This window comes from Pseudomonas sp. LFS074 (genome assembly GCF_047978165.1).
In the GTDB taxonomy this organism is placed as follows: Bacteria; Pseudomonadota; Gammaproteobacteria; order Pseudomonadales; family Pseudomonadaceae; genus Aquipseudomonas; species Aquipseudomonas putida_P.
The window spans coordinates 3,873,307-3,927,221 of sequence record NZ_JBFPFV010000001.1 but is presented as its reverse complement, the minus strand read 5'-3'; the positions used below and the strand labels follow the sequence as shown (position 1 = coordinate 3,927,221).

Annotated in this window: 59 protein-coding genes, 3 tRNA genes and 2 pseudogenes (2 of these 64 only partly in view); 28 read left to right on the top strand and 36 right to left on the bottom strand. The window is 61.9% G+C overall.

Annotated elements, in window-relative coordinates; genetic code table 11:
- On the top strand, positions 1-418 hold the 3' portion of the coding sequence (locus ACNQP3_RS17875; protein WP_264316301.1) for a hypothetical protein. The gene continues 167 nt to the left of window position 1, outside the view; the window shows 418 of its 585 coding nt (coding positions 168-585); the start codon falls outside the window, past its left edge; its stop codon occupies positions 416-418.
- 216 nt (positions 419-634) lie between these two features.
- Here ACNQP3_RS17875 and ACNQP3_RS17870 read toward each other — a convergent pair whose 3' ends face one another.
- From ACNQP3_RS17870 to adhP, 4 genes are all read right to left on the bottom strand, one after another.
- Positions 635-1,438 carry a hypothetical protein gene (locus tag ACNQP3_RS17870; RefSeq protein WP_264316300.1) on the bottom strand — a complete coding sequence of 268 codons (804 nt, stop codon included), beginning with the start codon at positions 1,436-1,438 and terminating at the stop codon, positions 635-637.
- 582 nt (positions 1,439-2,020) lie between these two features.
- Entirely contained in the window at positions 2,021-2,257 is a 237-nt protein-coding gene (locus ACNQP3_RS17865) for a hypothetical protein (RefSeq protein WP_264316299.1), read from the bottom strand.
- Between the two features lie 272 nt (positions 2,258-2,529).
- Positions 2,530-2,736 carry a DUF6434 domain-containing protein gene (locus tag ACNQP3_RS17860; protein ID WP_264316298.1) on the bottom strand — a complete coding sequence of 69 codons (207 nt, stop codon included), beginning with the start codon at positions 2,734-2,736 and terminating at the stop codon, positions 2,530-2,532.
- Between the two features lie 91 nt (positions 2,737-2,827).
- Complete coding sequence (gene adhP, locus ACNQP3_RS17855) at positions 2,828-3,838, bottom strand: alcohol dehydrogenase AdhP (protein WP_012273161.1); 1,011 nt, start codon at positions 3,836-3,838, stop codon at positions 2,828-2,830.
- Between the two features lie 441 nt (positions 3,839-4,279).
- Here adhP and ACNQP3_RS17850 point away from each other — a divergent pair, with 441 nt between their 5' ends.
- Positions 4,280-4,477 carry a hypothetical protein gene (locus tag ACNQP3_RS17850; protein ID WP_012273160.1) on the top strand — a complete coding sequence of 66 codons (198 nt, stop codon included), beginning with the start codon at positions 4,280-4,282 and terminating at the stop codon, positions 4,475-4,477.
- A gap of 1 nt (position 4,478) precedes the next feature.
- Here the strand turns inward: ACNQP3_RS17850 and ACNQP3_RS17845 are convergent, their stop codons facing one another.
- Entirely contained in the window at positions 4,479-4,892 is a 414-nt protein-coding gene (locus ACNQP3_RS17845) for a DoxX family protein (RefSeq protein WP_264316297.1), read from the bottom strand.
- Between the two features lie 103 nt (positions 4,893-4,995).
- Positions 4,996-5,080: transfer RNA gene (locus tag ACNQP3_RS17840), tRNA-Leu, on the bottom strand.
- Positions 5,081-5,281: 201 nt separating this feature from the next.
- On the opposite strand from ACNQP3_RS17840, the gene ACNQP3_RS17835 reads away from it, so the two are divergent.
- From ACNQP3_RS17835 to ACNQP3_RS17820, 4 genes are all read left to right on the top strand, one after another.
- Positions 5,282-5,557, top strand: coding sequence for a hypothetical protein (locus ACNQP3_RS17835; protein ID WP_012273158.1), 276 nt, complete (start codon positions 5,282-5,284; stop codon positions 5,555-5,557).
- A gap of 83 nt (positions 5,558-5,640) precedes the next feature.
- Positions 5,641-6,801 carry a two-component system sensor histidine kinase NtrB gene (locus ACNQP3_RS17830; RefSeq protein ID WP_264316296.1) on the top strand — a complete coding sequence of 387 codons (1,161 nt, stop codon included), beginning with the start codon at positions 5,641-5,643 and terminating at the stop codon, positions 6,799-6,801.
- 5 nt (positions 6,802-6,806) lie between these two features.
- A complete protein-coding gene (locus tag ACNQP3_RS17825; protein ID WP_264316295.1) occupies positions 6,807-8,252 on the top strand; it encodes an ATPase domain-containing protein in 1,446 nt (481 codons plus the stop codon).
- 11 nt (positions 8,253-8,263) lie between these two features.
- Positions 8,264-8,617, top strand: coding sequence for a response regulator (locus ACNQP3_RS17820; protein ID WP_012273155.1), 354 nt, complete (start codon positions 8,264-8,266; stop codon positions 8,615-8,617).
- A gap of 45 nt (positions 8,618-8,662) precedes the next feature.
- Here the strand turns inward: ACNQP3_RS17820 and csrA are convergent, their stop codons facing one another.
- From csrA to ACNQP3_RS17780, 8 genes are all read right to left on the bottom strand, one after another.
- A complete protein-coding gene (gene csrA / locus ACNQP3_RS17815) occupies positions 8,663-8,860 on the bottom strand; it encodes a carbon storage regulator CsrA (protein ID WP_004375914.1) in 198 nt (65 codons plus the stop codon).
- A 253-nt stretch (positions 8,861-9,113) separates the two neighbouring features.
- Positions 9,114-10,136 carry a DNA topoisomerase IB gene (locus ACNQP3_RS17810; RefSeq protein WP_012273154.1) on the bottom strand — a complete coding sequence of 341 codons (1,023 nt, stop codon included), beginning with the start codon at positions 10,134-10,136 and terminating at the stop codon, positions 9,114-9,116.
- Positions 10,137-10,193: 57 nt separating this feature from the next.
- On the bottom strand, positions 10,194-11,285 hold the full coding sequence (gene modC, locus ACNQP3_RS17805; RefSeq protein WP_264316294.1) for a molybdenum ABC transporter ATP-binding protein: 1,092 nt from the start codon (positions 11,283-11,285) through the stop codon (positions 10,194-10,196).
- Position 11,286: 1 nt separating this feature from the next.
- On the bottom strand, positions 11,287-11,967 hold the full coding sequence (gene modB / locus ACNQP3_RS17800) for a molybdate ABC transporter permease subunit (protein WP_016487935.1): 681 nt from the start codon (positions 11,965-11,967) through the stop codon (positions 11,287-11,289).
- Positions 11,967-12,725, bottom strand: coding sequence for a molybdate ABC transporter substrate-binding protein (gene modA / locus ACNQP3_RS17795; protein WP_012273151.1), 759 nt, complete (start codon positions 12,723-12,725; stop codon positions 11,967-11,969). Before modA ends, modB begins: the two co-directional genes overlap by 1 nt.
- An 82-nt stretch (positions 12,726-12,807) precedes the next feature.
- The gene (locus ACNQP3_RS17790; protein ID WP_060492739.1) at positions 12,808-13,893 is read right to left on the bottom strand and encodes an NAD(P)H-dependent flavin oxidoreductase; all 1,086 of its coding nucleotides are present in this window, start codon (positions 13,891-13,893) and stop codon (positions 12,808-12,810) included.
- A 51-nt stretch (positions 13,894-13,944) separates the two neighbouring features.
- On the bottom strand, positions 13,945-14,115 hold the full coding sequence (locus ACNQP3_RS17785; protein ID WP_012051910.1) for a hypothetical protein: 171 nt from the start codon (positions 14,113-14,115) through the stop codon (positions 13,945-13,947).
- Between the two features lie 7 nt (positions 14,116-14,122).
- Positions 14,123-14,425 (bottom strand): DUF1883 domain-containing protein, encoded by a 303-nt coding sequence (locus ACNQP3_RS17780; protein ID WP_003250918.1) that lies wholly within the window; start codon positions 14,423-14,425, stop codon positions 14,123-14,125.
- A 159-nt stretch (positions 14,426-14,584) separates the two neighbouring features.
- On the opposite strand from ACNQP3_RS17780, the gene ACNQP3_RS17775 reads away from it, so the two are divergent.
- The 8 genes from ACNQP3_RS17775 (at position 14,585) to ACNQP3_RS17740 (ending at position 21,945) form a co-directional block, all read left to right on the top strand.
- The gene (locus ACNQP3_RS17775; protein WP_060492762.1) at positions 14,585-14,944 is read left to right on the top strand and encodes a hypothetical protein; all 360 of its coding nucleotides are present in this window, start codon (positions 14,585-14,587) and stop codon (positions 14,942-14,944) included.
- Positions 14,945-15,021: 77 nt separating this feature from the next.
- Positions 15,022-15,672 (top strand): c-type cytochrome, encoded by a 651-nt coding sequence (locus ACNQP3_RS17770; RefSeq protein WP_060492738.1) that lies wholly within the window; start codon positions 15,022-15,024, stop codon positions 15,670-15,672.
- Positions 15,669-16,583 (top strand): c-type cytochrome, encoded by a 915-nt coding sequence (locus ACNQP3_RS17765; protein ID WP_012273147.1) that lies wholly within the window; start codon positions 15,669-15,671, stop codon positions 16,581-16,583. The genes ACNQP3_RS17770 and ACNQP3_RS17765 overlap by 4 nt, the downstream gene beginning before the upstream one ends.
- A 229-nt stretch (positions 16,584-16,812) precedes the next feature.
- Complete coding sequence (gene galU / locus ACNQP3_RS17760; protein ID WP_012273146.1) at positions 16,813-17,652, top strand: UTP--glucose-1-phosphate uridylyltransferase GalU; 840 nt, start codon at positions 16,813-16,815, stop codon at positions 17,650-17,652.
- Positions 17,653-17,751: 99 nt separating this feature from the next.
- Entirely contained in the window at positions 17,752-19,107 is a 1,356-nt protein-coding gene (gene gorA, locus ACNQP3_RS17755; protein ID WP_060492737.1) for a glutathione-disulfide reductase, read from the top strand.
- Between the two features lie 231 nt (positions 19,108-19,338).
- On the top strand, positions 19,339-19,902 hold the full coding sequence (gene ahpC / locus ACNQP3_RS17750; RefSeq protein WP_003250537.1) for an alkyl hydroperoxide reductase subunit C: 564 nt from the start codon (positions 19,339-19,341) through the stop codon (positions 19,900-19,902).
- Positions 19,903-20,026: 124 nt separating this feature from the next.
- The gene (ahpF, locus tag ACNQP3_RS17745) at positions 20,027-21,589 is read left to right on the top strand and encodes an alkyl hydroperoxide reductase subunit F (protein ID WP_012273144.1); all 1,563 of its coding nucleotides are present in this window, start codon (positions 20,027-20,029) and stop codon (positions 21,587-21,589) included.
- A gap of 167 nt (positions 21,590-21,756) precedes the next feature.
- The gene (locus ACNQP3_RS17740) at positions 21,757-21,945 is read left to right on the top strand and encodes a hypothetical protein (protein WP_041166543.1); all 189 of its coding nucleotides are present in this window, start codon (positions 21,757-21,759) and stop codon (positions 21,943-21,945) included.
- A 4-nt stretch (positions 21,946-21,949) separates the two neighbouring features.
- On the opposite strand, the gene ACNQP3_RS17735 is transcribed toward ACNQP3_RS17740, so the two are convergent.
- The 5 genes and pseudogenes from ACNQP3_RS17735 to nhaR all read right to left on the bottom strand — a co-directional run.
- Positions 21,950-22,597 carry a YceH family protein gene (locus tag ACNQP3_RS17735; RefSeq protein ID WP_060492736.1) on the bottom strand — a complete coding sequence of 216 codons (648 nt, stop codon included), beginning with the start codon at positions 22,595-22,597 and terminating at the stop codon, positions 21,950-21,952.
- A gap of 88 nt (positions 22,598-22,685) precedes the next feature.
- Complete coding sequence (sstT, locus tag ACNQP3_RS17730) at positions 22,686-23,897, bottom strand: serine/threonine transporter SstT (RefSeq protein ID WP_060492735.1); 1,212 nt, start codon at positions 23,895-23,897, stop codon at positions 22,686-22,688.
- 71 nt (positions 23,898-23,968) lie between these two features.
- A pseudogene (locus tag ACNQP3_RS17725) lies at positions 23,969-24,100 on the bottom strand (LysR family transcriptional regulator); the annotation flags it as partial.
- A 2-nt stretch (positions 24,101-24,102) separates the two neighbouring features.
- Positions 24,103-24,708 carry an acyl-homoserine-lactone synthase gene (rhlI, locus tag ACNQP3_RS17720; protein ID WP_003138177.1) on the bottom strand — a complete coding sequence of 202 codons (606 nt, stop codon included), beginning with the start codon at positions 24,706-24,708 and terminating at the stop codon, positions 24,103-24,105.
- Positions 24,707-25,468 (bottom strand): annotated as a pseudogene (gene nhaR / locus ACNQP3_RS17715) (transcriptional activator NhaR); the annotation flags it as partial. The gene rhlI and the pseudogene nhaR, both read right to left, overlap by 2 nt.
- A gap of 130 nt (positions 25,469-25,598) precedes the next feature.
- On the opposite strand from nhaR, the gene ACNQP3_RS17710 reads away from it, so the two are divergent.
- Positions 25,599-25,838: a hypothetical protein gene (locus ACNQP3_RS17710; RefSeq protein ID WP_012273139.1), complete on the top strand. Its 240-nt coding sequence runs from the start codon at positions 25,599-25,601 to the stop codon at positions 25,836-25,838.
- 28 nt (positions 25,839-25,866) lie between these two features.
- Positions 25,867-26,619, top strand: coding sequence for a TerC family protein (locus ACNQP3_RS17705; protein WP_060492734.1), 753 nt, complete (start codon positions 25,867-25,869; stop codon positions 26,617-26,619).
- A gap of 69 nt (positions 26,620-26,688) precedes the next feature.
- On the opposite strand, the gene ACNQP3_RS17700 is transcribed toward ACNQP3_RS17705, so the two are convergent.
- Positions 26,689-26,868: a hypothetical protein gene (locus ACNQP3_RS17700; RefSeq protein WP_012273137.1), complete on the bottom strand. Its 180-nt coding sequence runs from the start codon at positions 26,866-26,868 to the stop codon at positions 26,689-26,691.
- A gap of 166 nt (positions 26,869-27,034) precedes the next feature.
- On the opposite strand from ACNQP3_RS17700, the gene ACNQP3_RS17695 reads away from it, so the two are divergent.
- The gene (locus tag ACNQP3_RS17695) at positions 27,035-27,769 is read left to right on the top strand and encodes a peptidase C39 family protein (RefSeq protein WP_060492733.1); all 735 of its coding nucleotides are present in this window, start codon (positions 27,035-27,037) and stop codon (positions 27,767-27,769) included.
- Positions 27,770-27,886: 117 nt separating this feature from the next.
- Here ACNQP3_RS17695 and ACNQP3_RS17690 read toward each other — a convergent pair whose 3' ends face one another.
- Positions 27,887-29,170, bottom strand: a complete 1,284-nt coding sequence (locus ACNQP3_RS17690; protein ID WP_012273135.1) for an NAD(P)/FAD-dependent oxidoreductase — start codon at positions 29,168-29,170, stop codon at positions 27,887-27,889.
- Between the two features lie 202 nt (positions 29,171-29,372).
- Here ACNQP3_RS17690 and ACNQP3_RS17685 point away from each other — a divergent pair.
- From ACNQP3_RS17685 to ACNQP3_RS17670, 4 genes are all read left to right on the top strand, one after another.
- Positions 29,373-29,449: transfer RNA gene (locus ACNQP3_RS17685), tRNA-Val, on the top strand.
- 167 nt (positions 29,450-29,616) lie between these two features.
- A tRNA-Val gene (locus ACNQP3_RS17680) sits at positions 29,617-29,693 on the top strand.
- A 131-nt stretch (positions 29,694-29,824) separates the two neighbouring features.
- Positions 29,825-30,394, top strand: coding sequence for an SPOR domain-containing protein (locus ACNQP3_RS17675; RefSeq protein ID WP_003250559.1), 570 nt, complete (start codon positions 29,825-29,827; stop codon positions 30,392-30,394).
- Positions 30,395-30,491: 97 nt separating this feature from the next.
- Positions 30,492-30,917, top strand: coding sequence for a hypothetical protein (locus tag ACNQP3_RS17670; protein WP_012273134.1), 426 nt, complete (start codon positions 30,492-30,494; stop codon positions 30,915-30,917).
- A 3-nt stretch (positions 30,918-30,920) separates the two neighbouring features.
- Here the strand turns inward: ACNQP3_RS17670 and ACNQP3_RS17665 are convergent, their stop codons facing one another.
- Positions 30,921-31,613 (bottom strand): endonuclease, encoded by a 693-nt coding sequence (locus tag ACNQP3_RS17665; RefSeq protein WP_012273133.1) that lies wholly within the window; start codon positions 31,611-31,613, stop codon positions 30,921-30,923.
- A 6-nt stretch (positions 31,614-31,619) separates the two neighbouring features.
- Positions 31,620-31,862 carry a DUF1654 domain-containing protein gene (locus tag ACNQP3_RS17660; protein WP_012273132.1) on the bottom strand — a complete coding sequence of 81 codons (243 nt, stop codon included), beginning with the start codon at positions 31,860-31,862 and terminating at the stop codon, positions 31,620-31,622.
- A gap of 216 nt (positions 31,863-32,078) precedes the next feature.
- On the opposite strand from ACNQP3_RS17660, the gene ACNQP3_RS17655 reads away from it, so the two are divergent.
- Positions 32,079-34,124: a TonB-dependent receptor family protein gene (locus tag ACNQP3_RS17655; protein ID WP_012273131.1), complete on the top strand. Its 2,046-nt coding sequence runs from the start codon at positions 32,079-32,081 to the stop codon at positions 34,122-34,124.
- Positions 34,125-34,274: 150 nt separating this feature from the next.
- Here the strand turns inward: ACNQP3_RS17655 and ACNQP3_RS17650 are convergent, their stop codons facing one another.
- The 6 genes from ACNQP3_RS17650 to ACNQP3_RS17625 form a co-directional block, all read right to left on the bottom strand.
- Entirely contained in the window at positions 34,275-35,570 is a 1,296-nt protein-coding gene (locus tag ACNQP3_RS17650; protein WP_012273130.1) for an NAD(P)/FAD-dependent oxidoreductase, read from the bottom strand.
- Positions 35,571-35,623: 53 nt separating this feature from the next.
- On the bottom strand, positions 35,624-36,046 hold the full coding sequence (locus ACNQP3_RS17645) for a RidA family protein (protein WP_012273129.1): 423 nt from the start codon (positions 36,044-36,046) through the stop codon (positions 35,624-35,626).
- A gap of 32 nt (positions 36,047-36,078) precedes the next feature.
- Positions 36,079-37,218, bottom strand: coding sequence for a tyramine oxidase subunit B (locus ACNQP3_RS17640; protein WP_012273128.1), 1,140 nt, complete (start codon positions 37,216-37,218; stop codon positions 36,079-36,081).
- Between the two features lie 125 nt (positions 37,219-37,343).
- A complete protein-coding gene (locus tag ACNQP3_RS17635) occupies positions 37,344-38,561 on the bottom strand; it encodes a multidrug effflux MFS transporter (RefSeq protein WP_060492729.1) in 1,218 nt (405 codons plus the stop codon).
- Between the two features lie 216 nt (positions 38,562-38,777).
- Complete coding sequence (locus ACNQP3_RS17630; RefSeq protein ID WP_060492728.1) at positions 38,778-40,088, bottom strand: hypothetical protein; 1,311 nt, start codon at positions 40,086-40,088, stop codon at positions 38,778-38,780.
- Between the two features lie 178 nt (positions 40,089-40,266).
- Positions 40,267-41,754 carry an aldehyde dehydrogenase family protein gene (locus ACNQP3_RS17625; RefSeq protein WP_264316293.1) on the bottom strand — a complete coding sequence of 496 codons (1,488 nt, stop codon included), beginning with the start codon at positions 41,752-41,754 and terminating at the stop codon, positions 40,267-40,269.
- 376 nt (positions 41,755-42,130) lie between these two features.
- Between ACNQP3_RS17625 and ACNQP3_RS17620 the strand changes: the two genes are divergently transcribed.
- From ACNQP3_RS17620 to feaR, 3 genes are all read left to right on the top strand, one after another.
- On the top strand, positions 42,131-43,627 hold the full coding sequence (locus tag ACNQP3_RS17620; RefSeq protein ID WP_060492726.1) for an APC family permease: 1,497 nt from the start codon (positions 42,131-42,133) through the stop codon (positions 43,625-43,627).
- A complete protein-coding gene (locus ACNQP3_RS17615; protein WP_012273123.1) occupies positions 43,608-44,180 on the top strand; it encodes a DUF3156 family protein in 573 nt (190 codons plus the stop codon). Before ACNQP3_RS17620 ends, ACNQP3_RS17615 begins: the two co-directional genes overlap by 20 nt.
- Before the next feature lie 113 nt (positions 44,181-44,293).
- Positions 44,294-45,238, top strand: a complete 945-nt coding sequence (gene feaR / locus ACNQP3_RS17610) for a transcriptional regulator FeaR (RefSeq protein ID WP_012273122.1) — start codon at positions 44,294-44,296, stop codon at positions 45,236-45,238.
- Here the strand turns inward: feaR and ACNQP3_RS17605 are convergent.
- Together ACNQP3_RS17605 and ACNQP3_RS17600 are read right to left on the bottom strand one after the other, a co-directional pair.
- Positions 45,220-45,585, bottom strand: a complete 366-nt coding sequence (locus ACNQP3_RS17605) for a cupin domain-containing protein (protein ID WP_264316292.1) — start codon at positions 45,583-45,585, stop codon at positions 45,220-45,222. The genes feaR and ACNQP3_RS17605 overlap by 19 nt on opposite strands.
- A 30-nt stretch (positions 45,586-45,615) precedes the next feature.
- Positions 45,616-46,914, bottom strand: coding sequence for an NAD(P)/FAD-dependent oxidoreductase (locus ACNQP3_RS17600; protein ID WP_012273120.1), 1,299 nt, complete (start codon positions 46,912-46,914; stop codon positions 45,616-45,618).
- Positions 46,915-47,159: 245 nt separating this feature from the next.
- On the opposite strand from ACNQP3_RS17600, the gene hpaR reads away from it, so the two are divergent.
- Entirely contained in the window at positions 47,160-47,582 is a 423-nt protein-coding gene (gene hpaR / locus ACNQP3_RS17595; RefSeq protein WP_012273119.1) for a homoprotocatechuate degradation operon regulator HpaR, read from the top strand.
- Between the two features lie 11 nt (positions 47,583-47,593).
- On the opposite strand, the gene ACNQP3_RS17590 is transcribed toward hpaR, so the two are convergent.
- The gene (locus ACNQP3_RS17590) at positions 47,594-48,193 is read right to left on the bottom strand and encodes a TetR/AcrR family transcriptional regulator (RefSeq protein WP_264316291.1); all 600 of its coding nucleotides are present in this window, start codon (positions 48,191-48,193) and stop codon (positions 47,594-47,596) included.
- A 202-nt stretch (positions 48,194-48,395) separates the two neighbouring features.
- On the opposite strand from ACNQP3_RS17590, the gene ACNQP3_RS17585 reads away from it, so the two are divergent.
- Entirely contained in the window at positions 48,396-49,565 is a 1,170-nt protein-coding gene (locus ACNQP3_RS17585) for a p-hydroxyphenylacetate 3-hydroxylase oxygenase component (RefSeq protein WP_012273117.1), read from the top strand.
- A gap of 78 nt (positions 49,566-49,643) precedes the next feature.
- On the top strand, positions 49,644-50,573 hold the full coding sequence (locus ACNQP3_RS17580; RefSeq protein WP_264316290.1) for a p-hydroxyphenylacetate 3-hydroxylase reductase component: 930 nt from the start codon (positions 49,644-49,646) through the stop codon (positions 50,571-50,573).
- Positions 50,574-50,622: 49 nt separating this feature from the next.
- On the opposite strand, the gene hpaI is transcribed toward ACNQP3_RS17580, so the two are convergent.
- The 4 genes in view from hpaI to ACNQP3_RS17560 are tightly spaced (at most 53 nt apart) and all read right to left on the bottom strand, a layout consistent with a single transcriptional unit that may run on beyond the window.
- Positions 50,623-51,426, bottom strand: a complete 804-nt coding sequence (gene hpaI, locus ACNQP3_RS17575; RefSeq protein WP_264316289.1) for a 4-hydroxy-2-oxoheptanedioate aldolase — start codon at positions 51,424-51,426, stop codon at positions 50,623-50,625.
- Between the two features lie 10 nt (positions 51,427-51,436).
- On the bottom strand, positions 51,437-52,240 hold the full coding sequence (hpaH, locus tag ACNQP3_RS17570; RefSeq protein WP_012273114.1) for a 2-oxo-hept-4-ene-1,7-dioate hydratase: 804 nt from the start codon (positions 52,238-52,240) through the stop codon (positions 51,437-51,439).
- A 17-nt stretch (positions 52,241-52,257) separates the two neighbouring features.
- Positions 52,258-53,565 (bottom strand): MFS transporter, encoded by a 1,308-nt coding sequence (locus ACNQP3_RS17565; RefSeq protein WP_012273113.1) that lies wholly within the window; start codon positions 53,563-53,565, stop codon positions 52,258-52,260.
- A 53-nt stretch (positions 53,566-53,618) separates the two neighbouring features.
- A protein-coding gene (locus ACNQP3_RS17560; protein ID WP_264316288.1) for a 5-carboxymethyl-2-hydroxymuconate Delta-isomerase crosses the window boundary here: on the bottom strand, positions 53,619-53,915 show its 3' portion. 108 nt of this gene lie beyond the right edge of the window; only the last 297 of its 405 coding nucleotides appear in the window; its start codon lies off the right edge, out of view; the stop codon is at positions 53,619-53,621.

Genomic DNA, 53,915 nt, shown 5'->3' with positions numbered 1-53,915 from the left:
TTCTTCCGTTAAGGATTTGTATAAGAGCTATTTGGAGATGGCGTTTGCTAATCCTAGGCTTTCTGCGGCATCTTATCCGCTTGAGAGTCCAGTATATAAAACTTTTAAGTCTGGTGAAGATCTTGAAAGATATGAGAACTATGTCGGGTTTTTAGTTTTTGCGGCGGAGGAGATTCTGGGGAATGATGAGCTTAAGAGTGAGCGTGGGTGGTGCGAAACGATTAGGGGTCAGTTTAAGTATCATGCTCTATATTTAAGTGATGATAAGTATAATATTAATCAAAACTCTACTGTTGTCGACGGGTTGATCGATGCTGCTGTAAATATGTATCTGCTTGAGAAGAAAATTTCGACGCCTGGTGATCACTCCTTAGAGAGGAGAGAACTGCAGAACCTCAAAAGTAACTGTCGAGTGTAAATCCGCTTGCCGGCCTTCGATAGGCCAAGCGATGAGGCTCAATTAAGGCGATAATCGATTTCAAAACTGAAACGGCGAGCCTTGCGGTGCGCGGCCTGTAGCCTTGCCGTTTCGTCATTGTTTTGGAATCGATTTCACCGTTGACCCCGCAAGTACTAAGCGTTCATGGTACGGTCTTGAAAACCGTTGCCAATCTCGAGTCTAACGGCGATTGCTTCAGATAAGCCTGTCTCGTCGGTAGGCGCCTGAGACTGCGGATAGGAGGGAGTCCAGTTCTGTACTGGTCGCAAACCGGGCTTCGAACTCCCCTTTTTCGCCAGAAAAAACGTACTCCGCACAATGGCAATCCTCTTCGCTCTCGTCGCAGTTGATGCAGGTGGGATTGCAAGCGTTGATCAGGGCATCGATCGGGTCATCATCATCGTCCCCGGAGTAAACTCCGAAATCCATATCGTTCATGCCACCTCGGGCGAACTCCGCAACTTCCTCCTCGCCTTCGAAGTGCCATGCGCATAGCGCTTCCAGGACGGGAAGAAGCACAACTCGGACGTAATCAAATCGAAATCCATCCAGAAGGCAAAGTATTCTCCCTTCGTGCTCGACTAGGCACTCAAAGCTGACCTGACCATACTGCTGTATTAAGCTTTTGTAACGCTTCGGCTCAATGCGTATGTGTTTCATGGCGTTGTTTACCGCGTCCACCAGGGGCATTTTGCCTTCCTTGATTCGACTGCCAGCTATTGCGTATTCAGTATCAAAGACTTTGAGTAGAGCTCCTCGAGGCTCCTTCATTCCGAGCGCCTGCCGGATAGCGATGATGTAGTCGATGGCGTGTGCGGCGCAGAGATTGGCTCCAATAACTTGATGCAACTTCAGGTTGCGCTTGTCAGAGGTGCTTCTCAGCTCTTTAAAAACTGGGACGAGGAGTGTGTCCAGGTACTTGAGATAATCGGCGCAGGCGCTTCTGCAGGTCTCGGAAAGTTCGTGATCCAGGCTGTCCGTCGAGTAGCTTTTGGTCATTGGGTGCTCCCGCTCAGCTGCTGATAAGGTTTATTGGGAGGATTGTATCCCCGATTACCCTAGGGCAGGGGGAGTGTGCTGGCGGGTGCAAGAGTTGAATAGGTCTTACAGAGGGTTAGGGCTGGTGTCAGCGAGAATGAGCAGCCGTGCGAAGCTTTGTCGCTCTGATCAAAATTTGGGGCACACCATGCGCCAGATCGGTGCTACTGCATAGCCCAGATCTGCTTCCTGGCCTGTCTCTCCAGCTATATTCACTTTGGGTCGAAAGCAACCATTTTCAGTTCCGCAACTCCTGATGTACCCCTTGATTTTAAAGGGCTGCAGCCGAAGTGGAAATGCGTCTATGCGGAACAAATTTTTTCGTAAGTTATTGAAATACAAGGAAACGCAGCTCGGATTACAAATCCGTCTACGCCGGTTCGATTCCGACCTCGGCCTCCACCATTCGAAAGCCCCGCAGATTAACGTCTGCGGGGTTTTTATTTGCCCGTTGGAAAAGCCGCTGTGTCCGCCTCGAATGCCTGTGGATCCTTGTAGGCCAGCTTGTTAGCATCCGTTTTTCATGTGTAACACGTTGACTGGCTAGCCCTCGGGTAAGCTTGCCCCGCAGACGAATTCATTCGACCCAAGCCGGTGCGATCCGTACTCGACCACGTAGCTAGCGCCGCGGCGCTCTGCCTCGACCTTGGCAGTGTGCTGATCGGCAAACACGTCGACAAAATGCCATGGGTGCCGGTCGCGTAGCACGCCCCATCCAAGCACCCAGCCTGGATTGCCTGGGTCAGGTGGGAGATTTTTGGCCAGGCTGCGAATCGCCATGTGCGTCCCTCGAAAGATGAGCGGTTTTCTTTGAACCTCGTGCCCCGATCATTTGTCATCACCAGAGATGAGCGTGCTTTTGTACCTAGGCATTTCCTCCAGCATTTCTGAAACCTTTGCAAGCTATCGTTGAACGTAACTCACCAACGACGGAGTCAGGGAATGGATTATTCCAGCATGGTTGAATCGTTGGACAAGATACTGAAAGAAGCGGCTGCCGAATCCGATCGTAGGACAGCGCATGGCTGCCTGCTGACGCCCGAAGTTGGCGCTCACCGATGGGTACGCAGCCATTCGTCCGCCACGTCGCCCATGGTCAACGGCGTGCCACTCTTGATCCAGGCCATGAAGGTGCGGTCGAACCTGAACGCCGGCCCACACTCGCTGAGCAGAAACTGACGCACCTTCTGCGTGTTGCGGTAATGTTTGTCGAGCACAGTGGTGCGGGTTATCGGCCCGGCATGCCAATCGAAACTCATGGTCTGTTCCTTGACTACAGAGAAGGCAAAAAGCCCGTAGATGATCATCTACGGGCTTTGTGTATGTTCGAAATGATCTGCCTTTAGGCTATCAACCTTCGAACTGGATCACCATGCGCCCTTTGATCTTGCCCTCCAGCATCTCGTCAAAGATCTGGTTGATATCCTCGATCGGCCGCAGGGTCACCTTGGGTACCACTTTGCCTTCAGCGGCAAACTGGAACGCCTCCTGCAGGTCCTGGCGTGTACCTACCAGCGAGCCCACCACTTCGATCCCATCCAGCACCAGGCGGGGAATGTTCAGGTCCATGGATTCCGACGGCAGCCCGACGGCAACCAGTCGCCCGCCAGCGCGCAAGGCATCGACGGCCGAGTTGAAGGCGCCTTTGGCCACGGCGGTAACCACGGCAGCGTGGGCGCCACCGGTCTTGGCCTGGATAACCTTCGCGGCGTCTTCGTTGAGTGGGTTGACGACCAGGTCCGCGCCCATCTCGCTGGCGAAGCGCAGTTGCTCTTCGTTGACGTCGATGGCGATCACTTTGGCGTTGAATACGTTCTTGGCATATTGCAGGGCCAGGTTGCCCAGGCCGCCGAGGCCGTAGATGGCGATCCATTGCCCGGGGCGGATGTTGGAGATTTTCACCGCCTTGTAGGTTGTGACGCCGGCGCAGGTAATGCTGCTGGCGGCAGCGGAGTCGAGGCCGTCGGGTACTTTGACCGAATAGTCGGCTTGTACGATGCAAGCCTCGGCCATGCCGCCGTCCACGGTATAGCCGGAGTTCTTCACTTCGCGGCACAGGGTTTCGTTGCCGCTATTGCAGTACTCGCAATGCCCGCAACCTTGATAGAACCAGGCAACGCTGGCGCGGTCGCCTGGCTTGAGCGAGGTGACGCCGGGGCCAACTTCCTGGACTACGCCAATGCCTTCGTGGCCCAGTACTACACCGGTCTTGTCACCGAAGTCGCCATTTTTCACGTGCAGGTCGGTGTGGCACACACCGCAGCATTGCATCTTCAGCAGCGCTTCGCCGTGCTGGAGGGGGCGCAGGGTTTTCTCTACCACGTCCACGCGCCGGCCTGGTGCAACAACAGCAGCTTTCATAAGAGCCTCCGTGTCTATCCGATGTGAGCTTGGGTTATCGCTGGAACAGCATAGACCTTGCCTGGCCGGGCAAAACTGCTTCAGGTCATGGGATGGGCAGTTGCCTTGAGCAAACTGCAGTAGCGGGGAGGGGGCGCAAGCCCTTCGTCAAAAAAAAGAAAAGCCCGCGGCAATGATGCGGCGGGCTGCAAGAACGTACGGAGCAGGATCAGTGTGCCCATGCGGATGTCGACATTTCGTGAAGGTCAGGTCATGAGGCTGTCATCCTCTGGGCCGAAGTTTGCTTCGCCATAAAAAAGCCCGCCATGACAGGCGGGCAAAGACGTTTGAAGGGAGAGCCTGCAGGCTGCGCCTGGCCGGTTAACCCAGGATTAAGCGACAACGCATTGACCCGACATCCTGATCAGCCTATATAGGCGTGCCATAACCCTTGGAGCCAGCATGCACGACGAAGACGACCTGCACGAACCCGAGCACGATCACCTGCTCGACCACGAATTTCTCTACGACGATGTGGAGCACGAGGCAGATGCCCAGGGCGCCGAGGATGAGGTGGAAGAAGACGAGGAAACGCTGGATGACCTCGATGACGAAGAGCGCGATCACCCAGCTTGGTTCGATGATTGCGACGACGACTGAGTCAGCGACCGTCCACCGAGAAGCGCCCTGGGCCGCTGACCGCCAGCAGCAGCAGGCCGCCCATGATGGCCATGTTCTTCAGAAACTGAGTCATGTTGGCGCTGCGTTCGGGGTCGACCATGTTCCAGAACGGGTGGCCGAGCAGCGCCGTGCCCAGCACGAACAGCGCGAACAGAAACGCCAGCGGCCGCGTGTAGAAGCCGAGGATCAGCAGGATGGCGACGACGAACTCCATGATGACGGCAATCGCTGCCGCCAGCATCGGGGCAGGGGCGCCCAGCGAGGTCATGTAGCCGACCGTGCCATCGAAGCCGGTCAGCTTGGCCCAGCCTGACAAGACGAACAGGATCATCAGCAGTATGCGGGCGATGAGCATGATGATGTCACGTTGACCATCGAACAGGGAGTAGCGCATGGCGGCGTTCCAGTAGAGGGTACTAGCTCCACTCTAGCAGCTGCGTAACACATTGCTGGCAGGCAGCAAAAAGGCGCCGCAAGGGCGCCTTTTCAACGAAATTTGGTGCGAGTGGCGGGACTCGAACCCGCAAGGCTCACGCCGACAGATTTTAAGTCTGCTGTGTATACCAATTCCACCACACTCGCACGCTTGAAGGGGTCGCAACGACCAGCTCGCTTCCAGGCAGAAGGGCTTCGCAATCAAGCGCGCTTTATAACCCATCGTTATAGTTGAGTCAACTGCAGCACCTAAGATCATCAGAAAGAAGGGGCGATCGAATGGGCAATTGACACCTTGCTGTCATTACGCCACTGTTGCCTCTTTATTGGATCCAAGAGTGTTCAGCGATGACTCAGCGCCAAGCTGGCGAGCGTATCGTGCGTCCACGGTTATTCTGGCGACTGTTGTTCGCCCTGGTGGTCGTGCTGGGTGCGTTTCTTTACATCAGCCTGCTCAGCCTGGGCGGTTATTTGTTAATGCTGGGCTTCGATGCGGAGCATACTCAGCAGCAGCGTCTTCTGGCCCTGGCCTGCGGTGGCTTGATCATGCTGGTCGGCCTGTGGCTTTTGAGAGTGGCCATGCCGCGGCGCATCAGCCCGGTGCTGGTCGAAACGGAACGCTGACCGCCTGTCGTCGCACGGCTGCTCATTGATGGGTACGCTGGGCTACGCTCATCCTGTCCCCCTGCTGTGCCAGTGGAGTTTGCATGGTTTCAGCTGATTGCCTCGACCACCCCGTCATGCCTGCCCACCGCTATGAACAGTTGGTTCAGTCGGTGGTGGACTACGCCATCTACATGCTCGACCCCTCCGGCCATGTGGTGTCGTGGAATGCCGGCGCGCAACGAATCAAGGGCTACCGTTCCGATGAAGTGATCGGCAAGCATTTCTCGTTGTTTTTCACCCCGCAGGATTGTGCTGATGGCCGCCCCGAGCGCCTGCTGCGCCAGGCGCTGGAGCAGGGCGTGGCGCAGGACGAAGGCTGGCGGGTGCGCAAGGACGGTACGCAGTTCTGGGCGTTGGCTGCGCTGGATGTGATCCGCGATGACAATGGCCAGATCGTCGGCCTGGCCAAGGTGACCCGCGACATAACCGATCGCCGAGAGTCGGCGTTGCAGCTGGACGCGGTGCGCGCCCAGCTGTTCCAGGCGCAGAAGCTTGAAGCCCTCGGCCAGTTGACCGGTGGCCTGGCGCACGACTTCAACAACATGCTCACCATCATCATCAGCTCGGCCCGTCTGGCGCTGGCCACCCAGGACCCGCTACGCGCCCAGCGCATGCTGCAGCACATCCTCGATGCCGGTCAACGCGGCACTGAGCTGACCCAGCAACTGCTCAGCTTTGCCCGCCACCGCAAGCTTGATGTGGCCAGTGTTGCCCCGGCAGACCTGGTGACCGCTACCCGTGGTTTGCTTGAGCATGCACTACCCAGCTCGATCGAGCTGAACGTGCTGCTGCAACCGGACCTGCCGTTGATCGAGGTGGATGCCGGGCAACTGCAAATGGTCTTGCTCAACTTGTTGTTCAATGCCCGTGATGCCATCGCCGGTCAGGGCCGGATCGGCCTGACGGTCGATGTGGTCGAGCTGGCCGGCGAGGTTGAAGCGTTGCATGGCAACTTTGTGCGTTTCAAGGTGGAAGACAGCGGTGAAGGCATACCCGCCGAGGTATTGCCACGTATCTTCGAGCCATTTTTCACCACCAAGCCGTTTGGCAAGGGCACGGGCCTGGGGCTTAGCCAGGTGTATGGCTTCGCCCGGCAGAGTGGCGGCGCCATTTGTGTCGACAGCGAGCCTGGCCGGGGAACTTGCATGCAACTGTACTTGCCAATGTATCAGGAGCAGACGGATAGCCCACTCGACAGGTAGACAACATGGCACAGGCACTCAGGCGGCTGGTAACGGGGATCGATGGGCTCGACGCGTTGCTCAAGGGCGGCCTGGTGGCCGGTGCTTCCTACATCATCCAGGGGCCGCCGGGAGCGGGCAAGACCATCCTCGCCAACCAGCTGGCCTGCGGCCATGTGCGGGGCGGTGGTCGGGTGCTGGTGGCCACCTTGTTGAGTGAGTCGCATGAGCGCTTGTTTCAGTACCTGTCCACCCTGGACTTCTTCGACCCGGCGTTGGTCGGCGACCAGATCCAATTCGTCAGCGCTTTCGACACCCTTGAGCAGGATGGGCTGGACGCCGTGGTGCGGCTGCTGCGCCAGGAAATCGCTCGGCAACAGGCAAGCCTGCTGATCGTCGACGGCGTGCTCAATGCCCGGGTGCGTGCGGAAACGGCGCTGGACACCAAAAAGTTCGTCTCTGAATTGCAGGGCCATGCGGCCTTCGCCGGCTGCACGGTACTGCTGCTGACCAGTGCCCGGCTGGACGAGGGCAGCCCGGAGCACACCATGGTCGATGGCGTGATCGAGCTGGGTGAGCAGCTGGTGGGCAGCCGCGCCGTGCGCCATGTGCAGCTGCGCAAGACGCGCGGCAGTGCGGCACTTTCGGGGCGTCACGAATGCCGTATCGATGAAGCAGGCATGCACGTCTACCCACGCCTGGAAGCGTTGTTCAGCCACCCCAGCCATCTGGGCAGCGGCACATTGGCGCGCATCAGCAGCGGTGTGCCAACCTTCGATGAAATGCTCGGCGGCGGCCTGGCCACGGGCTCGGTTAGCCTGTTGATCGGGCCTTCGGGTATTGGCAAGACGTCATTGGGCCTGGCCTTTCTAGGGGCCAGCACCCCGCAGGCGCCAGGGTTGCATTTTGGTTTCTACGAAACGCCTGAACGCCTGCGTAGCAAGGCAGCGTCGCTGGGTTACGATTTTGCCGCGATGGAGCAGGGCGGTAGCTTGCAGCTGTGCTGGCAGCCAACCACCGAGGGCTTGCTGGACCAGGTCGGCGCGCGGCTGCTCGAGCGTGTTGCAGCGCAGGGCAGCAAGAGGGTGCTGATCGACAGCCTTGGCGCATTCAGCCGCCTGGCCATCGACCCGACGCGGCTCAATGCGTTTTTCCGCGCGCTGGCCGGTGAGCTGCGCGCGCGCGATGTCAGCGTGATGCTCACCTGGGAAATGCGCGACATCTTCGGCTCGGAAATCAGCGCCCCCGCGCCGGATCTGTCGAGCATCGTCGACAACCTGATGCTGTTGCGCTTTGTCGAGCTGGACTCGCAACTGCGGCGCATGCTGTCGATCCTCAAGGTGCGTGACAGCCACCATGACCCTGCCTTGCACGAACTGCTGATCGGGCCGCAGGGCATTACCTTGCGCAAGGCGTTCGAAGGCGCCTGTGGTGTGCTCTCGGGAACGCCGACGCCGCAGGGGAGTGGGTGACGGACGGGCCGATGAACACGATCCTGATCGTCGATGACGAGTACCTGATCGCCGATATCCTCGGCTTTGCCCTGGAGGACGAAGGTTACCTGGTGGAAAAGGCCAGTAATGGCTGCAAGGCGCTGGAGGCGCTGAAGGAAAAGCGCGTGCAACTGGTCATCACCGATTACATGATGCCGCTGCTCAATGGTGAGGAGCTGGTGCGTGCGATGCGCGAGGACCCGGCGTTAAGCGAGTTGCCGGTCATTCTCATGAGCGGCGCGCAGGCCAGCCAAGGATGCCCGGCCCTGTTCGCCGCCATATTCGACAAACCATTCGACATGGATGAGATGATCGCCAAAGTGCGTCAGTTGCTGGGCACCTGAGGCTGGCGGTCGAGCGCTTCCATGCACCCCTCGAGGAGTTTGGGCTCAGTGCGAGTCGTCGTGCTTCTCCGGGGCTGGGCTGCCGGCCTGGATGCGCTTGAAGATTTCTTCGCGATGGACCTGGACATCTTTAGGTGCATCGATACCGATCCTCACCTGCATCCCTTTGACGCCCAGAATGGTGACTTTGATGTCATCGTTGATGACGATGCTTTCGCCAACCTTACGGGTGAGTATCAGCATGTAGTTCTCCTTGGTGATGTAAAAGTCCGCAGGGCTAGTTGCCGCAACGGCGGGAGCTTGTCCCTCTTCCTTCTCATTAAAGACGCTTTCGGCGGATAGTAATTCCCCGACAGACAAATTCTGTTGCGTGTCTTCAGTTGCAGGTGCCGACGCAAACCGTCAACGGTTTGTCGGCCAAGGTGCTCGATGGCAAGAATAGGGGGCTTGGCGGCTAATGGGAAATTTCTTCGCATCATGGGCTGAATAGACACTCTTAATCGCCGTCCTGTTCCTCGAGTACCTGAAGAAACAGCAGCAAGGCCACTTCCTCGGGGTCCAGGCCTTTGCGCACGCGGCTCTTGGGCAATTGGGCCAGACGTCCCTGGGCATAGTGCTCCAGCACTGCCGGATGGATGTAGCAGCGTCTGCACACTGCCGGCGTATTGCCCAGGCGCGTGGCGACCTGGCGGACTATCGCGGCGACCTGGCGTTTGGCTTCACTCTCCGGTTCCCAGGCCAGGGGTTTGAGCAGGTCCAACGCCAGGCTGCTGCCGGCCCAGGTGCGGTAGTCCTTGGCGGTGAAGTCTGCGCCGGTCAACTGCTGCAGGAACTGGTTGACCTCGCTGGAGCCTACGCTGTGGCGCTGGCCGTCTTCGTCCAGGTATTGAAACAGTGTCTGGCCAGGCAGCTCCATGCAGCGTTTGAGCAGGCTGGCCAGGCGTCGGTCGTTGAGGGTGACGTTGTGTTCGACGCCACGCTTGCCGCGAAATTGAAAGCGAATGGTGCTGCCTTTGACCTGCACATGGCGGTTACGCAGGGTCGTCAGGCCATAAGACTGGTTGTCGCGCAGGTAACGCTGGTTACCAATGCGGATCAGGGTGTGGTCCAGCAGGCTCACCACCAATGCCATGACCTTTTCCCGGTCCAGCCCTGGCCGCGCCAGGTGGGCTTCCAGTTGCGCGCGCAGCTTTGGTAGTGCCTGGGCAAAGGCCAGCATGCGCCCATACTTGTGTTGGTCACGCAGTTCGCGCCACTGCGCGTGATAGCGGTACTGCTTGCGGCCACGGGCATCGCGACCGGTGGCCTGCAGGTGGCCCTGCGGGTCGGCGCAGATCCATACATCGGTGTAGGCCGGGGGAATCACCAGCGCGGCGATGCGCGCCAAGGTGTCGCTGTCGCGCACCCGCTGGCCGTCGGCATCCAGGTAGATGAAACGGTCGCGCCAGCGTCGCCGGGTCATGCCTGGCTGGCTGTCGTCAACGTAGTGCAGGGTGCGTGGCAGGGGGCAGTCGAGCATCAGGGGCTGGCCTCGATCAAGTCACTGATCAGTGGACAACAGCCGTGCGAAGGATGCTCAGCCCAAAAGGGCCACCGACTTGATCTGGGCGAACAGTACCTGGCCCGTGTGCAAGCCGAGCTGGTCTGCCGAGAAGCGGGTGATACGTGCAAGCAAGGCATTGCCACCGGCATCCAGGCTGACCAGTACATGCGCCGGGTTGGCCGCCGGGCGGCTCTCGCGCACACATACTGGCAGGCGGTTGAGGATGCTCGATGTGCTGTCGGCCGTCAGCGCCAGGCTGACGTCCCGGGCCTGTACCTTGACCCGCAGCGTGCTGCCCATCACATGCGCCGGGTGAGCAATGCGCAGCAGCGGCCCGCTGCTGCCGGGCAGGCGCAAGTCGAGCAGGTCGTAGTGCGGGTCATGCCCCACGACCATGCCTTCGAACACCACGCCGGCATCCTCGCCCTGGGCCAGCGACAGGTCGAGGCGCGCCAGGGTTTGGCCAATCGGGCCGCTGGCGACTGCCTGGCCTTGCTCCAGCAACACCAGGTGGTCGGCCAGTCGCGCTACTTCATCCTGGGCATGGCTGACATACACCAGGGGGATGTCCAGTTCGTCGTGCAGGCGCTCCAGGTACGGCAGGATCTCGCGCTTGCGCGGCCCGTCGAGGGCCGCCAGCGGCTCGTCCATCAACAGCAGCCTTGGGCTGCTGAGCAGGGCGCGAGCAATACCCACGCGCTGCGCCTCGCCGCCCGACAGGGTTGCCGGGCGGCGTTCCAGCAAGTGCCCGATACCTAGCAGCTGGCACGCCTGGTCGAGGCTGACCTTGCGCTCAGCGGCGGCTACCCGGCGCCAGCCGAACTCCAGGTTGCCGCGCACCGACAGGTGCGCAAACAGGCTGGCCTCCTGGAACACATAGCCCACTGGGCGCAAGTGGGGGGGCTGGAAGTAGCCACGGGTGCTGTCTTCCCAGACTTCGCCGTTGACTTCGATGTACGCGCTAGCAGCGCGTTCCAACCCCGCCAGACAGCGCAGGCAGCTGGTCTTGCCAGAGCCGGAGTGGCCAAACAGCGCGCTGATACCGCGCCCAGGTAGGTGCAGGTCGACGTCCAGGGTAAAGTCGTCGCGCGCCAGTTTCAGGCGCGCCACAATCGATGCGGTCATTTCAGCTCCAGCCAGCTTTGCCGCGGCGTCCGGCGTACAGCAGGAGCAGCACCAGGAAAGAGAACACCAGCATGGCACCGGCCAGCCAGTGGGCTTGCGAATACTCCATGGCTTCGACGTGATCGAAGATTTGCACCGAGACCACGCGGGTCTTGTCGGGGATGTTGCCACCGATCATCAGCACCACGCCAAACTCGCCCACGGTATGGGCGAAGCCGAGGATGCTGGCAGTGACGAAGCCGGGGCGGGCCAGCGGCAGTACCACATGAACGAAGGTGTCCCATGGGCTGGCGCGCAGCGTCGCGGCGACTTCCAGCGGCCGCTGGCCGATCGCGCCAAAGGCATTTTGCAGCGGCTGCACCACGAACGGCATGGAATACACCGTCGAGCCGATCACCAGGCCCGTGAAGCTGAACACCACGCTACCCAGGCCCAGCGCCTGGGTAGCCTGGCCGAGCCAGCCGTGTGGGCCGAGGGCGATCAGCAGGTAGAAACCGATCACCGTTGGTGGCAGCACCAGGGGCAATGCCACCACCGCCCCCACCGGCCCGCGCAGCCATGAGCGCGTGCGCGCCAGCCACCAGGCGATGGGTGTGCCGATAACCAGCAGGATCAGGGTGGTCAGGCTGGCCAGTTTCACGGTCAGCCAGATGGCACCTAGGTCACTGGCATCCAGTGGCATCAGAGTTCATAACCGTAGGACTTGATCACCGCTGCGGCTTTCGGGCCTTTGAGGTATTCGACCAGTGCTTTGGCGGCCGCATTGTCCTTGCCTTTGTTGAGGATGACGGCGTCCTGGCGGATCGGGTCGTGCAGGTTGGACGGCACGATCCAGGCCGAGCCATTGGTCACCTTGCCGTCCTTGTAGATCTGCGACAGGGCGACGAAGCCCAGCTCGGCGTTGCCGGTGGAAACAAACTGGAAGGCCTGGGTGATGTTCTGGCCTTCGACAATCTTGCCTTTGGTGGCTTCGGTGAGCTTCAGCTTGTCCAGTACCTGAGTGGCGGCCAGGCCGTAAGGTGCCGCTTTCGGGTTGGCGATGGACAGGTGTTTGTATGCGTTCTTTTTCAACACTTCACCCTTGGCATCCACGTAGCCTTCCTTCGCAGACCACAGGGCCAAGGTGCCGATGGCGTAGGTAAAGCGCGAGCCGGGGACGATTTCCTTCTCTTCTTCAAGCTTCTTCGGGGTGCTGTCGTCGGCGGCGAGGAACACTTCGAAGGGTGCGCCGTTCTTGATCTGGGCGTAGAACTGCCCGGTGGCACCGTAGGCAGCGACCAGTTTGTGTCCGGTGTCTTTCTCGAAGTCTTTGGCGATGGCCTGGATGGGGGCTGTGAAGTTGGCTGCGACCGCGACCTGGACTTCGTCGGCCCAGGCAGTGTTGAAGGCGAACAGGCTGGCCAGGGCAGTGAAGGCCAGGTGGGACGGGCGGATACGCATGAAGACAGCTCCTTGGGGTTATCGTTATGTCCTGAACTATATAGCGATAAGCCATTTGCCGGGAAGAGGCCAGACCTGCCTTTCAAAAAGCCTGGTGCCCAACCACGGCCAGTGCCTTTTCGGCAATTTCCTGGGTCAGCTCACCTGCCGGCATGTGCCGTCCCAGCCGCAACGCCTGCCCCGACCACAGATTGCTGAAGTCACTATTGCCCAGCGGATCGGTGATCGCCCGCAAAGGCATCAATGCCCCACCCGCCAGCGGGAAGCGTGGCGCCAGCGCGCTCATCGGCCCCAGCTCGCGCATGATGCGGTTGTTGATACCCCGCGCGGGGCGGCCGGTGAACAGGTTGGTCAGCGCCGTGTCGCTGGCAGACGCGCTGTCCAGCGCCCGGCGATGCGCTGGCGAAACCTTGGCCTCGGGGCAAAACAGGTAAGCCGTGCCGATCTGCACTGCCGAGGCACCCAGGGCCAGCGCCGCCACCAGCCCACGGTGGTCGCCGATGCCACCCGCGGCAATCACCGGGACGCCGACCGCATCGGCAATCTGGGGTACCAGGGCGAACGTACCGATCTGGCTGGTGATGTCGTCACTCAGGAACATGCCGCGATGGCCACCGGCTTCATACCCCATGGCGATGATCGCGTCGCAACCGTTGTGTTCCAGCCAGATGGCCTCTTCCACCGTAGTGGCACTGGAGAGCACCTTGGCACCGCTGGCTTTTACCCGCTGCAGCAGTTCGGCCTGGGGTAGGCCGAAGTGGAAGCTCACCACCTCCGGGCGCAAGGCTTCGACCAGCTGGCAGCTTTGCTCGTCGAAAGGCGCACGGTTGGACACCGGCGTGGGCGCCGCGAAATCGGCACCCACTTCGTTGTAATAAGGTTCAAGGGCCTGCTTCCAACGCGCATCGTGCTCGGCATCGGGCGCTGGCGGCTGGTGGCAAAAGAAGTTCAGGTTAAGTGGGCGCCCCGGGCAGCCAGCGCGGAACGCGGCGATTTCGGCGCGCACTTGCTCGCCGCTGAGCATGGCGCAGGGCAGGGCGCCCAGCCCACCTGCCAGGCCCACGGCAATGGCCATGGGTGAGCCGGTCGCCCCCGCCATGGGCGCCTGCAGAATGGGCAACTCGATGCCCAGCAGGTCGAGGATACGGCGGTCGGGCCAGTGGCTCATGCGATTCTCCTTGCGTGGGGCGAGCGGCGCGGCGGGGGCTTGTGGCGGTTTTTACAGGGCTTTGCTGACCTGGATGTCGCTGATTTTCTCGGCGTCTTCACCGTGGATCTTGCGCAGGGCCTCAAGGGCTTGTTCCTGCGAGGCATCGGGCATCAGCGCGAAGTCCCAACGACGCTGGCCGTCGAGCTTGTATTTGATGACGTACTTGATGGTCTGGGTCATGGTGGCCTTATCTGAGTTTCGACGACGAACGACGGATGATCTTGATCTTGTGGGTCAGGGTTGGCTTGCGAGTGACCGAGATCGGGCGTGTGGTCACGGTATCGATGGTGATGTTCCAGAAGCCGGTGCTGGGCACGGTGATCTTCGCCGGGAACTTCTCGAAATGGCCGCCGTGGTAAGTATGACGGCCGCCGTTCTTGAAGCTGCGGAAGTTGGCGTCGTTCATCAGGCGGATATTGCAGCGCTGAGAGCACTCGATGACGACGATGTCGTCCTCGTTGAGGTGCTCGCGCTGGTGTACGAATTTCATGTGATGCTCCGCAAGGTTTGGATCTGCAAAGGCAAAAGATACCACGATGTACCGTTACACTGCCGCGCTGTTCGCCAGGCGCAGATAATTCTGCCAAAGCAGGGAGCAAAACCGCCTGGCAGTGGTCGAAGCGAATTCTTGATGGCAGAGGTGCTGCAAATGAAGTGGATGGTGGCGGCGTTGACGGTGACGCTCGGTGGCTGCGTGAGCGTTACCGAGCTGGAGCAATCGCGTGAAACGCTGGATGTGATCTCTGGCAAGAGCCCGCGCGCCTATGCCGATTGCGTCAAGCAGAAGCTGGCCGATACGCGTGGCCCGCTGACTGAAGAGCAGCGTGGTGACGGCCTGCGGCTGATCGTGCCGCAGAAGCTCACCTCGGGGGCAGGCCCGGCGGCGCTGGTGGATATCGACAAGCGCGGCAGCGGTAGCAGCATCAAACTGCATGAGCGGCTGAACAATTTCCCGCTGCGCCTGGGTGATGTGCGCACTGCTGCAACCCAATGCATCTCCGGAAGTTGATCTGAGGCAACGGCTGTTCCTTGCTTTACTTATATGTTTTGAGCCTAAACATATAACAAAAGAAAAGGAGCTTCGTGATGACACCGTTGAGACGCGTCGTGATCGGCAGCCTGCTGATCCTGGCCTTGCCCAAGGCGCATGCCGTCGATGGCCAGAAGGTCTTCTCCCAGGGCGGGGCCAACCCCGCCGCCATGGCCTGCCTCGGTTGCCATGGCCCGGACGGCAAGGGCATTGCCGCTGCCGGCTTCCCACGCTTGGCTGGGCTTCCAGCCGGTTACCTCAGCAAACAGTTGCATGACTGGCGCAACGGCAGCCGCAAGCAGCCGGTGATGGAGCCGCTGGCCAAAGCCCTGAGCGAAGATGAAATCGAGGCAGTCAGCAGCTACCTGGCCGGCCTGCCGGCAGCCCCCACTGGCGACCTGCGCCGCCAGCAAATTGCCAATGACCCTACCACCCGCGTGGCCCTGTACGGCGACTGGAGCCGGCAGATTCCCGGCTGCGTGCAATGCCATGGGCCGGGTGGCGGCGGGGTCGGTGAACACTTCCCGCCCTTGGCCGGCCAGCCCGCCAGTTACCTGATAGCGCAGCTCAATGCCTGGCGTGACGGCAGCCGCAGCAATGACCCCAACCAACTGATGGTCGGTGTGGCCAAGGCCATGACCGATGACGAGATCAAGGCTGTTGCCGAGTTCTTCGCCCACCCCGCCAGCCAGGAGGTCACGCCATGAAGCCGTTGATTCCAGCCATGTTGCTGCTGGCCGTGGGCAGTGCCCAGGCCGCGCCGATTGCCATGGAAGACCAGTCGCAGTTGAAAGTGCCCGGCGTGCAGGCTGCGCCGCAGTTCGTACCCCCCGATGAAAGCGATTTGCCCGACAATGCCTTTGGCAAGATGGTGCGCGAAGGCCATGCCTTGTTCGTCGACACCCGCCGGCTGATGCCCGAGGCCGTGGGCAATGGCATGAACTGCAGCAACTGCCACCTCGACCAAGGGCGGCTGGCGCATTCAGCACCGATGTGGGGCGCGTACCCGATGTACCCGGCTTACCGCAAGAAGAACGACAAGGTGAATACCTACGCCGAGCGTATCCAGGGCTGCTTCCAGTTCAGCATGAACGGCAAGCCGCCGGCCGCCGACAGCCCGCAAATGACGGCGCTGGCGGTGTACGCCTACTGGCTGTCGACCAAGGCGCCGACCGGCGTGGAACTCGCCGGGCGCGGATACCCCGAGGTGGCGCAGCCACAGGGTGGTTATGACTTCAAGCGTGGCCAGCAGGTTTACCGTGAGCAGTGCGCCATTTGCCATGGTGACAACGGTGAAGGGCAGCAGGTTGCGGGCGAGTATGTGATGCCGCCGCTGTGGGGCAAGGACTCCTACAACTGGGGCGCCGGCATGCACCGCATCAACACGGCGGCGTCGTTCATCAAGTACAACATGCCGCTGGGCAAGCCCGGCAGCCTCAGCGACCAGCAAGCCTGGGACGTGGCGGCGTGGATCAACCGCCATGAACGGCCACAGGACCCTCGCCTGGTAGAGGGTTCCATCGAGAAAACGCGGGTGAAGTTTCATGCCAATGATGGCGTGAACCTGTATGGGCAGAAGGTTGATGGGGTGCTGGTGGGGCAGGGCACTGGAAGTTGATGGGGCACTGCCTCTTCGCGGGTGAACCCGTGAAGAGGCGGTATAGGCACCATTATTTTGCTGTCATCCGCCTGTCATGAATGACCGTAATATTCACGATCCCCCGGAACTATCTACACTGGGATATCTCTATGATGGCATCGGTCGCTATCGGGGGGCATTGTAAGGTGACTGCCGCCTGATTAGACTGCGCCGAATTCCACAGGCCTAGCCTTTTGTAAGGACGTTTATGATCAAGAAATGCTTGTTCCCGGCAGCCGGCTACGGCACTCGCTTCCTGCCTGCTACCAAAGCCATGCCCAAGGAAATGCTGCCGGTGGTCAACAAGCCACTGATCCAGTATGGCGTTGAAGAAGCATTGGATGCTGGTCTGAACGAGATCTCCATCGTGACCGGTCGCGGCAAGCGCGCCCTGGAAGACCACTTCGACATCAGCTACGAGCTGGAAAACCAGATCAAGGGCACCGACAAGGAAAAATACCTGGTTGGCATCCGTCGTCTGCTCGATGAGTGCTCGTTCTCCTACACCCGCCAGACCGAAATGAAAGGCCTGGGCCACGCTATCCTCACCGGCCGCCCGTTGATCGGTGACGAGCCTTTCGCCGTGGTGCTGGCGGATGACCTGTGCGTCAACCTTGAAGGTGACGGCGTGCTGGCGCAGATGGTTGCGCTTTACAAGAAGTACCGTTGCTCGATCGTTGCCATCCAGGAAGTCGATCCGCAGGAAACCAACAAGTACGGCGTCATCGCCGGTGAAGAGATCAAGGACGGCATCTTCCGTGTCGACTCCATGGTCGAGAAACCGAAGCCTGAAGATGCCCCTTCGAACCTGGCCATCATCGGCCGTTACATCCTGACCCCGGACATTTTCGAGAAGATTGAGCAGACCGAACCGGGCAAGGGTGGCGAGATCCAGATCACCGACGCGCTGATGAAGCAAGCGGCCGAAGGTAACGTGATCGCCTACAAGTTCAAGGGCAAGCGTTTCGACTGCGGTGGTGCCGAAGGCTACATCGAGGCGACCAACTTCTGCTTCGAGAACTTCTACAAGGCTGGCAAGGCTTACTGATAAGCCCTGTTGGTATTGGAAAGCCACCCTTCGGGGTGGCTTTTTTGTTTGTGGCGGCCAACGGCGTTATGCTGGGCGCCTGCCTAGGAGACTGAATACATGGCCTACGATTTTGATCTGTTCGTGATTGGCGCCGGGTCCGGCGGCGTGCGCGCGGCGCGCTTTGCCGCGGGCTTCGGTGCAAAAGTGGCAGTGGCTGAAAGCCGCTACCTGGGCGGTACCTGTGTCAATGTCGGCTGTGTTCCGAAAAAGCTGCTGGTGTATGGCGCGCACGTTGCCGACGAACTGGAGCAGGCCGCAGGTTTCGGCTGGACCTTGGAAGAAGGGCATTTCGACTGGGGCACCCTGATTGCCAACAAGAACCGGGAAATCGAACGCCTCAATGGCATCTACCGCAACCTGCTGGTCAACAGCGGGGTGACCCTGCTGCAGGGCCACGCACGCCTGACCGGTGCCAATGAAGTGGAAGTGGACGGTCAGCGCTACAGCGCCGAACACATCCTCATCGCTACCGGTGGCTGGCCACAGGTGCCGGATATCCCCGGCAAGGAACTGGCCATCACCTCCAATGAAGCCTTCTACCTCAAAGACCTGCCTCGCCGGGTGCTGGTGGTGGGCGGTGGCTACATCGCCGTCGAGTTCGCTGGCATCTTCCAGGGCCTGGGGGCTAACACCACGCTGCTGTACCGTGGTGACTTGTTCCTGCGCGGCTTCGATGGCTCGGTGCGCACCCACTTGAAGGAAGAGTTGGAAAAGCGCGGCCTCGACCTGCAGTTCAATGCCGACATTCAGCGTATCGACAAACTTGAAGATGGCAGCCTCAAGGCCACCCTCAAGGATGGCCGAGAGCTGGTTGCCGATTGCGTATTCTATGCCACTGGCCGGCGCCCGATGCTGGACAACCTGGGCCTGGAAAACACCGGCGTCGAACTGGATGCGCGCGGCTACATTCGGGTTGATGAGCAGTTCCAGACCACCGCGCCGTCAATCCTTGCCATTGGCGACGTCATCGGGCGTGTGCAGTTGACGCCAGTGGCCCTGGCCGAAGGCATGGCCGTGGCGCGGCGCCTGTTCAAACCAGAGCAATACCGCCCGGTGGACTACCAGAACATCCCTACTGCGGTGTTCAGCCAGCCGCCGATCGGCACCGTAGGCTTGACCGAGGAGCAGGCGCTGGCGGCCGGGCACAAGGTGCAGGTGTTCGAAAGCCGCTTCCGCGCCATGAAGCTGACCCTGACCGACATTCAGGAAAAGACCCTGATGAAGCTGGTGGTCGATGCCGAGACCGACAAGGTGCTGGGGTGTCACATGGTTGGCCCTGATGCCGGTGAAATCATCCAGGGCCTGGGTATTGCGCTGAAAGCCGGTGCGACCAAGCAGCAGTTCGACGAAACCATCGGCGTGCACCCGACGGCGGCCGAAGAGTTCGTGACCATGCGTACGGTCACCCGCTGATAACGCGTAGCCTGCAGGAGCAGCACAAGGCTGCTCCTGCAGGGGTGTGCCGATCCGTGTCACGGCGCGCCGGTCCGCAATCCTTTGCTCAGCCCATTCCCTTCTATTAATTAACCCCGGTTATAGCCAAAACCAATCGCAAGCATGAGCTTTGCCAATGAGCCTTCAGCGGGATGATTAGTTAGGATTCTATCCATCAACTGATTCCAACCCCATGAAGGAGCGTCTCTCATGCCAATCATCAACAGCCAGGTCAAACCGTTCAACGCCACCGCCTACCACAAAGGCGAGTTCGTTCAGGTCAGCGAAGCCGACCTGAAAGGCAAGTGGTCTGTCGTGTTCTTCTACCCGGCCGACTTCACCTTCGTTTGCCCGACCGAGCTGGGTGACCTTGCCGACAACTACGCAGAGTTCCAGAAGCTGGGCGTGGAAATCTACGGCGTGTCCACCGACACCCACTTCACCCACAAAGCCTGGCACGACACTTCGGACACCATCGGCAAGATCGAGTACCCGCTGATCGGTGACCCGACTCACGTCATCTCGCGCAACTTCGACGTGCTGATCGAAGAAGCCGGCCTGGCCGATCGCGGTACCTTCGTGATCAACCCGGAAGGCCAGATCAAAATCGTCGAACTGAACGACGGTGGTGTAGGCCGCGATGCTGCCGAACTGCTGCGTAAAGTGAAGGCTGCCCAGTACGTTGCCGCTCACCCAGGCGAAGTGTGCCCGGCCAAGTGGAAAGAAGGCGAAGCCACCCTGGCGCCGTCCCTGGACCTGGTCGGCAAGATCTAAGACTGTGAGCCAGTCGCGGGCGGTAGTCAGCCGCCAAAGCTGAAGTTGTTACCGCCCCGTCAAACGCCCGGGCGACCTCGCCTGGGCGTTTTTGTATCCGAGTTTTGAAAAAGGAATCGCCCGTATGTTGGACGCCACGCTTAAATCGCAACTGAAAACCTACCTGGAGCGGGTCACCCAGCCGATCGAGATCGTTGCCTCCCTCGACGACGGCGCGAAGTCCCGCGAATTGCATGACTTGCTGGTGGAAATTGCCGGCCTGTCGAACCTCATTACATTCAGCGCGGACGGTACCGATGCCCGTCGCCCGTCGTTCTCGCTGAACCGCCCGGGTGACAGCATCAGCCTGCGCTTCGCCGGCATCCCCATGGGCCACGAGTTCACCTCGCTGGTGCTGGCGCTGCTGCAAGTCGGCGGCCACCCATCCAAGGCCAGTGCTGAAGTGATCGAGCAGATCCAGGCCCTGGAAGGCGAATTCACCTTCGAAACCTACTTCTCGCTGTCGTGCCAGAACTGCCCGGACGTGGTCCAGGCGTTGAACCTGATGGCGGTGCTCAACCCCAACGTGCGCCATGTGGCCATCGACGGTGCGCTGTTCCAGGAAGAAGTGGAAGCGCGCAAGATCATGGCGGTGCCGAGCATCTACCTGAACGGTGAAGTGTTTGGCCAGGGCCGCATGGGCCTGGAAGAAATCCTTGGCAAGATCGACACCAGCGCCGGCGCCCGCCAGGCCGAGAAGATCAACGCCAAGGACGCCTTCGACGTGCTGGTGGTCGGCGGTGGCCCCGCTGGCGCCGCTGCTGCCATCTATGCTGCGCGTAAAGGCATCCGCACTGGCGTTGCAGCCGAGCGCTTCGGCGGCCAGGTGCTCGACACCCTGGCCATCGAGAACTTCATCTCGGTGCAGGAAACCGAAGGGCCTAAGCTGGCCACGGCGCTGGAAGAGCACGTCAAGCAGTACGATGTCGACATCATGAACCTGCAGCGCGGCGAAGCGTTGATTCCGGCCAGCGAGGGTGGCTTGCACGAAGTACGCCTGGCAGGCGGCGCCTCGCTTAAAGCCAAGACCGTGATCTTGGCCACCGGCGCCCGCTGGCGCGAAATGAACGTGCCAGGTGAGCAGGAATACCGTGGCCGTGGCGTGGCCTACTGCCCGCACTGTGATGGCCCCCTGTTCAAGGGCAAGCGCGTAGCGGTGATCGGCGGCGGCAACTCGGGCGTGGAGGCGGCCATCGACCTGGCCGGTATCGTCGCCCAGGTGACGCTGATCGAGTTCGACAGCCAACTGCGTGCCGACGCGGTTTTGCAGCGCAAGTTGCACAGTTTGCCGAACGTGAAAGTCATTACCAGCGCACTCACCACCGAGGTGCTGGGCAATGGCGAGAAAGTGACTGGCTTGCGCTACAAGGACCGCACCACCGATGAACAGCATGACGTGGCGCTGGAAGGTATCTTCGTGCAGATCGGACTGTTGCCCAACACCGACTGGCTCAAAGGCACCGTCGAGCTGTCGCCGCGTGGCGAGATCATCGTCGACGCCAAGGGCCAGACCAGTATCCCGGGTGTGTTTGCAGCGGGTGACGTGACGACCGTGCCGTACAAGCAGATCGTGATTGCGGTGGGTGAGGGGGCCAAGGCTTCGCTGGCGGCCTTCGACCACCTGATTCGCACTTCGGCGCCGGCGTAAGCCTGTACCGGCCCTTTCGCGGCTAAAGCCGCTCCCACAGGTACTGCACAGATTTTGAATGCTGTGCGGTCCCTGTGGGAGCGGCTTTAGCCGCGAAAGGGCCGGCACAAGCAAAGCAGAAACTGAGGGTGTCTATGATTAGTGCAGACACCCTCAGGAGCTTGAACATGACCCTGATCAGCCGCGAACCCTGGTGGCTAGTCCCCCCCAAGCCCGGGCAGAAAGAGCAGGACCTGCACTGGGGCTACCTGGAAATCTACGCCGACGGGCGCACCGTGTTCGTCGACCAGCGCCCCAGTGACCGGGAGCTGGCCGAGCGCAAGAGCTGCCGCAACTTCCCCGACCCCGAGCCGTGAAGGCTCAGCCTTCCAGCTCGGCCAGCCGTGCTTCCAGCGCTGCAATGCGTGCTTCGAGGGCTTCGATGCGTTCTTCCGACACACTGGCGCCACTGCTGCGTGCGCCACCTTCCTGCTGGCGTGCAGCGAGGATCGCCTCGATTTCCGCCGGGTCGCCCAAGGCGTGGGTGTAGCGGTCCTCACGCTGGCCGGCCTGACGCGGCAGGTGCAAGGCCAGGTCCCGCGAGATCAGGCGCTCCAGCTGATGCTGAATCTGCTCGGTGTCGTCGAAGTCGTGCAGGCGGTTGCTGCGGGTCAGCAGTTCGTTGAGCGTTTGCGGGCCGCGCAGGAACATCAGGCCCATCAGTACCAGCTGTGCGGGCACCAGCTCCAGTGCCTTGTCTACCCGCTGTTCCCAGCGGTCGGCACGGCTGCCCATCTGCAAGCGGGTCAGGTCCTGCCCTTCAAGCGCACGCAGGGCTTGGCCAACCTGGCCTTGGGTGAGGTTCATCACAGGTTCGCGGCTGGTCTTCTGGTTGCAGGCCAGGACCAGGGCATTGAGGGTCAGCGGGTAGCTTTCCGGGCTGGTGGCCTGCTTTTCGATCAGCGAACCGAGAATGCGGATCTCAACGCTGTTGAAGCGGCCAACACCGGCGGTTTCGTGTTCTGACATGGCCCTGTCTCATTACTGGGGAAAGGCCACTAGGGTAGGTAATGCCACCGTGTAAGGCAATTGGGGCCGCACAGCGGCCCCGGCAATCTCAAGGGTTGCGCCGCTCTTCGGCCAGGCAGGCCGCCGCAGTGAACAGCACATCGGTCGAAGAATTCAGCGCCGTTTCGGCCGAATCCTGCAGCACGCCGATAATGAAGCCTACCGCCACCACCTGCATGGCAATTTCGCTGGGGATGCCAAACAGGCTGCATGCCAGTGGAATCAGTAGCAGCGAGCCCCCAGCCACGCCCGAGGCACCGCAGGCGCACACCGCCGCCACCACGCTGAGCAGCACGGCAGTTGGCAGGTCCACCGGGATGCCCAAGGTATGCACGGCGGCCAGGGTCAGTACGGTAATGGTGATCGCCGCACCGGCCATGTTGATGGTCGCGCCCAGCGGGATCGACACCGAATAGGTGTCTTCATGCAGGCCAAGGCGTTCCGACAATGCCAGGTTGACCGGAATGTTGGCGGCCGAGCTGCGGGTGAAGAATGCGGTAATGCCGCTTTCGCGCAGGCACAGCAGCGTCAGTGGGTAAGGGTTGCGGCGGATCTTCCAGAACACGATGAGTGGGTTCATCACCAGCGCCACGAACAGCATGCAGCCGATCAGTACCGCCAGCAGGTGCAGGTAGCCGAGCAGCGCGTTCAGGCCTGACTGGGCCAGGGTGGAGCTGACCAGCCCAAAGATGCCCAGCGGGGCGAAACGGATGACCATGCGCACGATCAAGGTCACGCCATTGGACAGGTCGTCTACTACGGTACGGGTGGTTTCGCCGGCATGACGCAGGGCCACGCCCAGGCCGATGGCCCAGGTGAGTATGCCGATGAAGTTGGCGTTGAGCAGGGCATTGACCGGGTTGTCGACCGCGCTCAGCACCAGGTTCTGCATCACCTCGGTAATGCCGCCTGGTGCGCTCAGCGTGGCCTCGCCCGTGCTCAGCACCAGGTGCGACGGGAACAGCATGCTGGCGACCACGGCCACCACCGCTGCGGCAAAGGTGCCCAGCAGGTACAACCAGAGGATCGGGCGAATGTGGGTTTCCTGGCCGTGACGATGGTTGGCGATCGAAGCCATGACCAGGATGAACACCAGCACGGGCGCAACCGCTTTCAGGGCGCTGACGAATACCTTGCCGAGGAAAGCCAGGTCGCGGGCGATGGCAGGTGCCAGCAGCGCAAGGGCGATGCCGGCGAGCAAACCGATGACGATCTGCGTGACCAGGCTGGTGCGGTTGAGGAAACGGAGGAGGGGGGTCATGTGCAGCGGTATCTCGGAATCTGGAAAGGGCGGACTTTACCATAGCGGCTTGTAGGGCTGCTCCGAGCGCCTCACCAATGAAACAACTCCCGCCGCGCCCCCTCGGTAATCGCCACGATCCCTGGGTGCTTGACCTTGCGCTCCACCGAAATGGCATAGAACGACTCGTGTACGGCTTCGGTCTGGCCGATCAACTGCACGCCATTCACACCGCCATCGACAGCGGTACACCCTGCAGCCATTCCGGGTGGTAGCGCAACAGCATCTCCAGGCCGCGCTCCTGGTAGGCCGGGAAGCTGATCGCGACCAGCGTCTCGCCCTTGACCTTCTGCGGCGGGCCGAGGCGCTGGAGGATCACGCCGTTGCGAACGAAATAGCGCTCCATGGCCGTGGTGGTCACCGCCACCACCGAACTGGCCCCCAGGTACCAGCCGCATTGCAGGCTGGACCAGAATATCTTCATCGCCAGCTGCGGATCGTCCGCCGCGCTGGCGGCGTAGCGCGAAAGCTCCCAGACCGACGGATCGCTCGGCGGGGTTTCGCTGCACAGGTAGGCGAAGACGTCCTTGAGCAGGTAGGCGTCGGTCGTCGGCAGCAGGCGGGCGCAACCGCAGATGCCCTGGCGGCCCATGGCGACGATGTAGCGGGTTTGCGGATGGTCGAACTGGTCGAATTCCTGGTCGCGGACCCTGGAGGTGGAGACCACGTCCCAGCCCAGCTTCTCGATGAAGACTTGATGCCGGTAGCGTCCCAGCTCGGCGATCATGGCGGCGGAAAGCCCTTCCAGCGATTCAGAGAGCAATTCGATCATACTGGCGGCACACCTCTTCGGCGATAACGCTGGGGGCAACGAAAATGCCGCTACCCGACTGCCCGAACGCCTGCATCAAGGCACTGTCATCGAACTCCCCCACGATCCGAGGCTGCACCTGCTGTTCGCCCAGCCACCGCAGCAGGCGGCTGCGCACCACGGTTTCCTGGCCTGGAACAAGCAGCGGCGCATCCTGCAAGCAGGCCGGAAAAGGGCCGTCCAGCCGTTGCGCCAGTGCAGGGGTGGCGAAAAAGCTCAGCCCGCATTCGCCGAGCTTCTGGCTGTAACCTTTGATGTCCAGGTGGCTGGGCATGGGGCTGTCGGAAATCACAAGGTCCAGGCGCTGGATGGCCAGGTCTGCCAGCAGCCGTTCAAGTTTGTCTTCGCGGCAGTTGATGCGCAGCACCTCGTCCAGTTCCATGGTAGGTGCCAGCAAGCGGTAGACGATGGATTTGGGGACCACGTCGGCTACCCCAACGCGGAACAGGATCTGCTCTTGGGGGCCGGCCCGCAGCAGGGCTTCCAGCTCGCCGCCGATCTGGAACATCTGCTCGGCGTACACCAGCGCCTGGCGGCCGGTTTCGGTCAGCTCAAGCTGGCGTCCGGCGCGCTGGAACAGTTCCAGGCCGTAGGTTTGCTCGAACAGGGTGATCTGCCCGCTGATGGTTTGCGGTGTGAGGTTCAGCTGTTGGCTGGCACGGGTGATGCTGCCAGTCTTGGCCACGGCCCAGAAGTAATGCAGCTGGCGATAATTGAGCACCGTTGGTCGTCCCGATTCGTAAAAACCGAAGTATACGTCATGAAAATACGAATTTTACTGAACTATCGGCGTCTCTAGAATGCACGGCATCAGGCGCCATGCGCCGCCGGAATTTTCAAGCGAGGACACCATGCTGCAACTCAAATCCATCGGCACCCCGTTGGTGCTGGCCTTGGCCCTGTTCACCCTGGCAGGTTGCGACCAGGCCGAGAAATCTGCCCAGCAGATGCTCGACCAGGCCGCGCAGTCGGCCAAGCAGGCCATCGACGATACCAACAAGGCTGCCCAGCAGGCGTTGAGCGATGCCATCGGCAGCGAAGGGCAGAAGCCCAAGGATGCCGAGAAAAAAGAACAAACCCAGGACATTTGACCCCAACCGCCGCTGCAGGATCTGAACAATGGAATATTTGCTGGAACTCGCCGCTAGCCCTACCGCCTGGGTTGCCCTGGCTACGCTGGTGGCCATGGAAGTTGTACTGGGTATCGACAACCTGATCTTCATCTCGATCCTGACCAACAAGCTGCCGGTGGAGTACCGCTCCAAGGCACGGCGTATCGGCATCAGCATGGCCTTGGTCATGCGCCTGGCCTTGCTCAGCACGGTGGCCTGGATCGTCCAGTTGACCGACCCGGTGTTCGAAGTGTTCGGCAACGCCTTCTCGTGGAAGGATGTGATCCTGATTGCCGGTGGCCTGTTCCTGCTGTGGAAGGCGACCAAGGAGATTCACGAAAGCGTCGACCCGCACGGTGCCAAGGAAGAAGCCAAGGTTGGCTCGACCGTTACCCTGGGCTTTGCTGCGGCAATCTTCCAGATCCTGCTGCTGGACATCGTCTTCTCGGTCGACAGCATCATCACCGCCGTGGGTATGACCGAGCACCTGCCGATCATGATCATTGCCGTGATCACTGCGGTGATCGTAATGATGGTGGCCGCCGACCCGCTGGCCAACTTCATCAACGACAACCCGACCGTCGTGATGCTGGCCCTGGGCTTCCTGATCATGATCGGTATGACGCTGATCGCCGAAGGGTTTGGCGCTCATGTACCGAAGGGTTATGTGTATGCCGCCATGGCGTTCTCGACGGCTATCGAGATCCTCAACATCCTGGCGCGTCGGGCGCGTTTGAAGCGTGAGGCAGCTGAAGGTTGATATAAAAGCGGGGCGCATTGCGCCCCATTCGCCGGCAAGCCCGCGAATGGGCTTTAGTAAATTTTGAGGTCAGTGCACCCCGGCATGCCGCCGCGCCCGCCTTATTGGCTGTGGCTTGGCCAGGGGCTGCGGTGGCAGGTGGTGATGTTGTGCATGACGCCGCACAATGCGCAGTACACCCCACAGCATGGCGGCTGCAACGCTTAGCCACATGCCTACCAGCATGAGAATTGCCATGGTCAGGCTCATCTGTGCCTCCATCTCTACGGCAAGCCTTCGATTGGCCAGCGCTTGCCTTCCAGACACTGCTTTAGTCTAGCCCTTCGCCTGTGACGTTCCATCGAACAAAGGTCTATCTCTGGGGCCGATTCGCTCTAAGCCGTTGTCGGACTATACCCGCGCCGCTGTCGGACCTATGATCGGTGGCCAGAGCCGGGCGCTGCCTGCCTGGCGTTGGAACAAGCGAGTGTCCATGGAGCAACATTCCGTCAAAACCGCCTACCGACGGCTGCTGGCCGCCTGTCTGATGGCTGCCACCCTGGCCGGTTGTGCCAGCGCACCGCCTGCCAACCTCAAGGGCTTGCCTCAGCGAGTGGAGATCAGCAGCGTGCCGTTCTACCGTGGCAACGCCAACCACAGCGGGGCTATGGCACTGGCGGCCGTGCTGTCGCAACAGGGGGCTCCGATCACACCGGGGCTTCTGGACAAACCGTTGAACCTGCCCCAGGGCGCCGAAGCGCTGGATACCGGTATCCCCCGCGTGGCGCGGGACTACGGCATGGTGGTATACCCGCTGGACAAACAACTGGACGCGCTGTTGACCCAAGTGGCGGCGGGCAACCCAGTGCTGCTGCGTTACGAGGAAGGTTCGGCCTGGTGGGGTGAGCCGCGTTATGCGGTGCTGATCGGTTATGACCGTTACAAGCAGCGGGTGTTGTTGCGCTCGGGCATGCACCGGCGGCAGGTGATGGCATTCGATGAGTTTGCCTCGGCGTGGGCGAAGCAGGGGAGCTGGGCGGTGCTGGTGCAGCCACCGCGACAATTGCCGGCCCAGGTGGATCGCCAGCGCTGGTTGATGGCTGCCGATGAGCTGGCCAAGGCGGGGCAGGAAGTTGCAGCGAAACAGGCGGTGAATAGCCTGAACAAATGAAATGGCCTGAACCGGCCCTATCGCCGACAAGCCTGCCCCCACAGAAATTGCACATTCGAAAATGGTGCGGTTCCTGTGGGGGCAGGCTTGCCGGCGATAGGGTCAGGCCTGTTTACATCAGAAGCCCAGACGATCGCGCAGGCTGTAGTACCAGGCACCGATGGCGCTGAACGGCACGCGCAGCATCTGGCCACCCGGGAATGGGTAGTGCGGCAGGCCGGCGAAGGCGTCGAAACGCTCCGCCTGGCCGCGCAGGGCTTCGGCCAGTACCTTGCCCGCCAGGTGGGTGTAGGTCACGCCGTGGCCCGAGCAACCCTGCGAGTAATAGATGTTGTCGCCGATACGGCCAACCTGTGGCAGGCGCGACAGGGTCAGCAGGAAGTTGCCGGTCCAGGCGTAATCGATCTTCACGTTCTTCAGCTGCGGGAAGGCCTTGAGCATCTTCGGACGGATGATCGCCTCGATGTTGGCCGGGTCACGCGCGCCGTACACCACGCCACCGCCGAAGATCAGGCGCTTGTCGCTGGTCAGGCGGTAGTAGTCGAGCAGGTAGTTGCAGTCCTCGACGCAGTAGTCCTGCGGCAGCAGGGTGCGTGCCAGTTCTTCGCCCAGCGGCTCGGTGGTGATCACCTGGGTGCCGCATGGCATGGACTTGGCGGCCAGCTCTGGCACCAGGTTGCCCAGGTAGGCGTTGCCGGCAACGATGATGAACTTGGCGCGGACTTTGCCCTGCGGGGTGTGAACGACCGGGTTGGCACCACGTTCGATGCGTACCGCCGGGGTTTGTTCATAGATGATGCCACCCAGCGACTCGACTGCAGCCGCTTCGCCCAAGGCCAGGTTCAATGGGTGGATGTGGCCGCCGCTCATGTCGAGCATGCCGCCGACGTAACTGTCACAGGCAACCACTTCGCGGATGCGCTTCTGGTCCATCAGCTCCAGCTGATTGTGGCCAAAACGTTCCCACAGGCGCTTTTGCGACTCCAGGTGGCCCATCTGCTTGCTGGTGATGGCGGCGAACACGCCACCGTCTTTCAGGTCGCACTGGATGTTGTATTTGGCCACGCGCTCACGAATGATGCGGCCGCCTTCGAAGGCCATATGGCCCAGCAGTTGCGCCTGCTTGGGGCCAACGGTGCGTTCGATGACGTCGATGTCGCGGCTATAGCTGTTGACGATCTGGCCGCCGTTGCGGCCCGACGCGCCGAAGCCGACCTTGGCCGCTTCGACGATGCTCACCTTGAAGCCGTTCTCGAGCAGGAACAGGGCGCTGGACAGGCCGGTGTAGCCGGCGCCGATGATGCATACATCGGTTTCCACCTCACCCTGCAGCGCCGGACGTGGCGGCACCGGGTTGGCCGAGGCGGCGTAGTAGGACTGGGGGTAGGGGGTGTTAGCCATGCTGCAGGAACCTCGTGTTTTATATTTTTAACGAATGTACCGATGCTATCAATAATAATAAACACCCGCTAGTCGTCTGGTGAAAATCCTTTACGGGGCGCTTGTCGGCCCTCCTTATATAAAGAGTTTAAGATTCAGTAGCTTAGCGCGAAAAAAAGTGTTGACAGGGTTTTTGGAATGCGTAGAATGCGCACCACACGACAGGCACATAGCTCAGTTGGTTAGAGCACCACCTTGACATGGTGGGGGTCGTTGGTTCGAGTCCAATTGTGCCTACCAAATCGAAGAAGGGGTGATCCGCAAGGGTCACCCCTTTTTTCATTGGGCTCGCGACCGGCCCGAGTCGCATATAGACTCCTCGTGCACGAACCCCGAAAGTTTTTGATTTTTATCAAAAAAAAGCTTTACAGGTACGCATTCGATCACTAGTATGCGCACCACACGACAGGCACATAGCTCAGTTGGTTAGAGCACCACCTTGACATGGTGGGGGTCGTTGGTTCGAGTCCAATTGTGCCTACCAAATCGAAAAAGGGCGATCAGCAATGATCGCCCTTTTTTCATTTGCGCACGAAGCAGCGTGTAACGTTTGGTCGCGGTTCGGGTATGGCCCGCCATGCTAGAATCCGCCCCTTCGAATCTGGAGGTACACGCGTGCGCAAACTGGCTGTGGTAATGGCAGTGCTCGCCCTGGCGGGCTGTGAGAACGAGGTCGAAGGCGTGCACAAGCAGGTGGCCGAACACTTGCACAACCCCAAGACTGCCAAGTTCGGCAACGTACGGATCGACACCCAGGGCACCATTTGCGGCCAGGTCCGCGGCAAGGACGATGCCGGGCAATACGAAGCCTATCGCAGCTATGTGGCGATCAAGCGCGATGGCCAGTACGACATCATCGTCGACGACACCGGCAACAACCTGCGTATCCGCGAGCTTTGCGGCGGTGCCGACCTGCAGCGACGTGCCGAAGCGCTCGCCGACCAGCCGGCGCCCCAGGGTTGGGATGTGGAAGTGGTGCAGGGCGCCAACATGGGCGCGCTGAGCGACATGACCGCACGGCTGATCGAGAAGGGCATCCCATCTTCGGTGGAGTACCGCGACGGCAAGCCGGTGGTGCTGATGGGGCCGTTCCCGACCCGCGAAGAGGCCCAGGCGCGCCGGGACGAGGTGATGGCCAAGCTGGGTACCGATTCGGTGGTCATTCAGCACGGCGCAGCACGCTAAGCCTATGCCGAAGTGTTGGCGGCCTGGCCTGTACTAGACATTGTTCACACAAGTTTGGCTATGCTTGGGTTGGGAGATGCCAGACGGGGAGGGCCTCATGTCTACACTGGAGCGGGCCATTGCCGTGGCCGCCAGGGCGCATGAAGGGCAATACGACAAGGGTGGGGCGGCTTATATCCTCCACCCGTTACGCGTGATGATGCGGGTTGCCACGCCCGAGCAACGGATTGTCGCGGTGCTTCACGATGTGATCGAAGATACCCCGCTGACCCTGTCCGACCTGGCGCGCGAGGGCTTCGCGCTGAAAATCCTTGCCGCGTTGCTGGCGCTAAGCCGCCGCGAGGGCGAGGCCTACCAGGACTTCGTGGTGCGCCTGGGCGATGACCCGCTGGCGCGCACCGTCAAGCTGGCCGACCTGGCCGACAACAGTGACCTCTCACGCATTCCCTGCCCAAGCCCCGCTGACCTGGCGCGGCTGGCCCGCTATCGGGAAGCCAGCGCCTACTTGCAGGCGCTGGTGTGAGGCTCAGCCACAGGCCTTGAGGTTGACCGGCCCGACAAACGCGTTGCCCCGCCCCATCACGCAGGCCACTCGCTGGTTGCGTTGCTGCTCCCAGGCTTGCGGCGGGTAGGTCTTGTTCCAGGCCTCGAACAGCTGGCGGTCCTGGCTGGACAACCGCAGGTTGTACTGCTGGCTCATGTAGAAGTAGGTGCGCGCGATCATGCCGCGGATCGAAGGGCGCGGCATCACCTTCTTGGCCTTGAAGTCGACCTGGGTCAGGCAACGGCCGTACTGGCCGCGTTGTTCGGGCAGCCAGCCGAAACTGAAATTGCTGCGGTCGCCGTTGACCTCGCCGATGCTGGGCACCAGGTTGTGCAGGTCAGCTTCGGCGCGCTTGTACACGTCGTCATGCTGCGCGCACTGCTTGCGCCCGCCGGCCTGCCAGCACTGGCGCTGATGGCCGATCTGCCATGCCGGTACGATGTGCTCCCATTCGATGCGCGAGGCGCGCTGGGCATTCTTGCGCGGGGCATAGCCACAGGACGCCAGGTCGACCTTGTTGCCCTTGTATTTGCAGCCGCAATAAAACTCGGTCGATTGCGGCGCATACAGCTTCCAGGCGACCTTCTTGGCCTCCTGGAAGGTACGCGGGGCGTCGGCTTGAACAAAGGGGGCGGTCAGCAGCAGGCAGGTTGCAGCGAAAAGCGAAACTCTCATGCGTGGTCAGTCTTCCTTCGGCACGGTCCAGAAAATCTGCACGCCGCCATCGTCCCGGTGGGCGAGGGTGACGTTGTCGTTCTCGGCGATTTCCTCGAGCAGCGTCTCCCAGTCATCCGGGCTTTCCTGTTCCAGGCGGAAGATCAGCGCCGCACGGCTGCGCTGGGCGGTGGGGCTGTTGATGATCTTCTGGATGCGTACACCCAGCTGTTCATAGCTGCTCGGGGTGGCAGAGGCGGTGCTGGACACAGGGAATTCCTTATTTTGCTGTATGTGCATACAGTATTTCACTGTAAGTAAAATCGCAACAGCTTGCCAGAGGAAATCCAGCGTTAACCCGTCTTGGCGTTCGCGCTGGCGCTGCTGGTCTGGTGTAATACCGGCAATTTCCGGAAGCTGCGCATGTATCGATTTCTTTTTCGTGTTCCCTCATCTACAAGCCTGGCCCTGCTGTTTGCAGGCGGCATGAGCGCCAATAGCGTTGCCAGGGCCCATTCGCCCGATGTCGTCGTCATGGATCCGCTGGTGGTTACCGGCGCCTACACGCCCACCAGCAGCTTTGACCTGCCGTTTTCGGTCGATACCGTTGACCTGTCCCACGGCACTGATGGCCAGCTTGGCGTCAACCTGTCGGAAGTGCTGAGCAAGGTGCCCGGCCTGGTGGTGCAGAACCGGCAGAACTATGCCCAGGACCTGCAGATTTCCTCACGGGGCTACGGTGCCCGTTCAGCGTTCGGTGTGCGCGGTATCAAGTTGCTGAGCGATGGTATTCCTGCCAGTACCCCCGACGGGCAAGGGCAGGCAGCCACACTGAACCTGGACGTGGCCGAGCGCATCGAGGTGCTGCGTGGCCCGGCTGCGACGTTGTATGGCAGCAACGCCGGTGGCGTGATCCAGATGTTCACCCGCGACGGGCAGGGCCCGGCCCGCGTTGGCGCTGAAACCACGTTCGGCAGTGACGGCTTCAACAAGAATCACCTGTCCGCCGAGGGCGGTAACGACACCGCCGGTTTCGTGCTGGATGCCTCGCGCATGGACACCGATGGTTACCGCGACCACAGTGCAGCACGCCGCGACCAGACGTTCGCCAAGGTCAATTTCAAGCCCGACGACGACTCGCGCATGGCGCTGATCTACAGCAGCCTGGAGCAGAACGACACGCAGGACCCGCTGGGGCAGAAGTGGGATGCCTACAAGCACGACCCTCGTTCTACCGCGGTCGAGGCAGAGAAATACAACACGCGTAAAAGCATCGATCATCAACAGCTGGGCATGAACTACGAGCGCTATTTCGGTGATGCCACATTGCAGTTCAACCTGTACGCGGGGCGACGCAGTGTTGTGCAGTACCTGTCCATATCAGAAAAAGCACCTTCAAACGTGCAGCGTGGTGGCGGAGTCGTTGACTTCGACCGCGAATTCCACGGCGGCACCCTGCGCTGGATCCAGCCGGTTGTCGAGGTGCCCGGTAACCTCACGTTCACCGTCGGCGCCGATTACGACCAGAGCACGGATGACCGCCGCGGCTACCAGAACTTCAGCGGCGACCAGTTGGGCGTCAAGGGCGAACTGCGCCGCGACGAGCAGGACACGGCCACCAGCCTGGACCCCTACCTGCAGGCGCACTGGGAAATCGGCAACTGGACCAGCGAACTGGGGCTGCGCTACAGCACCATGAAAATGCGCGTCGATGACCATTACCTGGCCAACGGTGATTCGAGTGGTTCGAAGACGTACCAGCAGGCCACCCCGTCGCTGTCGGTGATGTATGCGTTCACCCCCGACCTGCGCGGCTACGCAAGCGTTGGTAAAGGTTTCGAAACCCCCACGCAGGCCGAAATGGCCTATGCGCCGGGTGAGGTCGAACGTTTCAACTTCGGGCTCAAACCTGCCACCAGCATGCAGTATGAAGTGGGTGTGAAGTATCGCCTGGGCGAACGCACGCGCTTGAATGCGGCGGTGTATGAAATTCAAACCGATGACGAAATCGTCGTTGCCAACGCTACGGCTGGCCGCACCAGTTATCGCAATGCAGGGCGCACGACAAGACGCGGTTTCGAGGCGAGCCTGCAGAGTGACCTGGGCGAGCAATGGCAGACCACGGTGGTGTACACCCGCACCGATGCGCGCTATGCCGAAGATGTCAGTTCGGCCATCGAACGTGGCAACCGGCTGCCGGGTGTGCCGCTCGACAACCTGTATGGCGAGCTGGTGTGGAAACCCGTTCCGTCGGTCAGCATGGGGGTAGAAGGGCAATACCGCAGCAAGGTGTATGTGGACGACAGCAACAACGCCAAACCGGCACCTGCGTATGCCGTATTCAACTGGCGGACGCGTTTCGAACAGCACGTCGGGCCCTGGACGTTCCATCAACTGGTGCGTTTGGACAACCTGTTCGACCGGCAGTATGTGGGGTCGGTGATCGTTGGCGACAGCAACGGGCGTTATTACGAGGCAGCGCCTGGGCGATCGTGGTATGCGGGGGCGGGGTTGGAGTACCAGTTCAGATAGCTTCGTGGCCATCTTGGGTGTCGCTCCACGCGGCGATGATGCTGGGGGCGCGAAGCGCCCCCTCTATCTCCCTTCGGGACTGGCGCCCAGGGCACCATTGGGTAGGCTGTACACCGAGTACAGCACGTTCATCCACCCTGGCGTGTTAGTTCAGGCGAAGCGCTCGAAGCGGTAAGGGCTTGGGTCAATCAGGGGTGCAGCCTGGGATACCAGGTCCGCCGCCAACTGGCCGGCAGCGGGCGAGGTGCCGAAGCCATGCCCGGAAAAACCGGTGGCCAGGGTCAGGCCTGGGATGCTGGCCACCGGGCCGATTACCGGGTTGGAGTCGGGGGTGACGTCAATCGTGCCAGCCCAGGCGCTGGCGATGCGTGCCTGTTCGAATACCGGCCAGGCCGCTTTGAGGTTGCGCATGGCCTCGTCGTTGAGTGCTGGGTTGGCGTGTGGGTCTTGTACCCTTACGCGCTCGAAAGGGGTCACATCCGTGGCTTTCCAACGCCGGGCCAGGGCCAGGTCCTTGAAGAAGTATTTGCCAAAGCTGATGCGCAAAAAGTCCCGCTGCGCACGCAGCTGGGGCAGGTAACGCTTGCCCAGCAGCAGGTGGTCGAGGGTGAGGAAAGCATCCAGTGCGCCGCGCTGGGTGATGATGTAACCGCCGTCCTTGTGCTTGCGAAACGAAAAGTCCGGTGCGCCGACGGCGATATCGGTAGGCCCGTCCATTGGCTCGGTGCGCAGCACGGAACAGGTCAGCGGCAAGGTCGGCAGGTTGATGCCCAGGTTGCCGAGGAACTTGCGCGACCATAGGCCACCGGCCAGCAATACCTGGTCGCAGCGGATTTCGCCTTGCTCGGTGACCACCCCGCTGATACGGCCGGTTGCGGTGACCAGCGTACGCACCGCGCAGTTCTCCACCACTACCGCGCCTTTGGCAATGGCCGCACCGGCGATGGCGCTGGCGGCCAGCGTCGGTTCTGCGCGGGCATCGGAGGGTGTGAAGATGCCGCCTGCCCAATCCGCCCGACCACCCGGCACTTTCTGGGCGATTTCACGCGCGCTCAGCAGGCGCGAATCCAGGCCCAGCGCCTCGACACTTTTAAGCCAGCCTTCATGCATGCCCATCTGCGTGTCGTTGCGGCCGATGAACATGATGCCCGCCTGGCGATAGCCAACGTCACTGCCTACGCGCGCTGGCATCTCGGCCCACAGCCGGTCGGCCGCCAGTGCCAGGGGGATGTCGTGGGCGTGACGGTTGGTCTTGCGCACCCAGCCCAAGTTGCGCGACGACTGCTCGCCAGCGATGCGCCCCTTTTCCAGCACCACCACCGGTATGTTGCGCTCGGCGAGCGTCAGTGCGGCAGTCAGGCCGATGATGCCGCCACCGATGATCACCACAGTCGTGGCGGCGGGGTGGCGGGTGCTGGTTTGCACGGGGGCGATCGTGGGAGACATGGCTTTACTCATTGTGGTTCGGGCAGAGGAGTGCTCAGCGGCAGCCAGCGGTTTTACTGGCCAAGGCGGATCAGGGTCACTTGCGCTTGCCCCGCACCGCGGTAGGCAGTGACTTCCAGCTCGACCTTGTACACGGTGGAGCCCAACGGCGGGCAGGTGACCGTGGTGGCCGGGTCGATGCCGCGGAACTTCTGGCCGATCACGTCCATGACCTGCGGCACATCGGCCGGGTCCTGAATGAATACCCGCGAATTGATGACGTCGGCCAGGCTGGCATCGACCGCGGCCAAGGCGGTTTCGATATTGGCGAACACCTGGTGGGTCTGTTCGATCACGTCCTCCGGGATCAGCTGGGTCTGCGGGTTGCGCCCGGCGGTGTTGGAAACGTGAATCCAGTTGTCCACCGCCACCAGGCGGGAGTAGCTGGCCATGTCTTCGAATTTGGAGCCGGTTTTCAGTTTGGTGATCTGTGTCATGGGTTTTGCCTCGTTGTCCGGTAATGGGTGAATCAGCTGAGAACGGGGGTTTCCCAAAGGTTGAGCTTCACGCCGATGCCTTGCTCCAGCGCCTTGCGGTACACCACGGTGCCCCAGGCCACATCCTCGACAGGCATGCCGCCTACCGACATCAGGATGATTTCGTCGTCATGCAGACGCCCTGGTGCGTCGCCGCTGATGATCTTGCCGATGTCTTCCACCTGCTCGGCGGCCAGCTTGCCTTCGTGAATCATGTCCATGAAACGCACGCCTACCAGCGGCACGTGGTTATGCGCAGGCTTGGGCAGTTCTTCGAACCAGGCCTCGTAAAGGCCGGTGTTGTCGACCACCTTGCGGACGTCGTCCTGCTCCATGCCGGCATCGATGCTGCACGGGGCTGGCATCGCCAGGAATGCGCCAGGCTTGACCCATTCGCGACGCACCAGGGGGTACTGGCTGGGGTCGCCCACTTCGCCCGAGCTGCAGTAGGTGACCAGGTCGGAGCCGCGTACCACCTCTTCCAGGGTTTCAACCACCTGGACGTTGACGATTTGCGGGAAGCTGGCTTTGACCCAGGCGACGAAGGCATCCAGGTTTTTCTGGCCGCGGCCCTTGATCTTGATGGTGTCGATCAGTGGGCAGACAGCCATGAACGCGGCGACCGTGGTTTTGCCCATCACCCCCGGGCCGGCCAGGCCGATGACCTTGGCGTCCTTGCGCGCCAGGTGGCGGGCACCTACGCCTGGGATGGCGCCGGTACGGTAGGCCGACAGCAGGTTGGCCGACATGTGCGCCAGTGGTGCGCCAGTGTCGGCATCGTTGAGGGTGAACATCAGGATCGAGCGGGGCAGGCCTTTCTCGCGGTTGGCGATGTTCGAGCCGTACCACTTGGCGCCGGCGGTCTGGAAGTTGCCGCCGAGGTAGGCTGGCATCGCCATCATGCGCCGGTCGGCGGTGGGCTTGGGCATATTGGGGAAGGGCGAGTGCTCGGGGAAGGTGATCATCGCACCGTGCGAGTCGCTGTTCGGGCCGGCCATGCGGTAGTCGCCCTGGTACAGCAAGCCGAACATTTCTTCCATGGTGTCGACACAGGCGGGCATGTCGGTGACGCCGGCGCGGATCATGTCCTGCTCGGACAGGTAGATGAAGTCAATTCTGGTATCGAGGGTCATAGCGGGTCTCGCAGGGCTGGCTGCCATCGGATTTATTGTTGGTATCGAGGCAGCCAGTTTCGCTAACGACTGGTAGGTCGTCTTGTGCCTGCCTGCCAGCCGAGTTGACCGTCAGTGCCAGGGCTTCAATGGCCAGCGAGCGAGAAGCTGGCGGGGGTATCGCGCAGGCTGAGAGCGGTCAGCAGGCACACCACCAAGGTGCACAGGGCCAGCAGCGCGGCCCAGGCGGTCGGGCCGTGGTCGAGCACCACGGCGGCCAACGGGGCTGCGCCGGCAGATGCAGACAGCTGAATAGCGCCCAGCAGCGCTGCGGTGGAGCCCAGCGCCTTGTCTTGCGAGGCCATGACCAGCGACATCAGCGTCGATTCGGCTATGCCCAGGCCGAACAGCGCCACCACCATGCCGCCAGCCACACCCGGCAGCCCCAGGCCGGTCAGCGCACCGAGCAGGCTGATGCAGGCGCCGCCAGCCATGCATAGCACGCCCAGGCGGGTCAGGGTATTCAAGCCCAGGCGGCTGATCAGGCGGCTGGCGGCCATGGCGCCAAACAGGATCGATACCCCGGTAGCGCCGAACAGCAGGCCGAAGGCCTGGGCGCTCAGGCCGTAGTGGGCCTGGTACACCAGGGTGGCACCGCCGATGTAGGCGAACAGGAAGAAGAACACCGCGGCCACTGCTAGGGTCGGGCGCAGGAAGCGGCGGTCGGCCAGAATGGCCAGGTAGGTACGGCAGGCGTGGCCCAGGCGCAGCGGTTCGCGTTTGCCCGGGGGCAGGGTTTCCGGCAGGTTCAGCAGGCTGTTGAGCAGCACCGCCAGCCCCATGCCGGCGAGTACCAACATCACCGCGCGCCAGCCGAAATGCGCGTCGATCACGCCGCCCAGGGCCGGTGCCAGGATCGGTGCCACACCTTCGATGGTCATCAGCAGGGCGAACAGTTTGGTCGCGGCAACGCCCTGGCTCACATCACGCACCATGCTCATGATCACGACCAGGGTCAGCGCGCTGCCCAGCCCCTGGAAGAAGCGCAGCATGATCAGGGTGTCGAGGCTGGGGGCCGCGGCTGCGCCGAGTGAGCAGAGGATGAACAGCAGCAGGCCGGCCAGCAGCGGTTTGCGCCGGCCATAGGCGTCGACGATGGGGCCGAAGATCAGCTGGCCGGCGCCCATGGCCAGCAGGAAGAAGGTCAGCGTCAGCTGCACACGCGTGAAACTGGCCTGATAGTGGCTGGCGATTTCCGGCAGGCTCGACAGGTACATGTCGACGGCGGAAGGGCCGAGTGCGCCAATCAGGCCGAGGCCCAGGGCGAAGCTGAAACGTATTGGGGGAGAGGGATCTGCGTGCATGGTCTTCTCTGTCTGTTTTTTCGCCTACCGATCGGTAGGTTGGCGAATCTTGTTTGCCCAATCAGAGAAGGTCAAACGCTTCTGGAGGTCAGTCACCCATCCCTGTGGGAGCGGGCATGCCCGCGAACACCGGCAAAGCCGGTGCCATACACCGAGTCGCCTTCTTCGCGGGCATGCCCGCTCCCACGGGTATTCCGAAAGCCTTTAGTGGTTGCTTTAGAACGGCACGGCCACGGTCAGCTGGCTGTACACGTTGGTGCCGTTGCCGCCGACCTGATTGCCACCGTTGCTTTCATCCTTGCGTGGCTGGTACAGGCCCACCAGCGGGCTGATGATCAGGTGGTCGTTGACTGCCCATTCCACATACAGGTCCAGCTCCCTGGCATCGAGGTTGAGGCTATCGCGGGTGCGTACGGTGTCGAAATCGAAGTACAGCGCGCCAACCGTGAGGTTTTCCAACGGCGTCGCCTTCACGCCCACATGGTGGATGCCGGTATTGCTGTTGAACGGGCCGGCGTAGTTGGCGGCGACTTCGCCCTGGAACCAGGTGCCATAACCGGAGGACAAGCCGCTGAACAGCGAGTCCCAGCCGGCTGAGTAGCGGGTGTAGCGGTAGGTGATCGACGGTGCCCAGGGCAGGTCGGCGAAGGTGTAGCCGGCCTGCAGGTACCAGGCTTGCTCGGGGCCGTCGGTCTTGTCCTGCCAAGCGTACTCAAAGGCGAAGCTGGCATTGTCGATGCCGGCGCTGCCTTCGCCGCGCAGGCTGTACACGTCCATGCCTTCGCGGGCTTTCTGGAACTCGCTGGCCCACTGGTCGGCGACGTCGATGCCGTGAATCCAGGTCAGCCCCAAAGTGCCCAGGGCGTGGGTGTAGTCCAGCGTGCCAGCGGCCAGTTCGGTTTCGGCCTGGGCGCGGTTGTCGGATTTCAGCCACAGCAGGCTGCCATGCAGGCCATCGCTGCCACCCAGGCGCAGCATGGCGGTGCGGTCGAAGGCATGGCGGGCGGCCAGATAGTAGGCACCACCCCGATCGAGGGCGCCGTCGGCCACGCCATTACCGAGGTTCGGGCCGTCGTCGTTGATCAGGAAACCACTGCCCAGGCGAATGGTCTGGCGGCCTGCGGAAAGGTCCACGCCATCCTTGCCCAATACCGGGAACAGATCGCCTGAGCGCCAACCCAGGAAGGCGTCCTCGATCTTGGTGGTGCGTTCCGAACCATCGGTATTGCCGGCCGCATCGCCGTCGCCCCAGGTGGCCGAGCTTACCCAGTTCAGGCTGCCATACAGCGTGCCGTTGCCGGCCAGGCCCTGGTCACCGCTGAGGCCATACTTGATGAAGCCTTCGCGCCAGGTCGAGCCGCCCGTGGTGCCGTCGTAGTTCTTGCGGCTATTGAACATGCCCCATACCGCCAGCATGTCGGCGTTCAGGTGGCTGTCCTCGTCGGCGTACAGCTCAACGGCCGGCGCGGCCTGGCTGGCCAGCAAGGTTGCCAGTGCCAGGCTGGACAGCGTCTGTGGTTTGACCATTTGCACATCCCTCGTTTTTCTCGGCCGCCTGCAAGGCGGCCCTTGTTGTTCGGGGGCACCCTCGGTCTGGCGAGGGGCCATCGCGGTTGGCGGCGATGGCCTATTAGGGCGTGTGCGGTAGGGCGGGGTCTTGTTCGTGGCTGCCAAGGCGTTTGCACGCCTTGGCCAAGGGGTGTGGTCAGTAGCGAATCATCACCGACTTGAGTTCGGTGAAGTCATCGATGAACGCCGAGCCGAACTCGCGGCCAACGCCGGATGCCTTGATGCCACCAAACGGCACAGCCGGGTCGAGTAGTGTGTGCATGTTCACCCACAGGGTGCCGGCCTGGATTTGCGGGATCATGCGCATGGCCTTGCCCAGGTCGTTGGTCCACAGGCTGGCACTGAGGCCGTAGGGCGAGGCGTTCATCAACTGCAGCAGCTCGTCTTCGTCGTCATACGGCAGGAAGGTCGCCACCGGGCCAAAGGTTTCCTGGTTGAGCAGGGTGTCGTTGGCCGACCTGGCGAGGATTACCGTAGGTTCGACAAAGCAACCGGGGCCGTCGCCCAGCTTGCCGCCATGGATGATTTGGCTACCTTCGGCGCGCGCAGTGGCGAACAGTTCCGCCAGCTTCTGCTGGTGTGGCTTGTTGGCCACCGGGCCGAACTGAGTGGATTCGTCCAGCGGCGAGCCGATCTTCAGTTGGCCCAGGCGCTGGGACAGCGCGTCCAGCAACGGGTCGATGCGCGAATGGTGCACGTAGAAGCGTTCGCCAGCCGCGCAGATTTGCCCCGAGTGCAGGAAGCCGGCTTCGATGATGCCGTCCACGGCCTTGTCGGTTGCCACATCGGGCAGGAAGGCCACCGCATTCTTGCCACCCAGTTCCAGTGTCGCCCGGGTCAGCTTGGCACCCATGGCAGCCTGGCCGACGGCGATGCCGGTTGGGACCGAGCCGGTGAATGAAACTTTGTCGGTACCGGCGTGCTCGATCAGTGCCTTGCCCACCAGGCCGCCACCGGTCAGCACGTTCAGCGCCCCGGCCGGCAGGCCGGCTTGTGTGGCCAGTTCGGCGATGCGCAGCAGCGTCAGTGGGGTAAATTCACTCGGCTTGAGGATGATGCTGCAGCCGGTGGTCAGGGCCGAGGCCAGCTTCCAGATGGCGATCATGGTGGCGAAGTTCCACGGCACGATGCCCACCACCACGCCGATCGGCTCGCGCAGGGTGAAGGCACTGTAGCGCTCACCGGCGAACGAGGGCAGCGACGGGGTGATGGTCTGGCCGGTGATCTTGGTGGCCCAGCCGGCGTAGTAGCGCAGGAAGTGCGCGGCCTGCTCTACTTCGAAGGCGCGGGAGATACCAATCAGTTTGCCGGACTGCACAGTTTCCAGCTGCGCCAGCTCTTCGCGGTAGGCTTCCAGCAGGTCGGCCAGCTTGAACAGCACCGCCGCGCGGGCGGCGGGGCTGGTGTGCGACCAGGTGGCAAAGCCTTGGCGCGAGGAGCTGACGGCATGGTCGACATCGGCCTGGTTGGCGTCGGCGATGTGGGCGATGGTCTGGCCGTTGGCTGGGTTGACCACGGCGATTGTCGACGACGACTGGCTGGCGAGGTGCTGGCCGTGGATGAACACGCCATGCTCGCGGGCCAGGAAGGCCGTGACGGCAGGTAGGAGGGTGATGTCGCTCATGCAAACTCCGGGGCAGGTGGCCAAAGCTTGCAGCTTAGTGAGCGGGGCAGAGCGGTTCTTGTGCCTGCGTGACAGGGGCATGACTGTGGCTGCCAAGCGATGAGTCAGCCTTGCGCGATCCCTTGTAGGAGCGGCCTTGTGTCGCGATCGGGCTGCGCAGCAGCCCCCGTTTTTTGCATCACAGCCAATATCGCCGGGGCCGCTTTGCGGCCCGATCGCGACACAAGGCCGCTCCTACAGGGGCATCGCCAGGCTCTGGAGCTGATTGCTGGCAGGCAGCAACAAGCCCGGCGGCAGCCATCGGCAAGACGGCATGCCACCTGCAGCGCACAGTAATCACTCGTTCAACGCCACAAAAACAAGCCGGGGCATAACGATGTCACTCAATAACAAGCTCACCGAGCACCTCAACCGCGGCACGGTCGGTTTCCCCACCGCACTGGCCAGCACCGTCGGGCTGATCATGGCCAGCCCGGTGATCCTCACCGCAACCATGGGCTTTGGCATCGGCGGCAGCGCCTTCGCTGTGGCCATGGTCATGGCCGCACTGATGATGCTGGCGCAATCCACCACCTTTGCCGAGGCGGCGTCGATCCTGCCGACCACGGGCTCGGTGTACGACTACATCAACTGCGGCATGGGCCGCTTCTTCGCCATCACCGGCACACTGTCGGCCTACCTGATCGTGCATGTGTTCGCCGGTACCGCCGAAACCATCCTGTCGGGGGTGATGGCGCTGGTGAACTTCGAGCACCTCAACACCCTGGCAGAGTCAGCCGGTGGTTCGTGGTTGCTGGGGGTGTGTTTCGTGGTGGCGTTCGCGGTGCTCAATGCCTTTGGCGTCAGCGCGTTCAGCCGCGCCGAAGTGGTGCTGACCTTCGGCATGTGGACCACCTTGATGGTGTTCGGCGTGCTGGGCCTGATCGCAGCACCTGCGGTGGAGCTGGACGGCCCGTTCGGCGTGTCGCTGGTGGGCACCGACCTGATGACCATCCTGTCGTTGGTCGGCATGGCCATGTTCATGTTCGTCGGCTGCGAGTTCGTCACGCCGCTGGCGCCCGAGCTGCGACGCTCGGCCTGGGTGCTGCCACGGGCCATGGCGCTGGGCCTGTTCGGCGTTGCCAGTTGCATGTTCATCTACGGTGCGGCGATGAAGCGCCAGGTGGAAAACGTGGTGCTGGATGCCGCCAGTGGCGTGCACCTGCTGGACACGCCCATGGCCATCCCGCGCTTCGCCGAGCAGGTGATGGGCGACATCGGCCCGGTGTGGCTTGGTATCGGATTCCTGTTCGCCGGTGCGGCGACCATCAACACACTGATGGCCGGCGTACCGCGCATTCTCTATGGCATGGCGGTCGACGGCGCGTTGCCCAAGGTGTTCACCTACCTGCACCCGCGCTTCAAGACGCCGCTGCTGTGCATTCTGGTGGTGGCGTTGATCCCTTGCCTGCATGCCTGGTACCTGGGTGGCAACCCGGACAACATCCTGCACCTGGTGCTGGCCGCCGTGTGCGCCTGGAGCACCGCCTACCTGCTGGTGACGCTATCGGTGGTGATTTTGCGCATCCGTCGCCCGGACCTGCCGCGTGCCTACCGCTCGCCGCTGTTCCCGCTGCCGCAGATCCTCTCGAGCAGCGGCATCCTGATCGGCATGGCGTTCATCACGCCGCCAGGCATGAACCCCGCCGATGTCTACGTGCCGTTCGCCATCATGCTCGGTGCTACGGCGGCCTACGCGTTGTTCTGGACGCTGTGCGTGCAGAAGGTCAACCCGTTCAAGCCGGCGCGGGTCGAGGATGTGCTTGAGAAAGAATTCGCCGCCGAACCTGGCCACGCCGTGGAGCACCTGCAGCATGATCAGAAGTTTGCGTGAGCACCTGCTGGCGCCTCGGGCGCCTTCAGGTTACCGCCCAGGGGCGACGCTGATGTGCTTGGCGCGCAACCTGGGGCAGCAGGACCTTGCAGTTGCGGGGGTGCTCCACGACCCGGCTCAGGGCTGGCAGGCCAAGGTGCACGAACGCGTCGAGGCCCACCTGCTGATGCACATCGTCACCTGTGAGTTCCAGCTGCAGTTGCCTGCCCCGCAACAAGGCGAGGTCAGCCTGGAGCTGCGCCATACCGGTGCGCTGCGCCGTACCGGCCTTGCCTGCGTGTACCGCAAGGGTGATCGGGCACGCTTCGCTCAGTTGCGCGACCGCTTGCTGCAGCAGACCGCGCTGGTGGCGGCGCTGATGCCGCTGGATTTCAAGCGCCTGAGCCTGGCCTGTCGCGACGGTCAATGGCTGCTGACGCTGGAGCACATGGGCGGCAGCGAAGTGGTCAACCGTATGCCGGCGTTTCGTCGCTACATCCCTATCAGCCCGCAACAGCGGGCGCACCTGATGGCCAGCCTGGCTCAGTTCAGCCGTTTGCTCCCCAGCCTCTGACGCAGCTTGGCACATGCCTTGCTGTGTCTAACGACCAATGATGACAGTTGTGCGTGCATTGATAACATGTTAACAATGTGCGCATAACAACAAATCCTGCGTCGAGGGCAGCCATGCATACTCAACAATCCAACCGTCAGGGGCTGGAACGCTGGACCACGGCCATGCAACAGATCTGTGGCCGTTTCGAGACGGAGCTTGCGTCCAATCACTCGCTGTTCATCGGCGAGGTCTCCACCTTTTCCCGCGCTGGCTTGCCGCTGGCCAACCTGCGCACCAATGCCGGCAACATCCGTCGGCTGGGCGAAAACCCCACGCTCGACGATGACCAGCATTGCTTTCTGGTCAGCCAGCGTGCGGGTCACTCCACTGTATCTCAGGGTGGCCTGCAGGTTAGCCTGGCGCCGGGTGAGCTGCTGCTGATGGATTCGGTCGGGCGTTGTGAAATCACCCCTAGCGGCCTGATCGAGCATGTCTCGCTGGCGCTGTCGCGCGAGCAGGTGCGCAAGTACGTGCAGGGCAGCGGCCCGATGTTCGGCAAGATATCGTCGAGCAACGCCTGCGGGCGCATGCTGCATGTGTTGATGGACCAGCTGTGCAAGGACGGCAACGTCAGCGGTGATGGTGCCCAGGGTGATGCGCTGCAGACCGCCTTCATCGCCTTGCTGGAGCCGGGCTTCGAGCGTAATGGCGAGGCGCCGGGCAACCTTGGGGCATTGAGCGGTGCCAACCTGCGCGGCTATGTGCAACAGGTGATCGACGAGTCGCTGTCACAGCCTGGGCTGACCCCAGCCAACCTTGCCGGGCGCCTTAACATCTCGGTACGCCACCTGTATCGGCTGTTCGAGGAGGAGGGGGATAGCGTGTGCCGCTACATTCAGCGGGCGCGCCTGATGCGCAGCGCCGATGATCTGGCCAACCCGTTCTTCAAGGGCGAGTCGATCACCTCGATCGCCTACAAGTGGGGGTTTACCGACTCGGCGCATTTCAGCCGTTCGTTCAAGAAGCAGTTCGAACGCTCGCCCAAGGACTACCGGGCTCAGGCCACCGCCAGGTAATGCTTGACGAATGAATCGCTCAACACTTCCCAAAGCACCGGGGTGCCCTTGGTCACGAACCAGGCATCACCGGGCTTGTAGCGGGTGACCTGGCCGTTGGATTCATCGGTCAGCTGGATTTCGCCGGTCACGATCACGGCCTGTTCGTCGAACGGGTAGACCATGCGGAACTTGCCGCGCGTAGTGCCGAAATAAGCACTGCTGACCGCGTCGTCAGGCGCGCCGTAGGTCATCTTGCCAAAGGCTTTCACGTCGCCTTCGAGTATTTCCGAGCCCAAATCGGCAACGCTGCCCCAGGCATCGAGTTCGGATAATTGTACGCCTTGCTTGGCGGCGGTAAGGGTCATGGCAGTTCTCCAGGGTTGAGTCGAACAGGTTCAGCGGCGGCCGTTGAAGTAGCCAGACAGCTGGTGCACGGTCTTGCCGGCGGTGAGCAGCAGCGGGCGCAGGTAGTCCTTGCCGAGGATGCGCGCATGCTTGACCGAACTGACCAGGTCATAGCGCCTGGAGCCTTCGAGCATGCCCTCGGCGAGGATCTTGCAGATGATGTGGCTGGGGGTGACGCCAAAGCCGGAGTAACCCTGCACGTAGAAGGCATTGGGCCGGTTGCCGAGGGTGCCGATTTGCGGAAACAGGTTGGCACTGGTGGCCATTGGTCCGCCCCAGGCCAGGTCGATGCGCACGTTTTTCAGGTAGGGAAAAATCTTCAGCATCAGCGCGCGGTTCCAGGCCTTCAGGTCCAGCGGAACGTGCTCGACGAAGGGGGTGGCGGCGCCGAACAGCAGGCGGTTCTCACGCGTGACCCGGTAGTAGTCGATCACCGGGCGGATATCGCTGTAGGCACCACGTATCGGGCTGATACGCTCGATCAGTTCATCCGGCAACGGCTCGGTCATCATCTGGAAGGCATAGGTGTTGATGGTGCGTGCGTGCAGCTCCGGCTCCAGCTTGTTGAGGAAGCTGTCGCACGCCCACAGCAGCTTGCTGGCGCGTACCGAACCGCGGCCGGTGCGGACCTTGATGCGTTCGCCGTAGGTCACTTCCAGGGCCGGGCTGTGTTCGAAGATGCGCGCGCCATGGCTGACCAGCGCCTGTGCTTCGCCCAGCAGCAGGTTCAGTGAATGCACATGGCCACCGCCCATATGCAGCAGGGCGCTGCTGTAGGCGGTGCTGCCGATGATCTGGTGCACCTCACTGCCGCCGAGAAAGCGGATTTCGTCGCGGGTGTTGATTGCCTTGAATGCCTTTTCCCACTTGCGCAGGGTTTGTTCCTGGCGGTGGTTGAAGCCCATGTAGCCATAGCCGTGGCAAAAGTCGGCGTCGATGGCGTAGCGGGCGATGCGTTCCTTGATGATGCCTGCGCCCAGCTCGCTGATCTCGAACATTTCCTTCACGCCTTGGTCACCCACGCTGCTGCGGATGTTTTCCAGGTCGTGGCCGATACCTGCCATGATCTGCCCACCGTTGCGCCCGGTACCGCCGTAGCCCAGGTAGCGGGCTTCGAGCACGACCACATTGGCCACACCCTGTTCTGCCAGCTCCAGCGCGGTGTTGATACCGGAGAAGCCACCGCCGATCACCACGACATCGGCTTCGATGTCATTTTCCAGGGTGGGGAAATTCAGGTTGTACTTCTTGGTCGCCGAGTAATACGTGGGGCTCTCGAGGGTGATCATGACGCAGCCTGCTGAATTGGAATTGTGATAGGGCCGTTTGCCGGGCGCTGGCACATGAGGCCATTGAGCGCCTGCCGATCATCAGCTGTCTTGCGCTTGCCTGCCAGCAAGTGTAACCAGCCTGCCACACGCAATCGGCGGCTGGCGCTGCTTCTTGGCAATGGGTAGAAAACATTCTATTAATGTATTAATGATTGTGCACTGGCATACTCGCCGGTTTGCTATTCCCAGCCCCACGAGCCCGCATGACCACACCAAGACCCTCCCTGACCCTGACCCTGTTGCAGGCGCGCGAAGCCACCATGGCGTTTTTCCGCCCAGCGTTGAATGCCCATGACCTGACCGAGCAGCAATGGCGGGTAATCCGTATCTTGCGCCAGCAAGGCGAGCTGGAAAGCCATCAGTTGGCTGAGCTGGCGTGCATTCTCAAACCCAGCATGAGTGGTGTGCTCAAGCGCCTGGAACGCGATGGGATCGTGGCGCGGCGCAAGTCGGCAGAAGACCAGCGCCGGGTGTTCATCAACCTGACCGACGCGGGGCAGCAGGCATTTGTGGCGATGAGTGAGGAAATGGCGCGCAACTACGACAAGATCCTCGCCCAGTTTGGCGAGGACAAGCTGCAGCAACTGATGCAGTTGCTGGATGAAATGAAGCGGATCAAACCCTGACGCGCCAGCCGTCAGCGGTTGAGTGACAGCGAGTCTTCGAGCACTTTCAGCAAGGCTGTCGCGCGCCGCTCATAGGCGGCGGGGCCTGCGTACATCAGCTCTACATACAGGCTGTCGATGATGCCCAGGTAGGCATTGGCGTACAGCGCCAGGCGGCTTTGCTGCTCATCAGCCCAGTTGTTCCGAGCTTGCAGGGCCTTGCAGAACCCTTCGCGTATGCCGTCCAGGTACTTTTCGAAGCCGCAAGTGACAACCGGCTTGATGCCCGCCGGGGGCAGGAAGGCCGTGCGCAACACGAAGCGCAGCGCAGCGGAGCCGCGATAACGCTCGGCCAGGTGCAAGGCCAGCCAGTGCCCGGGCGCCAGGCCGTCGCGATCTTCCTGCGCAAAACCCTGTTCGACAAACGTCGTTTCCTGCACCAGCGCACGCTGGAACACCTCCACGAACAAAGCATCCTTGTTGGCGAAGTGTGCATACAGTGAAGCTTTGCGCATGCCGGCCAGCTGGGCGATTTCGTTCAGCGAAGAGGCATCGTAGCCATACTCGGCGAAGTGGCCGACGGCGGCATCGCACACACGCACCGCAGAAGGGGAAAGGTCTTTCAACAGCATCGCTCCGTCAGGGGCGCGGCAGGCCGCGCGCGTCATATGGGTGGGATTGTGGTGATCGCAAATGCACGGGTCAATGCTTGTGGATGGGCAATTTCTGCACACCATGAAAAGTGCAATGTTCCCCTCGTAACGTGCATTCCGCCGCCCAATCGCGGCTCACATACTGAACGCGTCTTCGAATCCAATAAGAAAGAGACCGTTCATGAAAAAGCCAAACCCCCTGCTGGAAGACCTGAGATCCATCCTGCCGACCATCGCCGCCAATGCCATGCGTGCAGAACAGGACCGCAGCGTGCCGGCAGAGAACATCACCCTGCTGAAAAGCATCGGCATGCACCGCGCTTTCTTGCCCAAACACTACGGCGGCATGGAAATCACCCTGCCGCAATTCGCCGAGTGCATCGCCCAGCTGGCGGGCGCCTGCGCCAGCACCGCCTGGGCCATGAGCTTGCTGTGCACCCACAGCCATCAGATGGCGATGTTCTCGCCCAAGCTGCAGCAGGAGGTGTGGGGCAGCGACCCGGATGCCACTGCCAGCAGCAGTATCGCGCCATTTGGCCGTACCGAAGAGGTCGAGGGTGGCGTGTCGTTCAGCGGCGAGATGGGCTGGAGTTCTGGTTGCGACCACGCCGAGTGGGCGATCGTAGGTTTTCGCCGCAACAATGCCGAAGGCACTCAGGATTACTGCTTCGCCATCCTGCCGCGCAGCGATTATGAAATCCGTGATGACTGGTATGCCGTGGGCATGCGCGGCAGTGGCAGCAAGACCTTGATCGTGCGTGACGCCTTCGTGCCTGAGCACCGTATCCAGAAAGCCAAGGACATGATGGAGGGCAAGTCGGCGGGCTTTGGCCTGTACCCGGACAGCAAGATCTTCTTCGCCCCATACCGCCCGTACTTCGCCAGCGGTTTTTCCACCGTGAGCCTCGGCGTTGCCGAGCGCATGCTGGAGGTGTTCCGCGAGAAAACCCGCAACCGCGTGCGTGCCTACACCGGTGCTGCCGTGGGCGCTGCTACCCCAGCGCTGATGCGCCTGGCCGAATCGACCCATCAGGTGGCCGCCGCCCGGGCACTGCTGGAAAAAAGCTGGGACGAAATTGCCGAGCACAGCGCCCGCCATGAATACCCCTCGCGTGGCACGCTGGCATTCTGGCGCACCAACCAGGGCTATGCAGTGAAACTGTGCATCCAGGCCGTGGACCGCCTGATGGAAGCGGCCGGTGGTGGCGCCTGGTTCGAGAGCAACGAACTGCAACGCCTGTTCCGCGATTCGCACATGACCGGCGCCCATGCCTACACCGACTACGACGTTTGCGCGCAGATCCTCGGCCGCGAGTTGATGGGCCTGGAGCCCGACCCGACCATGGTCTGAGTCGCTTTCCGTTTCAATCATCCCTCACAAGCACAACAACAATCAGGGCGGGCTGCCAGGCCTGCCCGGGAGTCTTGCATGTCCAATGAAACCTTCGACGCGCGTGCCTTCCGCCGCGCACTGGGCAACTTCGCCACCGGCGTTACCGTGGTGACCGCAGCCGGCCCCAGTGGCCGCAAGGTGGGCGTCACCGCCAACAGTTTCAACTCGGTGTCGCTGGACCCGGCGCTGATCCTGTGGAGCATCGACAAACGTTCGACCAGCCATGAAGTGTTCGAAGAGGCCTCGCATTTTGCCGTGAACGTTCTGGCTGCGGACCAGATCGACCTGTCCAACAACTTCGCCCGGCCCAAAGAGGACCGCTTTGCCGGTATCGACTACGAGACGGGCGTTGGCGGCGTGCCATTGTTCGTCGATTGCGCGGCACGCTTCGAGTGTGAAAAGTACCAGCAACTGGACGGTGGCGATCACTGGATCCTGATAGGCAGGGTGGTGGCGTTCGATGATTTCGGCCGCTCGCCGCTGCTGTACCACCAGGGCGCCTATTCCATGGTGCTGCCACATACCCGCATGACCCAGCGTGCAGAAGGGCAGGCACCCAGCAGCCACTTCCAGGGCCGCCTGCAACACAACCTGTATTACCTGATGACCCAGGCATTGCGCGCCTACCAGGCTGACTACCAGCCACGCCAGTTGTGCACCGGCCTGCGTACCAGCGAGGCGCGCATGCTGATGGTGCTGGAGAACGATGCGGGGCTGAGCCTGAACGACCTGCAACGGGAAGTGGCGATGCCGGCGCGGGAGATCGAGGAAGCGGTGGCCAACCTCAAGCGCAAAGGGTTGATTGCCGATGATGACGGACGTGTGCGGTTGTCGGTGAACGGCGTGGACGAGACCGAGGCATTGTGGACCATTGCCCGGGAACAGCAGGACAAGGTGTTCGGGCAGTTCAGTGAAGAGCAGCTGGAGACTTTCAAGACAGTGCTCAAGGCACTTATCAACATCTGATCTCGCTGTGGATGGCACCGGAGAGGCCGGTGCCATCCACACAGATACCTCAGTAGACACTCCCCCCGGCACTGCCAACCATCGGCGTACCTTTGAACTTCCCTGCCAGCTCGCGCAGCCCGCGCATCAGCACCGTGGTATCCACACCGACGGCCACAAATGCCGCACCCAGCTCGATATAACGTCGCGCCAGTTTCTCATCCGCGCTGAGAATACCTGCAGCCTTGCCCGCCTTGCCGATGCGTACGATGGCATTCTCGATCGCTGCCTGCACCTGTGGATGCCCAGGGTTGCCCCGATGGCCCATGGCTGCGCTCAAGTCCGCAGGCCCGATGAACACGCCATCCACACCTTCCACCGCAACGATCTCGTCCAGGTTGGCCAGGCCTTCCTTGTTTTCGATCTGCACCAGCAGGCACATCTGTTCATCGGCGTGGTCCAGGTAGCCGGGGATGGTGTTCCAGCGCGATGCCCGTGCCAGTGCGCTGCCCACGCCACGAATGCCGTTGGGCGGGTAATGCATGGCCTTGACCAGTTGCTGCGCCTGTTCAGCGCTTTCCACCATCGGCACCAGCAAGGTCTGAGCGCCGATGTCCAGCACCTGCTTGATCAGCGCGGTATCACCGATTACCGGGCGGATTACCGCCTGGCTGGGGTAGGGGGCCACCGCCTGCAACTGCGCGAGCATGCCGCGCAGGTCGTTGGGGGCGTGTTCGCCGTCGATCAGCAGCCAGTCGAAACCGGCATTGGCGGCCAGCTCTGCGCAGTAGGCATCGGCCAGGCCGAGCCACAGGCCGACCTGCGGCTCGCCGCTGCACAGGCGTTGCTTGAAGTGGTTGATGGGCATGTCCATGGGCTGGTCCTCAAACGAAGCGGCAGGCGATGGCGCCGAGCATGTCGTAGTCGACGTGGAAGGTATCGCCTGGGCGTGCGGCCACCGGGCGGGTGAACGAACCACCGAGGATGATCTGGCCGGGCTGCAAGGTGACGTCGTACGGGGCCAGCTTGTTGGCCAGCCAGGCAACGCCTTTGGCCGGGTGATTGAGCACCGCGGCGCTGACACCGGACTCCTCGATCACGCCGTTGCGGTAGAGCACTGCCGGCACTTTGCGCAGGTCGATCTCGGTGGGGCGCACGGCCCGTCCGCCCATCACCACGCCGGCATTGGCGGCGTTGTCGGAAATGGTGTCGAACACCTTGCGGGTGGCCTGGGTTTGCGGGTCCACCTGCTGGATGCGCGCATCGATGATTTCCAGCGCCGGGATCACCCATTCGGTGGCTTCCAGCACATCGAAAACAGTGACGTTGGGGCCTTTCAGCGGCTTGCCGAGGATGAACGCCAACTCCACTTCAACGCGCGGCACGATGAAGCGTTCGAAGGGGATGTCGCTGCCTTCATCGAACAGCATGTCGTCGAGCAATGCGCCATAGTCGGGCTCGGTGATGTTCGACGACACCTGCATGGCACGCGAGGTCAGGCCGATCTTGTGGCCCACCAGCTTGCGCCCGGCGGCGATCTTTTTCGCCACCCAGGCGCGCTGGATGGCATAGGCGTCTTCGACGCTGATTGCGGGCTGCTCCAGCGAGAACTGGCGCACTTGCTCGCGGGAGCGTTCGGCCTGGTCGAGGCGTTCGGCGGCTTGCTGGATGAAAGCGTTGTCTAGCATGGGGACAGTCTCTTGATTCAAGGGTTGACGATGGCAGCTCGGGTGCGCAGCACCAGCAGGCCACCCAGGGCGATGAAGATGGCGAGCACATACAGGGCCAGGCTGGCGCTGTGGGTGGTGTCGCGCACCCAGCCGATGAAGTAGGGCGTGAAGAACGAGGCGATGCTGCCCAGCGAGCTGATCAGAGCAATGCCGGCGGCCTGGGTGCGGGCGTTGAGGAAGGCCGGCGGCAGTTGCCAGAACATCGGCAGCGCAGCGCTGGCGCCCATGCCGGCCAGCACCAGGCCGGCCATTACCGGCCACGCCTGCTCGGGGGCAAGGGCTGCGATGGCGATGCCGGTGGCGGCCATCAGCAGGGGGACGCACAGGTGCCAGCGGCGTTCGCGCAGGCGGTCGCTGGAGCGGCCGCAGGCCAGCATGAACACGCAGCCGGCCACGTACGGCACAGCGCTGAGCAGGCCGACACTGGCGTCGCTGGCCACCCCGGCACTGTGGATCAGGCTGGGCATCCAGAACGCCAGGGTGTTGACCGCCAGCATCACCGCGCAATACACCGCCACCAGCAGCCACAGTGCACGGCTGGCGAAAATGGCGCTGAACGAGGTCACCGGCTTGCGCTGTTCTTCCTCACCGAATTGCGCGCGCAGCGTGGCTTTCTGCTGATCGTCCAGCCAGCTCACCTTTTCGAAATGCTCCGGCAGCACGGCCAGCACCACCAGGCCCAGCAGCACCACAGGTGCGCCTTCGAGCAGGAACATCCACTGCCAGCCACGCAGCCCTGCGGTGTCGTGCATGAAGGCCAGGATGGCCCCGGACACCGGCCCGCCGACGACTCCGGCCAATGGCACGGCAATGGCGAACAGCGCCGTCACCTGGGCGCGCCGCCCGGCCGGGTACCAGCGGTTGAGGTAGACCAGGATACCTGGGAAGAACCCGGCCTCCGCCGCGCCCAGGGCGAAGCGCAGCAGGTAGAACGCGCTGCTGCTTTCGATCAGCAGCATGCTGGTCGACAACAACCCCCACACCACCATCAGGCAGGCGATCCAGCGGCGTGGGCCGACCCGGTCGAGCATGAGGTTGCTGGGTACGCCAAACAGCGCATAGGCGATGAAGAACAGCCCGGCACCCAGGCCGTAGACGGTGTCGGACAAATGCAGGTCCTGGCTCATCTGCATCTTGGCGAAGCCGATGTTGATGCGGTCCAGGTGGGCGAACAGGTAGCACACCAGCAGCAGCGGCATCAGCCGCCAGGTGACTGCCCGGTGGGTACTGTCGACCCTTTCAGTGTGTGCCTCGCGTGGCGAGGCGTGTTCGAGTGTGCTCATGTTTTTGTACTTGTTCTTCAATGAGGCGGGGAAGGGGCTTTCGAGCCGGCGCGCTAGCGGTTGAACAATGGGTGCAAGGTGCTGTGCTTGGCGTCGTAGACTTGGGCGGTGCTGTGGTCGATCTGTACGGTGATGCCGATTGGGCGCTGTTTCAGCAGTGGGTCCAGGCGGGCTTTCAACACCGCCAGCAGGCTGTCGCCCACCGCCTTGTGCACCTCGGTGCTGCGGCCGGTGGCCATGCGCAGGTTGGCGTACAGGAAACCGTATTCGCCCTTGCCATCTGCCACTGCACTATGGGCGGCGGGGTAGGCCAGCACGCGGGTGCCGCCGGTGGGGAACACAGCTTTGCC

Bases quoted from the DNA above. Each gene is read 5' to 3' on its own strand.
- ACNQP3_RS17870 (WP_264316300.1), bottom strand. From the start codon at position 1,438: ATGACCAAAAGCTACTCGACGGACAGCCTGGATCACGAACTTTCCGAG.
- ACNQP3_RS17865 (WP_264316299.1), bottom strand. From the start codon at position 2,257: ATGGCGATTCGCAGCCTGGCCAAAAATCTCCCACCTGACCCAGGCAAT.
- ACNQP3_RS17860 (WP_264316298.1), bottom strand. From the start codon at position 2,736: ATGAGTTTCGATTGGCATGCCGGGCCGATAACCCGCACCACTGTGCTC.
- adhP (WP_012273161.1), bottom strand. From the start codon at position 3,838: ATGAAAGCTGCTGTTGTTGCACCAGGCCGGCGCGTGGACGTGGTAGAG.
- ACNQP3_RS17850 (WP_012273160.1), top strand. From the start codon at position 4,280: ATGCACGACGAAGACGACCTGCACGAACCCGAGCACGATCACCTGCTC.
- ACNQP3_RS17845 (WP_264316297.1), bottom strand. From the start codon at position 4,892: ATGCGCTACTCCCTGTTCGATGGTCAACGTGACATCATCATGCTCATC.
- ACNQP3_RS17835 (WP_012273158.1), top strand. From the start codon at position 5,282: ATGACTCAGCGCCAAGCTGGCGAGCGTATCGTGCGTCCACGGTTATTC.
- ACNQP3_RS17830 (WP_264316296.1), top strand. From the start codon at position 5,641: ATGGTTTCAGCTGATTGCCTCGACCACCCCGTCATGCCTGCCCACCGC.
- ACNQP3_RS17825 (WP_264316295.1), top strand. From the start codon at position 6,807: ATGGCACAGGCACTCAGGCGGCTGGTAACGGGGATCGATGGGCTCGAC.
- ACNQP3_RS17820 (WP_012273155.1), top strand. From the start codon at position 8,264: ATGAACACGATCCTGATCGTCGATGACGAGTACCTGATCGCCGATATC.
- csrA (WP_004375914.1), bottom strand. From the start codon at position 8,860: ATGCTGATACTCACCCGTAAGGTTGGCGAAAGCATCGTCATCAACGAT.
- ACNQP3_RS17810 (WP_012273154.1), bottom strand. From the start codon at position 10,136: ATGCTCGACTGCCCCCTGCCACGCACCCTGCACTACGTTGACGACAGC.
- modC (WP_264316294.1), bottom strand. From the start codon at position 11,285: ATGACCGCATCGATTGTGGCGCGCCTGAAACTGGCGCGCGACGACTTT.
- modB (WP_016487935.1), bottom strand. From the start codon at position 11,967: ATGCCACTGGATGCCAGTGACCTAGGTGCCATCTGGCTGACCGTGAAA.
- modA (WP_012273151.1), bottom strand. From the start codon at position 12,725: ATGCGTATCCGCCCGTCCCACCTGGCCTTCACTGCCCTGGCCAGCCTG.
- ACNQP3_RS17790 (WP_060492739.1), bottom strand. From the start codon at position 13,893: ATGAGCCACTGGCCCGACCGCCGTATCCTCGACCTGCTGGGCATCGAG.
- ACNQP3_RS17785 (WP_012051910.1), bottom strand. From the start codon at position 14,115: ATGACCCAGACCATCAAGTACGTCATCAAATACAAGCTCGACGGCCAG.
- ACNQP3_RS17780 (WP_003250918.1), bottom strand. From the start codon at position 14,425: ATGAAATTCGTACACCAGCGCGAGCACCTCAACGAGGACGACATCGTC.
- ACNQP3_RS17775 (WP_060492762.1), top strand. From the start codon at position 14,585: ATGAAGTGGATGGTGGCGGCGTTGACGGTGACGCTCGGTGGCTGCGTG.
- ACNQP3_RS17770 (WP_060492738.1), top strand. From the start codon at position 15,022: ATGACACCGTTGAGACGCGTCGTGATCGGCAGCCTGCTGATCCTGGCC.
- ACNQP3_RS17765 (WP_012273147.1), top strand. From the start codon at position 15,669: ATGAAGCCGTTGATTCCAGCCATGTTGCTGCTGGCCGTGGGCAGTGCC.
- galU (WP_012273146.1), top strand. From the start codon at position 16,813: ATGATCAAGAAATGCTTGTTCCCGGCAGCCGGCTACGGCACTCGCTTC.
- gorA (WP_060492737.1), top strand. From the start codon at position 17,752: ATGGCCTACGATTTTGATCTGTTCGTGATTGGCGCCGGGTCCGGCGGC.
- ahpC (WP_003250537.1), top strand. From the start codon at position 19,339: ATGCCAATCATCAACAGCCAGGTCAAACCGTTCAACGCCACCGCCTAC.
- ahpF (WP_012273144.1), top strand. From the start codon at position 20,027: ATGTTGGACGCCACGCTTAAATCGCAACTGAAAACCTACCTGGAGCGG.
- ACNQP3_RS17740 (WP_041166543.1), top strand. From the start codon at position 21,757: ATGACCCTGATCAGCCGCGAACCCTGGTGGCTAGTCCCCCCCAAGCCC.
- ACNQP3_RS17735 (WP_060492736.1), bottom strand. From the start codon at position 22,597: ATGTCAGAACACGAAACCGCCGGTGTTGGCCGCTTCAACAGCGTTGAG.
- sstT (WP_060492735.1), bottom strand. From the start codon at position 23,897: ATGACCCCCCTCCTCCGTTTCCTCAACCGCACCAGCCTGGTCACGCAG.
- rhlI (WP_003138177.1), bottom strand. From the start codon at position 24,708: ATGATCGAATTGCTCTCTGAATCGCTGGAAGGGCTTTCCGCCGCCATG.
- ACNQP3_RS17710 (WP_012273139.1), top strand. From the start codon at position 25,599: ATGCTGCAACTCAAATCCATCGGCACCCCGTTGGTGCTGGCCTTGGCC.
- ACNQP3_RS17705 (WP_060492734.1), top strand. From the start codon at position 25,867: ATGGAATATTTGCTGGAACTCGCCGCTAGCCCTACCGCCTGGGTTGCC.
- ACNQP3_RS17700 (WP_012273137.1), bottom strand. From the start codon at position 26,868: ATGAGCCTGACCATGGCAATTCTCATGCTGGTAGGCATGTGGCTAAGC.
- ACNQP3_RS17695 (WP_060492733.1), top strand. From the start codon at position 27,035: ATGATCGGTGGCCAGAGCCGGGCGCTGCCTGCCTGGCGTTGGAACAAG.
- ACNQP3_RS17690 (WP_012273135.1), bottom strand. From the start codon at position 29,170: ATGGCTAACACCCCCTACCCCCAGTCCTACTACGCCGCCTCGGCCAAC.
- ACNQP3_RS17670 (WP_012273134.1), top strand. From the start codon at position 30,492: ATGTCTACACTGGAGCGGGCCATTGCCGTGGCCGCCAGGGCGCATGAA.
- ACNQP3_RS17665 (WP_012273133.1), bottom strand. From the start codon at position 31,613: ATGAGAGTTTCGCTTTTCGCTGCAACCTGCCTGCTGCTGACCGCCCCC.
- ACNQP3_RS17655 (WP_012273131.1), top strand. From the start codon at position 32,079: ATGAGCGCCAATAGCGTTGCCAGGGCCCATTCGCCCGATGTCGTCGTC.
- ACNQP3_RS17650 (WP_012273130.1), bottom strand. From the start codon at position 35,570: ATGTCTCCCACGATCGCCCCCGTGCAAACCAGCACCCGCCACCCCGCC.
- ACNQP3_RS17645 (WP_012273129.1), bottom strand. From the start codon at position 36,046: ATGACACAGATCACCAAACTGAAAACCGGCTCCAAATTCGAAGACATG.
- ACNQP3_RS17640 (WP_012273128.1), bottom strand. From the start codon at position 37,218: ATGACCCTCGATACCAGAATTGACTTCATCTACCTGTCCGAGCAGGAC.
- ACNQP3_RS17635 (WP_060492729.1), bottom strand. From the start codon at position 38,561: ATGCACGCAGATCCCTCTCCCCCAATACGTTTCAGCTTCGCCCTGGGC.
- ACNQP3_RS17630 (WP_060492728.1), bottom strand. From the start codon at position 40,088: ATGGTCAAACCACAGACGCTGTCCAGCCTGGCACTGGCAACCTTGCTG.
- ACNQP3_RS17625 (WP_264316293.1), bottom strand. From the start codon at position 41,754: ATGAGCGACATCACCCTCCTACCTGCCGTCACGGCCTTCCTGGCCCGC.
- ACNQP3_RS17620 (WP_060492726.1), top strand. From the start codon at position 42,131: ATGTCACTCAATAACAAGCTCACCGAGCACCTCAACCGCGGCACGGTC.
- ACNQP3_RS17615 (WP_012273123.1), top strand. From the start codon at position 43,608: ATGATCAGAAGTTTGCGTGAGCACCTGCTGGCGCCTCGGGCGCCTTCA.
- feaR (WP_012273122.1), top strand. From the start codon at position 44,294: ATGCATACTCAACAATCCAACCGTCAGGGGCTGGAACGCTGGACCACG.
- ACNQP3_RS17605 (WP_264316292.1), bottom strand. From the start codon at position 45,585: ATGACCCTTACCGCCGCCAAGCAAGGCGTACAATTATCCGAACTCGAT.
- ACNQP3_RS17600 (WP_012273120.1), bottom strand. From the start codon at position 46,914: ATGATCACCCTCGAGAGCCCCACGTATTACTCGGCGACCAAGAAGTAC.
- hpaR (WP_012273119.1), top strand. From the start codon at position 47,160: ATGACCACACCAAGACCCTCCCTGACCCTGACCCTGTTGCAGGCGCGC.
- ACNQP3_RS17590 (WP_264316291.1), bottom strand. From the start codon at position 48,193: ATGCTGTTGAAAGACCTTTCCCCTTCTGCGGTGCGTGTGTGCGATGCC.
- ACNQP3_RS17585 (WP_012273117.1), top strand. From the start codon at position 48,396: ATGAAAAAGCCAAACCCCCTGCTGGAAGACCTGAGATCCATCCTGCCG.
- ACNQP3_RS17580 (WP_264316290.1), top strand. From the start codon at position 49,644: ATGTCCAATGAAACCTTCGACGCGCGTGCCTTCCGCCGCGCACTGGGC.
- hpaI (WP_264316289.1), bottom strand. From the start codon at position 51,426: ATGGACATGCCCATCAACCACTTCAAGCAACGCCTGTGCAGCGGCGAG.
- hpaH (WP_012273114.1), bottom strand. From the start codon at position 52,240: ATGCTAGACAACGCTTTCATCCAGCAAGCCGCCGAACGCCTCGACCAG.
- ACNQP3_RS17565 (WP_012273113.1), bottom strand. From the start codon at position 53,565: ATGAGCACACTCGAACACGCCTCGCCACGCGAGGCACACACTGAAAGG.